This window comes from Gardnerella massiliensis, from assembly GCF_003408845.1.
In the GTDB taxonomy this organism is placed as follows: Bacteria; Actinomycetota; Actinomycetes; order Actinomycetales; family Bifidobacteriaceae; genus Bifidobacterium; species Bifidobacterium vaginale_H.
Map to the genome: position 1 here is coordinate 1,196 of NZ_LRTV01000007.1, position 57,671 is coordinate 58,866.

Sequence of the window (57,671 nt, forward strand, 5' to 3'; positions counted from 1 at the left end):
AGCACGATCAGTTACGTCAAAGCCATGAACAAAAAGTTTCCCACTAGAGGGAGCATAAATCGTCGCTATAACGTTAAGCAGAGTAGTTTTCCCAGCACCATTTGGCCCCAAAAGACCACATATGCCAAAAGATAAATCTATAGAAAGATTATGCAAAATTTGTTTTTTCCCATACGAAAAATTCACATTAACAAGTTGCACATCTGAGCCCGTATATGATTCTTGCATATCTCCCCACTTAACGTTATAGCAATTTGATATTTATATCAACTAGACTAATTACTTCCAACTTCCATGGTGACAGGGTTGCCACTAGGAGTATCATTAAACCCAAAAATACAGCCACCAGAATATTCAACGCCATCTTTTATCCAATTAGTAAGTTGATCTGGCCAAAAACGGCAAGCTATTCTCGCACGCACAAATTTTGGAGAATGATGGCATACCAACTTTGCTTGATTATTATGAACACTAGCCGTACAAGGTATATTTTCTCTGTCTATTCCAACTACAGAACCACTCATCTGAGCATAAGCTGACATTGGCATAGCATAAACAATAGCAGCAAGCGCAACTATTGCAAATCCTTTCTTTGCGAACATATTCGTATCTCCATTTTCAATCTGCTTAATAACGTATTCAGCCCTGAATACGTAATGCTTATTATATAATAACAATCTTGCTATATCAAGCTTAATTTTGGGAGTACTAGCTTTTCTTAATTATCCTTATGTCGGCAGTTATGACGTAGCATGCGTAGTACTTTGCATCTTTTCATTACTTGGCGTAAAGGTCTTAATTTATTTTTCAAATAAAAAAGAATGTAATTTGCACAAATCTTTTTGTTTTCAATTATTCAGATATAAAAATAGCGTGCTGTCTACTGGGGAATAATCCAATAAACAGCACGCTTTGTTTTATTTGACTACATTAAAGAAATCTTTAGAATCACATGGTCGCTAGTATTCTCACAATCCGCAACTACGCGAGCGCCATCATGCACCTTTCCAGAAAGCAGCAATCGCGCAAGTTGATCGCCAATTTCTGTCTGAACCAATCTGCGCAACGGACGAGCACCATAAACTGGATCGTAGCCATGCTCCGCAAGCCAAGCGCGAGCAGAGTCACTCACATCCAAGCTAATGCGTCTTGTGCTAAGGTTGTAACTTTTGTTCCATATCTACCCACTTCCACGAAACCTCTAAAACACATTTCAGTTAAGTCAAATCGCTGCAACCTTTATTGCAACTCTCGTTGCAATTTCAAGCTTTTTGACGATACTTTCGAGTTCTAACGAGCTTTCACTTTCATATATCTGATACGTATAACAGATTTTCCTATAACTTTATTCCTAAAACTTGAGTGTACTAGACTCAAGTTTTGAAATCAAGATTAAGGGCTATTTCCTAAAATCAATCACATGTTGCATATTTAAGGTGAAATTGCAATGTTTTACGAATATTTTATAGACTAACTTCTGCAAATAATATACAATATAAATATTTCGTCGGCGACATATTACAGGTAAAATTATCCACAATAACAATGAGGCTATTATGAATAAGAAACTTTTCAAAACAATTACAATTGCAGCTGTTTTATGCGTACTATGGCCTACATCTTCCGCTTTTGCCAAAGAATCATATGATGATAAATTATCAGATTTTGCAAATGCGTTACCCTATTACGTAAATAAAGAAAAGCTAGATAAAAGCATGCAAGAAATAGCTCAATATCATCATTGGAGCAAAGAAAAAGCGCTCGATGCAGAAATGGAATTATTGCAAAATCCAAATATCAATAAATACCAACAAGATAAATCTTCCAGCCAAGCAACTATAGCGCTACCAAACGCTCAACATCGTGGTGATTTTTATTTCACTCCTGCAGGACTACATGGTCACACAGGCATTTACTCGCAAAAAAATAAAATTGTTGAGGCAGTAGGACCAGGAGAAGTAGCTAGAGAAAAACTAGCTTCCAAGACTCTTGTAGCTCCAGGAGCAATAATACGTTCTGTTAATACATCTAATGCCAATAGAGCAAAAGCTGCAGATCGAGCTCGAACTTATATCGGTCGTGGATATAATGATGCTTTCTTCCTACCGCATAAAAACGACTGGGGAGGACTACATTGCGCGCAATTAGTCTGGGCTTCTTATAAATATGGCGCTGGAATAGACATTGACGATGGCAACGATGAACTCGTCTGGCCTTGGGATCTTGAAAAAACAACAAAAGCCACAACATACAGAAAGCTTTGATGACAAGATGAAACAATTAAGCAAGAAGATAATTATTGTTTTACTATGCTTTTCTGCCGCCGTCATCGTATCAGCTATATTGTTTCTACTGTTTTGGCAGCAGATGCCTACACAAATTAGTTATAAACAAGCAAATCTTTCACATGCCGTTGGCGCTGTGGCAATAAGTGACATGACTGCCGGCAAAGAGAAGAGGCGAGATGGATTCATCGTATTACTCAACAACGATGGAACTTCTCAAACTATTACCACTTCTGCCATTGAATCTCCTAGCATATTATGGAACACTGATGGTTTGTATTTCGTAGATGCTAAATTTGACTATTTCCTTGCCCAAAAAAGTAACATGCGTATTGCAATTAAACATCACAAAAAATTACCTGCTGCACAGGCTGGCATTTTTGAAAATAATCAGCACGAAGTTATTAGTGTTCTTGACCACGGTTTTACTCGCACTAGGAAAAATCAACTCGAATTCAATAGTATTACCCTTGGCAAACCGCGAAATACAGATATTATGCAATCACGTATATATGATGTATCGAGCGCTTGCGAGAGTGGCACGTACACCATTAGCCCCAGCGACAATGGAACTAATAGTTTTAATGGAACAAATGGATTCGTAATAAAAAAACTCCAAGATTCAATACCCGTAAAACATATACTCAAAAATTCTGAAACGACGGTACATAGTTTTTCTACGATAGGAAACGACACAGCTCCTTGCATTCGCAACACCATCATTTCAATTGGAGACACAACGGAATATAAAAAAGACAATCCTGAATTTACTTTCACCACGTACGGTATTAATCGGTGGAATACGCAATCAGGAAAATTTGATTTTATACCGCTAACCTTGCAAAATAAGCGCATAGCCTATAACTATGGGGAAAAACACGATTTTGAAAATATCTCATATGGGAATAGGACAATGCTCAATGATCGCGAGCTCTTAGCACTCGACCAAGGCACAGGCGTGCTGTATAAAATTAATACAATTACTGGGAAAACGCAAATTACATTTACCATCCCAGTAAATACTTCAAGCAAGTTCAATCCAAAAAGATATTGGATGCAAACCACTAAAAATGCTATAGCAATTTTAGATAACGCAAATGGAGAAAAGACGCCACGCGCTACGTTGTATTTTCTTAACAAAAAGAATTTCAAACTACAACAAACTGTGCATTTTGATAACACAACAAGTAATCTTCTTGCTGGGAAAGTAGATGGATGTCATTTCAGCGATTTTGCAATTAATCCACAAATGTAGACGATTTGCTAAATTACAGTTTGACGAACTGAAAAATTGAATACTAAATTTGTAAGACGATAGAAAAAAGAAAAAATCTATCGTCTTTTTTCTTGCCTAATTTCCCTATGTTTTGCGATCAATAAATAGAGAAAACTCACTAATTAGCGAACTAGTATTTCATCATACTGTACATGAATCGTGCTTAATTAACATTTCCCACTTCACCAGTTGGGTGCAAAGTGGGTGCACTTTTTAACGTTAACATCCTGTGCACTCGACCCCAGAGCGTAGACACGTTCCCTCAAACAGCCAAACTTCGCTCAAAAACCGCAAGAACCCAGCTTAAAGCTGCTTCGCATTAAACCTTTTAACGATAGCCCTCGCAAACCCCTGCTATACAAAGGCAAAAATGCACCCACCTAATCAGCCTTTGACATCAATACAACACTCTCCACGTGATGAGTGTTGGGATATATGTCGAACGCGCGCAAAGACTGGACTCTGTAGCCAAGCTCCTTAAACGTGCCAACATCGCGAGCAAGACTAGTTGGATCGCAAGCAACATACACAACGCTTCTTGCTCCAGACTTCGCAATCTGCTTACAAACTTGAGCTTTAGCTCCAGCACGCGGAGGATCCAACACAACAACATCAGGATGCGCAAATCGACGAACAATCTTAGACGACTTACTCGCCTTAAACACCTGTGACTCAAGCGTTTGCGCAACATCGCCTTCAAGCGCTTCAACAACATCTCTGCTAAGTCCAGCTCGCCCAATGTTTCGCCTTGCATTCTTCACAGCAATCGGTGCACCCTCAATACTAAGAACACGGGCTGGCTCTGCAGCACCCACAACACCTGCAGCACCCACAACACCAGAAGAATCTCCGCCAACATTAGCCAAAGTCGCAAGCGGAATCGTAAACAAACCCGAACCTGAATACAAATCCCACAAAACAGTATTCTTAGTGCGCCCAACAAGCGCAGAACGAACTAATCCCAAAACATAGCTCACTAAATGCTCTGGAGCTGCGTGGTGAATCTGCCAAAAACCGCGCGCGTCAACATCGTAATCAAAAGTACGAATACGCGATAAATCACCATCAACCGCAACTCGCACGCGCTCGCGCAACAAAGCCGAGCCTGCAACCAACTCATCATTTACTATAAGCGCATAATTTTCACCAATCGCACTAAGAAGCGCAGACTTATCATTAAAATCTAAACCCTCAACTCGAGGCTCTGGAACAACAAGGCGAATTTGCGAATTTGGATTAAACTTGCGATTCCACAAATCCAAAGAATCCGCAACTGCTAAAACAGCGCGCGATGCGAGCGGCATAGTGTCAATCGCAATGCGGTCGTGCGACTCACGCTTTCGCATAGACAATCGCCCTTCATCATCCGCCACCAATTCCATGCGCGTGCGCCAGTTAAATCCGTTAAGCTCCTCGTCCCCAGGTATGCGCTCAACGTTAACATCGCTTTCCGCAACATCCGTATGCGCTAAACGCTGGAATTGATTGGCAATTACGGCTGACTTCCAACGAATCTGCCCAGGCAAAGAAACGTGAATTAAATCCGCTCCTCCAACTCCGCCGCCCTGAGCCAGAGGACCAGCGAGCTTCCAGTGCGGTTCCACTCGATCCGCACTAGGCTCCAAAACTTCCACAACTTCACCAGTGAAAAAGTGAGCTTTTGCACGCATCGGCTCATCCATGCGCACAACAACCAACTCACCAGGGAGGGCAAATCGCACGAATACAACACGTCCGTCAAGATGACCTACGCATCTTCCTTGATCCGCATAACGCTCGATTCGCATCGTCACCTGCATAAGTTACCCCTTATTTTTGCGTTTTGCTAAGCTGATTTTCTAATTCTGATTTTCTAATTCTGATTTTCTAACGCTGATTTTAGTTAAACTGATTTTCGTCGCTCTGATTTTCTTCACTATTTTTATGATGAAGACGCATAAACGGCGTTGCAATAATCAAGTAAGAAACCCAAATTGCGAGCGCCCAGAATGGCAATCCCATAATCAAACGCACTGTGCCAAGCCACACAACGTGATTCGTCAAATATAATGGCACTTGCAAAACAAGTCGCAGCGCAAAAACACCAATCCACAATCCAGTAACATACATATACGCACGCTTAAGCGGCTTATAGTCAAGCCACTCATGAAGCCAAGCGCCAAAATTTTCCGTAGGCATTTTGCGAATTGACTCAATCACAAGACCTAAAGCAGGCACGCGAACAATCATAGAAATAGCAAGAAGCGCGCCATATACAGCATTTGTAATAAAACCCATCATGTAGTAGTCGCGCGCTTGATGACTCGTCCACACCCAAATAAGGCAGATTGCAATGGAAACAAGTCCACTAATTGCGCCCATCAGTGACTGCCTTTGAATAAGCCTAGCTATAACTTGTAAAACAGCAATCACAGCCGATACAATAACCGTCGTTTGTACATTTCTAGTTACAACAAAGCAAATAACAAAAAGCAAGCCTGGTAGCATGGATTCGATTATCCCTCGAATACCGCCCATTGAATCGATTATAGAAAAGTTGCTTCCATCAGAACCGATAGAAGCGAGGGAAGCAAGCCCAGAACTTTTTTTGCCACAAGCATTATTTTTCAAGACGATATCCTTACGTTACTTAACTTACGTTACTTAACTTACGCTACTTAACTTACGCTACTTAACTTACGCTACTTAACTTACGTTACTTAACTTACGTTACTTAACTTACTGCTATCTAACTTCAGAGAACATAGGCCCGCGAGTTAGCGTAGTTTTTACTTCTACTTGCTGATCGTAACCTAACGGTTTATCTTGTTTCTTTAACTGATCTGCTGAATCTTCGCGAGTAGCACTATTCTCCTCGCTCTGATTTTCTTCTTCCGCTTTTCGCTTGGCAGCTTTCTCTGCTTGAGTCATAGGATTGTGCATAGGTATGAGATCGCGCGGAGCTAATGGTTCTTCGCCACGATCTACTACGATATTGGCGAACCATTGGTTGAGTTGTTTAGTTTCGTCATTTGTTTCCGCAGATTCGATTGCTGCAGGTCCAGAAAATACGCCGCGAAGCATCCAACGAGGTCCATCGATTCCCACAATGCGAGTGGTAATTGTCTTCTCCCCGACTTGCACTGGCAATAGAAGTTCGGTACCGAACTCGCCTTGCGTTGTGCGAGCTTGACTATTGCCGTCAAGTAAATCTTTACACACTTCCTGCCAAATGCCAGCTGTTTTAGGCGCCGCAAATGCTTCAATTTCTACACTTGACGAACCGTATGTTACCGTCGCACCAAGCACTCGACCAGTTCCGTTTTGCTTTTTTACACGCAATTCAATGCCTTGCAAATATGGGATATGGATTGATCCAAAATCGAGATAACTGCTGAAATCCGGAGCATCTTCGTCGTTGCAATCCCACGGACCAGTTTTTACTTTCGAGACTTCAACAGAATTTTGCGTGGAATCTTTAGTGGAATCTTGCAAAGTCTTACCTGCTGCACGTCGTCCTGAAAACCAACCCATTATTCCTCATTTCTTTGAACAATAAGCCTACAGAAATAACCTTATCGCTTATTATTGTAGATTGCTTAGCTTCACTAGACTATCACAAGCAAAGCACCGAAATTTTTTAATTCACGTATTTGATAATGCTTACCAATCAGAAATTGAGCAAATTACTTCTCATACCGCATATTTTATTGTCAGCGGAGCGTGATCAGACCATCGCGCGTCGTAACTTTGAGCACGATCAATTACAAATCCACAAGCGCTTTCCGCAATTTCGGGAGTTGCAAACTGGTAGTCTAACCTCCAGCCAACATTATTATCGAAAGCTTTGCCGCGCTGACTCCACCAAGTGTACGGTCCTTGAATATCTCCTGCAAGCATACGCATAACATCCACGAACTCATACTCATTAATCCAACGATCAATATACGCGCGTTCTTCCGGCAAGAATCCTGCGCTTTTTTCATTCGCTTTAGCATTTTTAATATCGAGTGGCGTGTGTGCAATATTAAAGTCACCACATAAAATCGCCTGATTTCCGCCGTTTGCCGCAATTTCTCTAAGCTCACCCAAGCGAGTAAGCATTGTGTCTAAAAAGCGGAACTTTTGTTGCATTTTTTGCGGATCGTCCACATTCCCAGCGTGAACATACACAGAAGCTATAGTAATTTCGTACCCGTCCGGAGTTCGCACGTCTGTTTCAACCCAACGCCCGGAATCTACATCCTCACTTAAACCTGGCAAACCGTAACGCTTTGCTACTACAGGAAGCGATGTAACCAAAGCTACTCCAGCTCGTCCCTTTACACGACAAACTTCGTTTATATACGAAAAATCGTTATTTCCGGCAAAATTCACGCTATTTTCAGACGCACGATATCCCATTTCAATTTTCGTCATAATTGGGTCAATTGCGTCCTGCGGAGCACGCACTTCTTGCATACACCATACGTCAGGAGTGTGAGCATCAGACCAGTCGAGCATCCCCTTACGCTCGGCCGCACGAATACCATTTAAGTTTGAAGTCGTAATTGTAATCATAAATCTAACTCTAATATGCGCGTTACACAAATATGTATGCTACACAAATATGTGCGTTCACAAATATGCGCATTCACAAAGCAAAAAAATAAGGTGCAAGATTTATAAACTCAGTTATTAACCAAGTTATAAACCCTACACCTTATTTATAGATTAGATTAGATTAAATTAAATTAAATTAGATTAAATATTTAGATTAAATTAATCCAAATCAATCCAAATTAATTAAAATTAATCCAAGCCAAGCTCCAAGTTTCCACCAGGAATTGCGTCAAGCAAGTCGCGCGTGTACTCCTTTTGAGGATGATCAAATACCTCATCGGTTGTAGCGTGCTCAACAAGCTTTCCGTGTTGCATAACAACAACCTCGTCCGCAATCTGTCGAACCACTGCCAAATCGTGAGTGATGAACAAGTAGCTCAAACCGCGCTCCGCTTGCAAATCGTTAAGCAAATGCAAAACCTGATCTTGCACAAGCACATCCAAAGCCGACACAGCTTCGTCGCAAACGATAACGTCAGGATCCAATGCCATTGCGCGCGCGATTGCAATGCGCTGACGCTGGCCACCTGAAAGCTCGTTCGGGAAGCGAGTCATAACAGAAGCAGGCATACGCACCATGTCCAAAAGCTCACGCACACGATTCTGGCGGCTCTTTTTATCGCCAATCTTGTGAATGCGCAAAGGCTCTTCAATCGAACGATAAATCGAATACATTGGGTCGAGCGAACCGTAAGGATTTTGGAATACTGGCTGAACGTGACGACGGAAGTCAAGCAAATCTGCACCCTTAAAGTCAGCAATATTCTTGCCTTCGTAAGTAACAGTTCCGCTTGTTGGCTTAAGAAGTCGCAAAACCATGTTTGCAACAGTAGACTTACCAGAACCAGATTCGCCTACAATTGCCAATGTTGTGCCGCGCTTAATAGAGAACGAAACGTCATCAACAGCCTTGAAAAGCTCCTTCTTACGAGGAAGCTTAAATTCGCGAGTTAAATGGTCGACTGTAATAATATGCTCACTCTTTTCAAGAGTTTGCTCACCTACTACGTGATGCTCAAGCAAATTATCCACATTACCACCATGCTCCTTAACGGAAATAATGCGCTGGGAAGCAAGGCTTGGAGCCGCAGCAACAAGTCGCTTAGTGTAAGGATGCTGTGGATGCTGCAAAACATCCAAAGATGGACCAGATTCAACAACACGACCCTTATACATGACAACTACATGCTGTGCGCGAGCTGCAGCCAAACCTAAATCGTGAGTAATGAACAGAACGGAAGTTCCAAGAGAATCGGTAAGCGTATGCAAATGGTCAAGAATACGCTTTTGCACAGTAACGTCGAGTGCGGAAGTTGGCTCATCTGCAATCAGCAAATCTGGACGGCAAGCCAAACCGATAGCAATCAAAGCGCGCTGACGCATGCCGCCAGAAAACTCGTGCGGGAACTGACGTGCGCGAGTTGCTGCATCTGGCAAACCAGCTTCGTCAAGTAAACCTGCAATACGATCTTCAACACTTGCGCCAACAACATACTTCTTAGCAATTTCCCAAGCTTTGTCGTCGTTCACACCGTACTTGATTAAGTCATCTGCAACGCGCCAACGAGTTTCGGAACCTGGAACCCACTCTTTTTTGTAGTAAGACATGGCTTCATTCATCTTGGATTCATCAAGTCCGATTTCTACCAAAGACTTGCGTGCAACTTCCATCAATTCTGGTAATTCTTTAGAACCAAGGAACGTTTCATCCTCATTGCTTTTAACTTCTACGGCATCACCTGCAAGAGCTTCCGCAAGAGCAGAACGCTTCTCGTGACTTACGTCAACACCATTTGCAAGAAGAGCTTCCTTAACCTGCGTGCCGATACGCCACACAGGGTTCAAGTTACTCATAGGGTCCTGAGGTACCAAACCCATTGCAGTACCACGCAAAGCAGCAATCTCTTTTGGTTTCAAATTGCTGATTTCTTGGCCATTAAGCTTAATGGAACCGCCCGTAACATGACCCGTTCCTGGAAGCAAACCCAAAACTGCCATTGCAGAAGTGGACTTTCCAGAACCAGACTCACCTACGATTGCAACCCACTGGCCTGGATATACGCTAAAGCTTGCATCTCGAACAGCGTGAACAGCTTTCTTGGAATCAGTAGTGAAATCAACCTGAAGATTTTTCACTTCAAGCAATGGACCTTGCTCACGCTGCATAGCGAGAGCGTCTACATTTTTATGCGTTGAAATGCTCATAAGTTTTATTCCTCCACGCTAACTTCACGCCTTACGGCTCTTTGGATCCAACGCATCCTTTACAGCGTCACCCATCATAATGAAGGCAAGAACTGTAATAGCAAGCGCAAATGACGGATAGAACAATACTTCTGGACTATTATTGAAGTACCTGCTGTAAGTAGCAATATCTCCACCCCAGCTCACTGTAGTAGTTGGCAAACCAATACCAAGGAAGCTAAGTGTTGCTTCCAACACGATATAGGAGCCGAGAGAAGTTGTGCCAACAACAATGATTGGAGCCAAAGAGTTTGGAATAATATGCCTAAAGAGATTTCGTATAGGCCTAGATCCTAAAGCTGTAGAAGCTGTGTTAAATTCTAGATTCTTTGATTCCATAACGGCACTTCTAGCTATTCGAGCAACACTAACCCAACCGAATAGAACCATAACTAGAATTATCTTCCACATTGATTTTGTGGTTCTAAACATTTGGAGAACAACTATAGCGCCAAGAAGCATAGGCAAAGCCAAGAAGATGTCGGTAATGCGGCTAAGAACAGCATCAACCCAACCTCCGAAGAAGCCTGCAATAGCACCAATTAAAGAACCAACTAAAACAACCAAAGCTGTAGCAATTATGCCGATTGTTACAGAAGTGCGAGTTCCGTATATTACACGAGCGTAAATATCACATCCCTGCTTATCGAATCCAAGAGGATGACCAGAAGACCTTGGCATCAAAGAGTTATTAAGTACACAATACATAGGATCTTGCTTAACAAGCAATCCTGGGAATAATGCAATAAATAAAATTGCAATAATCAATATTGCGGAAATAATAAACAAAGGATTTCGTCTCAAAGTACGCCAAGCATCAGCCCACATGCTCGTAGCAGGAGCAGACTCGTCAACAGAATCAACTTCTTGTAACGGAGTTTCATCCAAGGAAGCAACATAACGTTCCTGTCCTGGAAGAGCAATATCTGCAGCAGTCAAATTTTCCTCAACTTTTTCTTGCATAATCATGCTTCTCCTTACGCGTAACGAATTCGCGGATCAAGAGCCGCGTACAAGATATCAACAAGTAAATTACTGACTACGAAAATCAGCATAAGCAAGGTAACTACAGAAACTACCAGGTTGCTTTCACCCTTCAAAATACCTTGATAAGTAAGGAAGCCAATACCATGAATATTAAATATTGTTTCTGTAATCATAGCGCCGCCCATCAATGCGCCCAAATCCTGACCCAAGAAAGTAACCACAGGAATAAGCGAATTGCGCAAAATATGGCGGATAATAACCGAGCTTTCTTTTAAGCCTTTCGCACGAGCTGTACGAACATAGTCGAGCGCAATATTTGACGAAACTTCAGACCTTGTAAGTCGAATTACATATGCCATAGATACAGATCCAAGAACCATTGCAGGAGTAAGCATATCTAAGAATCCAGGATCATTACTTACATTAGGAGGAAGAATATGCCACTTAATACCAAGCAAATACTGCATAGCATAACCAGTTACGAAGGTTGGTACGGAAATAAGAAGCAGAGAAACAATAAGAATTACACTATCGTACCATTTGCCTTTTTTAAGACCAGAAATAATACCAAAAGTTACACCAAACAGAGCTTCAAATGCAAACGCCATAACAGCAAGCTGAATGGTTACAGGGAATGCACGACCAATTTCATCAATAACAGGCTGACCCGCAAAGGTTTGGCCAAAGTCAAGAGTAAGCGCATTCTTTAAGAACAGTAAATATTGAATAATAAATGGTTTATCTAAATTATAATTAGCTCGAATTTGTGCTGCGACAGCAGGATTAACTGGTTTATCGCCAAACATTGCATTTACCGGATCACCCGGCAAAGCAAATACTAACGCATAAACCAATAACGTTGTGCCGAGAACAACAGGAATCATCTGCAAAATTCGACGCAGAATGTACTTACCCATCGGCTTCTCCTTGAATTGTTAACAATTACTCGTAAAAACAACAAAGTGCCACTCCAGTTAAAGAAATTTTTGGATTACTTCCTTCATTTCTTCAACTGGAGTAGCAATTTCGCTATACGCGATATTAGATTATTGAGAGGTGATATCAGAATTAAGTATTTTTCTGAATATCATGAAATTAATTTATATAAACTCCATATGAAGATTTAAATCTTACTTATGAAGCTGGTAGTACAGCGGCATATTCTGCCAATCCATTACGAATCCCTTCAAATTGTGATTCATAACAGCCTTAGCATTCATGTAAAGCAGTGGTACAGATGGAAGATCCTCAAGAAGAGTTTCGCCAGCTTCATGATAAAGCTTAGTTGCTTCGCTTGCATCGGAAGATGCAGTAGCCTTGGTAAGCAATTCATCAAACTTTGGATTCTTGTAATCGCCATCATTAGAACCATTGCCATCAGCTGCAACAGAAGCGAACTGCTGAGTCAAGTAGTTTTCTGGGCTTGGGTAATCTGGCATCCAGCCTGCACGCCATGCGCCCTTAACCTTACGCTTGGTGCATGCATCGCGGAACTCCTGGAAGGTTGGGATTGGTGTGGTTTCTGCCTTAACACCCAAATTGTTCTTCACATAGTTCACAACTGCATCGAACACGGACTTAGCAACAGCGTTATCAGCATTGTAGGTGAAGGTAAGAGGACCATCATACTTGGAAATGGCATCTGCCTTAGCCCACAATTCCTTAGCCTTCTTTGCATCGAACTTCAAATGCTCGCTACCCTTCAAATTAGGATCGTAGCCTGGGGTCTTTGGAGAAGTGAAGTCGTTAGCAGGAGCAGCAGTCTTGTTCAGCACCTTTTCAGCAATTGCCTTACGGTCGATAGACATGGAAACTGCTTGACGACGCAAGCGGCCTTCCTCAGTCTTAACATCGAAGTGTGGGAGGCTGGAAGCAATAGTGAACTGAAGAATTACAGAACCAGGCTTGTTGTAAGCAGTGATTGTGCTATCGCTCTGGAAGTTGCTGGTTTCAGTATCTGGAATGTTATCGGTCATATCGAGGTTGCCGGACTGTACGTCGCGGTAAGCAGCATTACCATCGGTGTAAATCTTGAAGGTAACGCCATCATTCTGAGCCTTGCGAGGGCCTTCGTAAGCCGGGTTCTTCACAACTTCAATCTGCCTGTTGTGATCCCAAGACTTGAACAAGTATGGACCAGAGGAGACAGGCTTTTCACCATAAGCCTTTGGATCCTTGTAGAAGGATTCTGGAAGTGGGGCGAATGCCAAGTAGCCAACCTTAATTGGGAACACGGAATCCGGCTGCTTCAAATCAACGGTGAAGGTGTTCTTATCTACAACCTTCAAACCGGAAAGCTGTTCGTCGCCCTTCAAACCATCCTTCTGCAATTCGTCATAACCCTTAATGGTCTGGAAGAAGGAAGCGCACTTCTGTGCATTCTTAGCGTTAGCAACAAAGCTCCAAGCCTTGGTGAAGCTTTCAGCGGTAACAGGAGTACCATCGCTGAACTTCTTGCCTTCTTTAAGCTTAACAGTGTACTGAGTTGCGTCTGCGTTTGGAGTAACGCTTTCAGCATCCTCATTTACTGGGTTGCCCTTTTCGTCAAAAGTGACCAACGTTGAGTTGACCAACATAGCAGGACGTGCACCAGCGTTTTCGTTAATGTTGCCAGGCACCAATTCGTTCTGTGGCTCAGTGTTATTTACGGTAATAATAACTTTTCCACCGTTTGTCTGCGCAGTCTTCGAAGCAGATGAGCCGCAGCCACCAAGCAACATGGCCAGCGAGCAGGCCGCAGCGGCAAAAGCTAAAGCCTTATTCTTCATATTTATTCTCCTAACGTCTGGTAGGCAGGATGCTATATCAATACAAAAAGCCAAGTCATGAATAAAATAAATCCATCTAGTTTTTATTGCCAGATGGATTCTCTTAGCCAATGACAAGGCCTCTTCGTTGATTAAAATTCAATGGTACGTATTTTTTCCAATATTGCAAGAGCGAGAAAAAATCGTAAAATTTACTGTTTGTTTGTAATAATTAGTCACTAAACCCTTATTTTTTATATAAAAACTATATTTTTTAATATTTTGACAAAAAATTTTCCCATTTTTTTACTGCACTTTATATATTACATATATGTAAATAATGCTGGTCATATTGTAAAGGATGTGTTAATTGGTAATAATGAAATTACTAATTAACTTCTATTAAGCGCGCGGAAAAGCTTGTAAATAACGCTGTTTTAACGCTTCTATAGACACATGCGTATAACGTTGCGTAGTATTCAATGAGGAATGCCCCAACATTTCCTGCACTTCGCGCAAATCTGCACCACCATTAAGCATGTGCGTGGCAGCACTATGCCGTAATGCGTGAGGAGCAATATCTGGCACATGCGCATTCTGAGCTGCATTATGCACGATTTCCCTTACTAAACGCTGATCAATACGCTTACCGCGAGCGCCAAGAAATATTGCAGTTTCAGAAGAATCTTGCGATAAAACTTTTCGCCCACTCTCTGAGAGCCATGCGGATAATGCTCGAGATGCAGGAATTCCAAAAGGCACAACACGTTGCTTATTCCCTTTACCGGTAACTTTTACAGTGTGTGCATCAAAATTAACATCCTGCATATTTAAGCTGGTAAGCTCCCCCACTCGCATACCAGTTGCGTATAAAAGTTCCAATATTGCAGCGTTACGTAACTTAATTGCAACTTGTCGAGGCAAATACGAAGATGTACCATCGCACAAAGCACTTTCGGAAGAATATTCACTCATATTTTCGGAAGAATTATGCGTCTGTTCGTCAACACTATTCATCAACTCCTCTGCCTGCGACTCATCAAGCACCGTAGGCAGCATATTCTTAATTTTTGGAGTCATTAAAATCTCTGCAGGATCACTTTTTATGTATCCAACATGCTGGCACCATGCAAAAAATCCACGCACAGCAACGACTTTTCTAGCTAAGCTTGAGCGCGCATGATTCTTAGAAGCGTATGCCATCCACGAACGCAAATCATCCGTAGTAAGATCCGAAATATTATTAAAACCGTGCCGATTGCACCATGCTAAACATTGCTGAATATCGTTTTCGTAAGCTCGCTGCGTGCGCTCACCCAAGCCCTTATTCGCACGCAAGTATTCAATATAATCTTCCAATAAACCTGCATATTGAGAAGGTAAATTAACGAAATCATTAACAGAAGACTGCTTATTTTCCACTCCTAATCACCCTTCCGTAACTTTATAAACGTTTGCCATACGCGCCAGTCACATGCATAATACAACAAGGAGCATGTTATGGAAACACGTATAAAAAACTTGACTACACTACCACAGCGAATACCTGCAGGCACGCGCATCGTAGTAAGAACATACAAAATTATAGAAGAAAATAACGATGGAGTGCAAAAAATCGAGTATCATGACGCAATTGGTCACGTACTCGAGTGGGACGGGACCACGCTTCATTTACTTCGAGACCCGGCAGCAAACGGAACTAGAGCTGCCGAAGAAATGTTTATTGACGCCAGCACAATTGCGCGTCTAAAGCCAATGCCAGAGCGCAAATTCCAAAAGCCACTCAAAATATAGACATTAAAACTCGCGCCACATCAAGCACAAACTCACATTATAAGTTGCTTAGAGAAGCATCTGAGCGCAATAAGAGTTGCGGAGATTCGTTGGTGTTAAATCCGGAAAGTGCAATAATGGATTCGCCTAAGCGCGCGGATTCTAGTAATTCCTGCTGCCAATTGATTTGAGAATCATACTTCCACAATCTGCTATTCGCAGCATCGTTTTGATTCGTATTAGTTTTAGACGAGTTACGTTGCTGGTATTTATATTCTCGCCACGATTGAGCTTTAGCAAAAAACGCTTGCTCACTATTATCAGCAGATTCTGCATCTTGATCCAGCATATTCGCAGCAAAAGTTAGCTCAGAAATTACGGAACGCAATAATTTCGCAGTATTATGCCGATTTTCGCTTACCATTGCGCGAGTGCGTTGAGGATCCGTAAGAGCGACGCGCGTCATATCTCGCCAAGAGCCGGCAGATAATTGCAAAGCAATAGCGCGATTAGATTGTTCACACAAAACATTTGCGAGAGCAGTTGCAACAACGTGAGGCATGTGAGAAATAAGAGCTGCAGACTTATCGTGCGTTTCGTCATCCAAAACTATTGCGCGATTCTTACATAAAGAAACAATCATTTGTAAAATATTGCAAACTCGCCAAAATTCCGTTCTGCTATCAACAGTTAATGCCCACAAAGCATTTTCTAAAAGTTCAGCGCTAGAAGCTCCCCAACCAGTAAACTCGCTTCCAGCCATAGGATGAGCACCAACATAGCAATCTTGCAAACCGGCTGCAGCAACCTGCTCACGAACCAAAGTTTTTACGCTACCAACATCGCTAATAGTTGTGCGAGATTTGTCAACATAAGGTGCGATTTCTTGCAAAATACTTGGCATAGCAAACAAAGCATTGCACAAAATCAGAACGTTTGGGCGAAGTTTTGCTAAATCTTGCACCTTTTCTACGCAAGTAATTCCTAATCTTTCAGCTTCTTCGTATGGATTATGGTGACGGTTCCACGCGTAAACTGCACAATTCGGCAACTTAGCAAGTCGCTTAGCAATCGACCCACCTATAAGACCAAGTCCTACAATACCAACAGAAAATTTTTGAGAAAATTCAGCATCATCTACCATAATAATTCTCTTTCTGCCTGCAATACGTTCAAATTACGCAAAGCATCAACCGAAGGTTCAACACACACTCCCCCATGAGGCAGCATCCAATCATCCATCACCGGATTATTATGCTTATCAGAAGGATATACTGCTAAAACTCGAACCCAATCGCCATGTTCAACAACCTCTTGAATCATAGTCTTGCACATAGAATCCCAAGGTGCAGCATCAACAGTTGCAATAAAACTATATAAACCGCCCTGCCCCTTAATCGGCCTAGACATAAAAGATGTCATATTAAGACCGTGATCGCGTACAACATCAAGCAAATTTGCTAACACTCCAGCACCTGTGCAACGCGGAATAAAGGCAATAATTGATGAAAATGATGAAAAGTTTTCGCGCTGCACATTAATAAAATCTAAAGCCTCATCTCGAGGAGCTAACAATAAAAATTCAGTGCGAGCGCCAGAAAAATCTTCAACACCTTCGCTCACAATCTGCCTATTGTATAAATCAGCACAAATTCTAGGGCATAAAGCAACTTCGCCAGGAACTAAATCTCTACAAGCAGCAGCGTTTGAAGACGCGGTTTTTTCTTGCAACCCGTGCTCTTGAGTAAACTTACGGCATTGCGCCAACGCGTGCGGGTGAGCAACAATAGTAGAACAATTATCGATTGAATCCGACTTGCAAATAACAGCATCAAAACTAATATCAACGCCTACGCGAGCAATACCAACCATATTTTTTGCGTCAATTAGTAAATCTAAATTAGGTATTACAACGCCTTCAATATTGTTTTCCCACGCGATAACACCCCAATGGTGATAATCTTCAATTTCGCTGGCAATATTACGAACATTTTCGCACGCAGTTGGAATAAGTTGCAAAGTTTTCCATAATTGACACTGTTGTTGAACTTTTAAAGCAGCCTGATGCGTAAAAGAACCTTCCGGCCCTAAATAGCATAATTTACGGGCACTCTGACTGTTCTTATTACCATTCATAACTATTCCTTAAAACTATTGCAAGTAGAACTATTGTAAGCAAGACTATTGTAAGCAAGACTATTGTAAATAAAACTACTGCAAATTCTCTAAACGCTTACTTAGCACTAACAACAGCAAACCAACGCTGAGGCATACAAAACAAAATTGCGTGAGCAATAATTAATCCATACAGCCAGAAATACCCGACATATTGCGCACACCACGGCAATGGTATTGTAAAACCAACCGGCACAAGCACAGCACTACCAATAAAACCTAGTGCAAGAATCCAGGCAACAGCAGAAAAAACTATTGTATGAATAAACAAACCAAACCAACCGCTGCGAGATCTAGCACACCAAGCGGATAAAAACAGCAAAATCATCGCCACTGCAAATCCGTAAGGGATGTTATCCATTGCTCCGCAACGATGCACAAAAGTACCAATCAGCGCACACACCACGGCAGAAACACACGTGGTCGCATACCTACCCCACCAGGGTAAGCGATGCGACCACGGTTTCTCTGCCATAACTAGCCTAACGACTCACAGTTAACAAAACAGTATCTAGCGTTATATCACGCAGCATTGTTTTGACGACGCTGCTTTGCACGCCACTTGTACCATTCGTCACGACTCAAAATAATCTTGCGCACGCGAATAGACTCAGGCGTTACTTCAACGCACTCGTCTTCGTTAGCGAAATCAAGAGACTCTTCCAAACTCATCTTAATTGGCGGAGTCAAAGTTTCAAGCACATCAGCAGTTGAAGAACGCATATTCGTCATATGCTTGGCAAGCGTAATGTTCACGTCCAACTCGTCTGGCTTATTGTTAATACCAACGATTTGGCCTTCGTAAACTGGGCTTTGCGGATCAACGAAGAAAATGCCGCGAGCTTGCAAACGCTGCATAGCGTAAGGAGTTGCAACACCCTTACGATCGCAAACCATAGAACCATTCTGGCGAGTCACAATCTGACCAGCCCATGGAGCATAACCGGCGGAAATAGAGCTTGCAATACCAGTTCCGCGAGTAGCAGAAAGCAAAGCCGTGCGGAAACCAATAAGACCACGAGAAGGAACAGTAAACTGCAAACGAACCCAACCAGAACCGTGGTTGCTCATAGAATCCATGCGGCCTTTACGATCAGCCATAAGCTGGGTAACAGTACCCATGTACTCTTCTGGAACGTCAATAGTTGTACTTTCCATAGGCTCGTTAATTTGACCATCAATAGTCTTAGTAACAACCTGAGGACGGCCAACCGTAAGCTCGTAGCCTTCGCGACGCATCTGCTCAGCCAACACAGCCAACGCAAGCTCGCCACGACCTTGAACTTCCCAAGCATCTGGACGCTCAGTTGGAATAACCTTAATAGAAACATTACCAATAAGCTCGCGATCCAAACGATCCTTAATCATACGAGCAGTAAGCTTATGATCTTTGCCTTCCGTACCAGCAAGAGGAGAATCGTTTACGCCGAAAGTCATAGAAATTGCAGGATCGTCAACGTGAATTAATGGAAGAGGCTTTGGATCGTTCTGGTCAACAATCGTTTCGCCAATCATAATGTCGTTAACGCCAGCAACAGCCACAATGTCACCAGGGCCTGCAGAAGCTACAGGAGTACGCTCCAAGCCTTGAGTGCGAAGAAGCTCAGAAACACGGAAGTTTTCAACGGAACCATCAACGCGGGAAAGACCGTAAGTCTTACCCTTTTCCAAAGTGCCGTTATAAATGCGCACCAAACCAAGACGACCAAGGAAGTCGGAGGAATCAATGTTTGCAACATGCGCCTGAAGAGGAGCACCCTCTTCATATTCAGGAGCTGGAATGTTAGAAATAATAGAATCAAACAATGGTTCCAAATTGTCGTTATCCGGCAAAGCACCATTTGCAGGCTGATTTACGGAAGCATAACCAGCTTTTGCAGCGCAATAAATTACAGGCAAATCGAGCAAAGCATCAAGATCAAGTTCGATACCTTCCTCAACAACATCCTGAGCCAAGCCGAGAAGCAAATCAGTGGATTCACCAACAACTTCTTCAATACGAGCGTCTGGACGATCAACCTTGTTTACGCACAAAATTACAGGGAGCTTAGCTTCCAAAGCCTTGCGCAAAACGAAGCGAGTCTGAGGAAGTGGGCCTTCAGAAGCGTCAACAAGCAAAACGACGCCATCAACCATAGAAATACCGCGCTCAACCTCGCCGCCGAAATCAGCGTGGCCAGGAGTATCGATTACGTTAATGGTAATGCCTTCCGGGTGACCATACTTTTCAGCCAACGGACCGGTATACTGCACAGCCGTATTCTTAGCAAGAATAGTAATGCCCTTTTCGCGTTCCAAATCGTTGGAATCCATTACGCGATCTGGAACTTCCTCACGCTCAGAAAATACATGCGACTGCTGAAGCATGGCGTTTACCAGCGTGGTCTTACCGTGGTCTACGTGCGCCACAATTGCCACATTTCGAATATCACCGCGAACAGCCATCACAAACCTCTTCCATTCTTCGCGTTGTAAGTAGTCATATATGCGCAACCATTTACGCTCTAAACAAAGCACAAATAGTAGCAATTCATTATTGGCAAACACCAAAAAATAGGCAAGCTGCCAAACCGCACCGATTCTACTCGTGAGCGCAGACAGCGTTTAAACTACGCTAGCTAGCAGCCAAAAGGACTTACGCAACAACACCCTTAGCAATCAACTCGCGCGCAACTTCGCGATACTCTTTAGCAGTCTTATGCTCAGGGGCGAAAATAGTAATAGGAACAGCCGCAACCGTAGAATCCGGCAATTTAATAGAGCGAGAAATTACGGAGTGCAAAACACGATCTTGGAAAGCCTCGTAAATACGCTGCAACACTTCTTCACTGTGCAAAGTGCGCGTGTACATGGTGACCAAAACGCCAAATACCTTGAGATTTGGATTAATACGCGACTGAACCTTCTCAATAGACTGCATCAAAAGAGCAACGCCACGAAGAGCAAAGAATTCTGCAGCAAGCGGAATAATAACACCATCTGCAGCAGTTAAAGCGTTAACTGTAAGCAAACCAAGCGAAGGCTGGCAGTCAATAATAATCACATCGTATTCGTCACGCACTTTACGCAATACGCCTGCTAGAATCTGCTCGCGGCCAACTTCTGTAACCAACTGAACTTCTGCAGCGGATAAATCAATATTCGCAGGCATAATATCAATATTTTCGGTATTAGTATGCCGAATAACATCGTGCACATCTACCGAAGAATCGAACAATGCAGTATAAACCGTATTATCAAGAGCATTGGCATTAATACCAAGACCAACAGTTGCCGCACCCTGCGGATCAAAATCCACTATTAGCACACGCCTGCCATACTGACTTAACGCACCGGCAATGTTGATAGAACTCGTAGTCTTACCAACACCACCCTTCTGGTTACACATAGCGATAACACGCGCAGGACCGTGAGAAGTAAGCGGTTCCGGCGCATGAAAAGTTTCATATTCACGTCCAAGCAAATCAGTAGGCATGCCCCCTACTGTAGCAAAAGGTATACTCACGAAACCCGCAACGCACTAAAACGTTGTATAAGCTTCAAAATGAATTACAAACTATTATCCCTAACGGGAAATTTACGCAACCTACTTAGCCCTAGGATGCTACTTAGCCCTAGGATGGCTCATAATATAAGCTTCAACCAAAGCATCAGGGCTTATATGCGTGTAAATTTGCGTAGTTGTCACTGAAGCGTGTCCGAGTAGCTCTTGAACTGTGCGAACATCAGCTCCTCCCGCAATCAAATGCGTCGCCAACGAATGTCGAAGTGTGTGCGGGTGCAAAGCCCTACCAAGTTTTGCACGCTCCCCTGCCTGAGTAACCGCTTCCCATGCGGATTGACGAGACAAAGCGTTACCGCGCTTGTTTAAGAAAATAGTATGCAGCTCACGCTTGCCTTTGGCGGATAACACAGGGCGAGCTTGTTGAATATACTTACGAAGTGCACGCACCGCACAGCCACCAACCGGCACCAAACGCTGCTTATTACCTTTGCCGGTAAGTTTTACTACTGATTCGTCTAAATCAAGATCTTCAAACTTTACGTCTACCGCTTCTGAAATTCGCGCTCCCGTAGCGTACAAAAACTCAAGTAAAGCTGCGTCTCTTAAAGAAATTGCGTCTAAACTTCCGAAATTTCCCGCGGCTTCAATAACGCGACTGATTTCGTCCACGCTTAAAACATCAGGCAAATGCGCGGCAATCTTGGGAGCTTTAATATCAGAGGAAACATCGTTGCTTATGTCACCATGCGACAGCATAAAACGGTGCCATTCGTGGATACTTGCAAGTCTGCGCGCAATCGTGCGCGTCCCTAAACCTGCTTCGTGTAAAGTTTGTATATAAGATTCAATATCTAACTGGGTAATAGTGGTAATACTGTTGATATTGCGAATATTTCGTAGCCAAAAAGTGTAATCTTGTAAATCTGAAACGTATGCGGATACTGTTCTTTTGGAAAGGCCGCGCTCAATGTCAATATGCGCAATAAATTGCTGAATATAAGGTAAAAATTCTTTAGGAATATTGCTTGTAGTACCGTTTGCAGCATTTGCAGAGTCAAGATTTTGGCGCATAAAATTTATTATAACCAATAAGTAAATTGTTGCTTACGTGGATTAATAGCAAGGGTTGCTTACACGAATTTTAATATAAAAAAGCCCACCTAAAAAGGGTGGGCTTAAAATCAAACGCTATTACAACAGCAAAATCAGGCTTCAACTGGAGCGTTTACATCAGCTGGCAAAGCGGCCTTAGCAGCTTCTACAACAGCCTTAAAAGCTTCAATATCGGAGACGGCGAGTTCAGCAAGAGCACGACGATCCAATTCGATGCCTGCCAAGTGCAAGCCCTGAATGAAGCGATTGTAGGTGATACCTTCAGCGCGGACAGCAGCGTTAATACGCTGAATCCACAACTTGCGGAAGTCACCCTTGCGAGCCTTGCGGTCGCGGAAGTTATAAGTGAATGAGTGGAGCAGCTGCTCCTTTGCCTTGCGGTAAAGACGGGAGCGCTGACCGCGATAGCCAGAAGCCCTCTCAAGAACAACGCGACGCTTCTTGTGAGCGTTTACTGCGCGCTTTACTCGTGCCATAAGTATTCCTCAGCTTTCTTAAAAATTTTCGATTGCGTCTTCGTTTACAAGCAATTTTTACTTGTTTACTTGCTTTTACTTACTTAACGAGCAAGCCCTTAAGCTTCTTGCTCTGCGCAGTAGCCAACACCTTATCCTCAGAAAGAGCACGACGCTTACGAGCCGACTTGTGCTCCAAGTTGTGGCGCATGGCGCTACCATCGTGCATCACCTTGCCAGTACCGGTAAGACGAACGCGCTTGGACGCTGCGGAATTAGTTTTCATCTTCGGCATTGCTGCCCTCCTTATGATGTTGATCGGATTGCATAGCTTGTGCTGCAGCTGCAGCTTGTGCCTGCACTTCCTGCTTTGCTGCAAGTCGCGCAGCCTGGCGAGCTTGACGCTCAGCACGCGATTCAGCGCCACGACGACGCTGTTCAGACTGCGTATGAATCTTCTTGCCTTTTGGAGCGAGAGTCATAATAATATTGCGACCCTCTTGCTTCGGCGCAAACTCAACGGTGCCGCTGTCACTGACTTCATCTGCAAGTCTACGTAACAGTTCAACGCCACCAATAGGACGAGACTGTTCTCGGCCACGCAACATAATAGTGACCTTAACTTTGTCACCACCGTTCAAGAAACGAAGCACATGACCCTTTTTCACATCGAAATCATGATCATCAATCTTGAGACGGAAACGAATTTCCTTAATCTCAGCGGTGCTCTGATTGCGACGCGCTTCGCGAGCCTTCATTTTTTCGTTGTACTTGTACTTACCGTAGTCAATAAGCTTGGCTACTGGAGGCTTAGCAGTAGGCGCAACTTCGACGAGATCGAGGTTCGCTTCCCTTGCAAGGTTTAATGCGACTGAGGTCGCGATAACACCCACTTGCTCGCCTTTCGGTCCGATAAGGCGCACCTGGGAGACGCGAATCTCGTCGTTAATGCGTGGTTCGTCGCTAATGATGACTCCAATCCTTCTAAATATTGGTAAGATGTAATACACCAAGAAGTCCAAGAGCTTAGAGATTCACACTTCATATCAATAAAACGCTTACGTATTGCTTACATAAGCGCAACGTGCAGCTTACAATAAAGCGAACACGCGTGACCGAAGTCATGAACCCGAAACCACAGTAGGCTTCCAGGTGGGGACATCCCACTTTCTTGATTACTCAAGCCAAATGTTCAGTATACTACAAGCCTTGACAAAGTTGCAAGCAGCACTTTAAGTTAAACGTTCGTATTATTTGAGTATTATCTGCACAACTGCTTGTGAATTTGCTGCATAAACAAAATCGCCCCAAAAAAGGATACGCATAACCCTTATAAATAAACACAATTACAGTTGACTTGCCTGCTATAAACTCTTGTTGAAAAGTAATGTCGTCAGTACTTATGCAGCGTTATGATGAGGGCATGGAACCTTTGCAACGCTGCGTCGTTTTGGCAGCTGGAGATTATTACGATCACACACGCGAGCACGTGCCTGACCGCGCTCTCACTATTGCTGCGGACGGAGGTTGGGATCACGCTTGTAGCCTTGGCCTGCACGTCGACGCACTTATCGGAGATTTTGATTCCGTAAGACTTAAATTGCCAACTGATGCAATAATTACTCGTCTTCCTGCAGAAAAAGACGATCCGGATTTGCTCTCAGCATTGAAGGTTGGTTGGTCAAAAGGTTCACGAGAATTCCATATTTTCGGAGGACTTGGTGGACGCGTTGACCATACTATTTCCAACATTCAGCTGATGGTACGCCTTGCAATCCGAGGTGGAATAGGCTTTTTGTATGGTGACGGCCAAATCGTTACCGCTATTCACGACGGATCTCTTGATTTTCCTGCATCAAGCGGAAATAGTTCACGCATTGTTTCTGTATTTTCTCATACGCCTATTTCAACCGATGTCAACGAACTTGGGTTGAAATATCAGCTTAGCCATGCCACCATGCACGGCGATGCTGTTCAGGGATTGAGTAATGAATTATTGGACAATACGCCGGCTCATATAGATGTTCACGAAGGCACACTTATTGTAACGTTCCCAATAGATACTCCACTTCCTCAGGTGAGCTGGTTTAAGCGACCTGTTGGAGACTTGGGAGAAGTTGATATGTCAGTATCTGAAGCACTTGCAGTACCATTAGATAGTGAAGTAACACCAACTGATTCCACGACTGCAGCTGCAGAATCTATGACGTACAGTGAGTAAGTTGCGCGACGAATTTTCCGCGCAAATATGGCTGGCGAGTATTTTTTCCACTCAATACTCGCCAGCCTTCTCTATATTGTTACGTTTCTTCTTAAGCGTTTCATCACCTCGCTTGCTTATTTCTACTTTTCAAAAAATAATTCATAGCAAACGTAACGCAACAGCAAACGTGTCGTAACGGCAGTCGCATCGTAGTATATGTTCAAATGAACAGAAATTTACCGCGCAAGTACGAGCAAAACGCAACGTTAATATATCAAAAAATGCACAGAAACACTCAAAAAACACAGCATGTTAACGCTCACTATCACGACACCACCATATCCCAACAAAAGTGAGCTATATGTCAACTCTTCGTACACACCGCACACTAAAATGAACACCGCTAGTTCAATAAAGATGACCACAATGCGTGAGTTTTCATCGCGAAAATCGCGTGACTTAAACGTTGCGCACGAGGTCTCACTCAAGGGAGAACCACATGACAGTCAAGATTGGTATTAATGGTTTCGGTCGCATCGGTCGTCTCGCATTCCGCCGCATATTCGAGCTTCAGGCTCGTGGCGGTCAAGCCGGTGACATCGAAGTCGCAGCCATCAACGATCTGACCACTCCTTCTATGCTTGCTTACTTGTTGAAGTACGACAGCACCCACGGCACCTTCCGTCACGATGACGGCACCCCAGTTGAGGTGACCTCCACCGAAGACGCAATCGTCGTAGATGGCAAGACCTACAAGGTATACGCTGAAAAAGATGCTAACAACATTCCATGGGTTAAGAACGATGGCGTTGAATTCGTGCTTGAATGCACCGGTTTCTACACTTCTGCAGAAAAGTCCCAGGCTCACTTGAACGCTGGCGCCAAGAAGGTGCTTATCTCTGCTCCTGCTAAGGACGAGACCACCCCAACCGTCGTGTTTGGCGTGAACCACGAAATCTTAAAGCCAACCGATAACATCGTGTCCGCTGGCTCCTGCACCACCAACTCCATGGCCGCTATGGTCAAGTTGCTGCAGGATAACTGGGGCATTAAGTCCGGCTTCATGACCACCATCCACGCTTACACCGGCACTCAGATGATTCTTGACGGCCCACGCGGCTCCAAGCCACGCAACAACCGTTCCGCAGCTTGCAACACCATCGAGCACTCCACCGGTGCAGCTAAGGCAATCGGCAAGGTTGTGCCAGAGGTCAACGGCAAGCTCCAGGGTCACGCTCAGCGCATTCAGGTTCCAGATGGTTCCGTCACCGAATTGACCACTGTTCTTGAGAAGCCAGCAACCGCTGAAGAAATCAACGAAGCCTTCAAGAAGGCTTTTGAGAACTGCGAGTACTTCGGTTACAATGCCGACAGCATCGTGTCCTCCGACATCATCGGCGACACCCACGGTGGCGTTTTCGATCCAACTCAGACCGATGTGAACACTGTTGACGGTGTCACCTTGGCTCGTACCGTTACCTTCTACGACAACGAGTACGGCTTCACCTCCAACATGATTCGCACCCTGCTTTACTTCGCTGAAATCTCCGAGTGAAATTTTAAGTAAAGCAGTCAGTAAAATCTGATTGACGAATATTATTAACAAAACCCCTTGTGAGCTTATCTAAAGCAACGCAAGGGGTTTTGTTATTTATTTATTTATTTTTTTAATCTTAATTGCGTTGCCATTCAGCCGTAGGAATATTCGCATGTTAGAGATTTGAGATTTTTCGCACTGAGCGAAGACGGACGCTTCTGTAGCTTTGCGTTTGTGCTTCTGCGCGACATTTTCTTTACAGCTGCGTAAAGAAAATGTCGGAATCTCGACAAAAAGTGACAGTTTCGTTACAGGCGTGTACAGAAAATGTCGAAATCTCGCCAAAAAGTGACAGTTACTTTACAAGCGTGTATAAAAAATGTCGAAATCACCCAAAACATTCGGAAGCTTTGCGTTTGTGCTTCTGAGGGCGGTGGGTGAATTTACGTGTGAGAGATAGGAATTGCTTGTCGAGCAATATAAAAGCGGAGCGATAGTAATAGTCTTTTTGATGAATAACTATTTCAGCAAAAAAGTAAGCAAAAAACTAAACTTAACTACCTGTCCACTAGTCCAAATGAGGTATAGGAGCGTAGCGCTGCGAGATAAGTAATTCCTATCACTCACAGCCACACTAACCTGCCCTGCCTTCGTCAATCGAGACGAAGGCAGACCTCGCTTGCGTTGAAAGCACCCCGTGCTTTCAACCCTAAGCAAGCTCAGCGCTCCGAATTGCTTTCGCGCGCTAAATCGCAGCGCTCAAGCAGGTCGTCGCGCAAAACTCGCGCCACAATGGATTTATACGCGTTAAGTCAATAGTCGGTATAGCATATCATGTATCACAATTGCTATAGCAATACAAAACAACAAGGGGAAGCGCAATGAGTAAAAAACATGCAGCAACCGGCAAAGCAACACCAGCAATCACCCAACTTGAGGAAGCCGGTATCGCTTTTAGAGTGGCCGAGTACGATCACGACGCCGATCACATGGACGACGGCTACGGCATAGAAGCAGCAGAAAAACTCGGGGTTAGCGCAGCTCAGGTGTGCAAAACACTGATGGTAGACACGGGCGAAAAGCGAGTGGTTGGCATAGTTCCAGTAAACGGACGCCTTAATATGAAAGCAATTGCGAGCGCAGTACACGCTAAAAAAGCGAGTATGACAAGTCCTGAAGTTGCTCAACGTGAAAGCGGCTACGTTGTTGGCGGCATTTCACCATTCGGGCAGAAAACGCATCACGAAACAGTACTCGACAGCAGCGTTATGCAGTTTGATGAGATTCTCGTCTCGGGAGGAAAGCGTGGACTTGACGTTGTCCTCAATCCTAAGGATATTGTTACCTTATTGAGCGCAACAGTAGCAGATATTGCCGCATAAGAGTACATTTACTAATTGCAGACATTTGCGTTGATACTAGCGTGATATTACTTACCGTAAGTACCAGCAAAGTGCCGAACACACTGAAGGAAATGTCGCCAAAAATAGACAGATAACGCAGTAACGTCTTGGCAACGTGCGATAATCCCTAAGGTTGTTCATTAAACGTTAAGGAGTGCATTATGGGTATGCGTGGCCGCAAGCGCAAGGCGCGTCGTAAAAAAGCAGCGAATCATGGCAAAAGGCCAAATGCTTAAGCTGTAGTTCGCTTATACATACTATTAAGCCCGTGATAATTCACGGGCTTTTTTGTTATTCATTCGCATAATCAGCAAGTTCGCGCTTCAATTGCGCACGAGCACGATTTAATCTGCTCATAATCGTACCAATTTTTACGCCTTCTTCTTGTGCAATCTGCTTATACGACTTCCCGCGTATAGCAGCTTCAACAAAAACTTTTTTACGCTCCGGAGGCAACGTATTTAATGCCGCCATAATTTCTTGTGGTGCAAAACCTTCTAAATATTCTTGCTCGGCTGAAAGCAATCCACTCGAATTATGATTTGACGCTTCATAAATATCCCAATCGTCATAATCCCCCGTAGCATCGTTAGCACGCTGAGGGCGACGTTTTGCCTGAGCATATTGGTTAAAATATAAATTTCGTTCAATACGATTAACCCAAGCACCAAAATTAGTGCCCGGTTGGAATGTGGAGAAACTTTTAAGCGCACGCTCGAACGTATCTTGTACGAGATCTTGAGCGTCTTGAGAATTGTGAGTTAAGCGCATAGCTTGAGTATAAAGAGCATCTACGCAAGGCCGAATAAGCTGCTCAAATTGCTCATGTCGGCGATTGTGAATCTTATGAGACGCGCGTGAAGTAAGCGAGTAGTTAGGCTTAGTAGTATCGTGCTGAACACTTACTACATGATGTTGCTTATTCATACTATCCATGATACTCGCAAGAAGGTTGGTATTTAGTAGGTAAAAAGTTACTTCTCCCAACTGCTAAGCTCGTATTGCAAAATATATACTTATCATAACTGCATATTGCGGTAAGATTATGCGTATGCCGACATACATTCAAGAATTATTAGATGCAATCGCTGCAGCGCCTTCGCAAAGCGAAAACACACCGCTTGCACAATCATGGTTGCTTGGTTTCGATACAGAAACAACGGGAGCAACCCTTGGCAAAGATGCCATTGTATCTGCAACTCTCGTACTTCGCAACCCTGCGTTAGGTCACAAAGGAGACACAGTATCTACTTGGTTGATTAATCCACATCAACCTATGAATCCTAAAGCAAGCGAAGTAAACGGATTTACTGACGAGTATCTTCAAGTACACGGCGGCGAGCCTACGCAAGAACTCGAATTACTGGCGCAAGCTATCAGCGCAACTCAGTCAAAAAATATTCCACTTCTGGCATACAACGCACCTTTTGACGTAACGATGTTGCGACACGATTTACAGCGTTGGCAACTCACGCCACTAAATCAGCGACCAACGAGCACTATCAACACGCTTACGCAAGAAGACGTGCTAACTGTTGACCCTCTTGTTATTGATCGCACTATTTCCCGACGAACAGGAAAACGCACGCTAACTCTCACCTCGCAATATTACGGCGTTGAACCAATTGGAGACTTCCACGACGCTACAGCCGACACAGTTGCAGCACTTGATTTAATTGCACCTATCTGCGAACTTCATGAGTCAGTTGGAAGATTACCACTCAGCGATATTATGCAATGGCAGCGTGCAGCCTACATAAAATGGCGGGATAGTTTCAATACTTGGCTTCAGGCGCACGGAAAAGAACCAATTACTGGCACTTGGTTATAAAACACACTTACGCAACGCGAATACCTTCACGTAGGTTATCATTACAAGTTAATTATTAAAAAAGGAATATTTGCGGAAAGAAGCAACAATGACTACGCAAGATACACTGTCACTAGAATCAGCAAGCAGACTATTGCAACACTACGGTCTGCTTCGTGAAATGATTCAGTATCGCCACAACAATGCCACTCAATCCGCGAGCGACGCCGACACTACCCACGTAAGAAACGAAATCTGGTCTTTGAACGCATCAGATTTTGAAACAGTGAAAGCCAACGAAGCTTTTGAACACATAACTTACGACACCCGCGATATTAAGCCTGGCACGCTCTTATTTGTTAAGGGAAACTTTAAAGCCGAATATCTTAATGGAGCAGACGAAAAAGGTCTTATAGCGTACGTTTCTGAACAAAGCTATGCACAAAACACTCACGCTGTTGGAATTATTGTTAACGATGTACGAAAAGCAATGAGCGTGCTTTCTGCAGCATACTATCGTTCCCCTCAAGAACATCTTAGTATCGTTGGAATTACGGGAACTAAAGGCAAAACGACCACAGCTTACTTTACCCACGCCATTCTCAATGCACATTTCCGCGGCAAAGCAGCACTATTTTCCTCAGTAGACAACTGCTTGGATGGAAAGCATTACACGGAATCGAATTTAACTACTCCAGAAAGCCTGGACGCGTTCCGTATGATGCGCGAAGCAGTGGATAACGGCATGCAATACCTGGTGATGGAAGTTTCCTCTCAAGCTTACAAAGTGGACCGAGTGTTCGGATTAAAATTTGATGTTGGCGCATTTTTGAATATTAGTCCCGACCACATTAGTTCGATTGAGCACCCAACTTTTGAAGACTACTTGTACTGCAAACGTCAGCTTATTGCAAATTCCAAATGCTTGGTACTTAACGCTGATACTGATCACGCTGACTTACTAATGCAGGATGCCGAACAGCATCATACAAAAGTAACCACCGTAGCGCGTTTCAAAGATGAAGAAGAAGCTGACAATACTAACAGCGACAACAGCAACACAATCTGCGAAGAAAAAATTACGGATACTTTAGACAACTATCCTAAACTTATGCTTCCGGATTACGCAGCAATACCGGTAGATTCTCACAGCGAAACTTACTATATTGCAAAACTTGCCTCTGAAAGCAATAACGATAACGACAATTGCGAAAACGAAAGCAATTGTGAAAACGCTTTAGAGGAAGCGCATTACAATCCTATTGACACGTTTACACTATCAATTGCAGGATTCTTTAACTATGAAAACGCAACCGCCGCAATCGCTATAGCCAACGAGCTCGGAATAGGTGACGACGTACAAGCCTTACATGCAATCGAAACAATCACTATTTCAGGACGTATGGAAGTGTTTAACGACACTCATTCCAACATGGTTGCTGTGGTCGATTACGCACACAACTATATTTCTACAAAATCAGTTATCGATTTTGTACAAGAACGTTACGGCAACGAAAATCCTCGCATTACTCTAATTACCGGCTCCACAGGAGACAAGGCTGTCGATAGGCGCAAGGAAATTGTTGACGCGGCACAAAATCGTATTGACGAGTTTATTTTTACAGCCGAAGATACTAATACGGAAAGCGTATCCGATATTTGCACAATTATGCAAGGTTACGTAACAAACCCACACGTTGCCTCACAAATCATTCTCGACAGGACCCAAGCAATCGAAACTGCATACGCTGAAGCCCAAAAAAGTACGCAAGAAGAAAAAAGACGCAACATTCTGTTGGTAATAGGAAAAGGCGACGAACGTTGGATTAAATTACACAACAAACACATACCTTACGAGGGTGATTCTTTCATTGTAAAGCGTCTCTTTGGAATTCAATAAGGCGACGGTTATCAGGCGATATAATTAGTAACACAACTAGTGACGCAACAGAAAAATCGCCACGTAACCATATCTTTAGAATCTTAAAGTAATCAGGATTCAAACCTTAAACGATTTGAATCCTGATTATAGCGCGGCTCATGGTTAGTGCCGTTTAGCCAATATTATCTAATAATAAAAGGCTTACAAAAGTAATTTCGCCTACTACTCGCGACTATCACTGCCAGATTCGTCAATATTTGGGTGAATCGCAACGCGCTGTTCTTTCGACTTTGTTAAGTCTGGATTCACATGCTCAACAAGCATTGTGCGCGCATCCCCTGCCGTGACGAAACTACCGCAAATAAGCACGCCATGACCATAGCCCACACCAAGCTCATCGTCCTCATCAACCAAATTCACAGCCGCCTGAATAGCATCTGGCAGTTCATCAACGCGAATCACGCGATCCCTACCAAATACGCTTACAGCTACCTTTTCAAGATCTTCCGGATCCATTACACGATCGCGCCAAGAATTGCGAGTCACAATAATCTTCGTCAAAACCGGCTCAAGCACACCCAAGTATTCTTCAACCTGCTTATCTGCCATCATTGCAACAACACCAATAAGCTGCTCAAAATGATAGTTTTCCTCAATCGTTTTACGAAGCGACTCAGCAGCATTCACATTATGACCACCGTCAATAATAATAGTCGGCGAAGTACGAACCTGCTCAATGCGCCCCGGAACCTTAACCTGGCTTAACGCTTCAGCAACCAAATCACCATCCAAGGCGCCGTTTACCGGCAACACAACCTCCGCAGCAGCGAGCGCTGCCAAAGCATTATGTGCCTGATGCTCACCAAACTTGTCGATTGGCACATCCTCATAAGTGCCAAGAGGCGTGCGCAAAGTAACAACCTGGCCGCCAACCGCAGGAGTACGAGACACAACTTCAAGCTCGCCGTCACCATAAGAAGAATCGCGCAACAATGTGGCATGATTACGCTCGGCAACTTCTTTAATAATTGGCAAAACCTTATCTTCATGCGGCTGAGGACCCAAAATTACCGTGCAATTTGGCTTAATAATGCCCGCCTTCGTGCGAGCAATCTCCTCAACGGTGTTTCCAAGCCACTGCATGTGATCCATATCCACAGGGCCAATAATCGCAGCATCCGCATTCATAACGTTCGTGGCATCCCATTCGCCACCCATGCCAACTTCCATAACAGCAACGTCAACAGGAGCGTCCGCAAAAGCCCAAATCGCCATGGCTGTAAGCACTTCAAAGAAGCTCATTTTTGGCTTACCGTCAGCCTCCATGCGAGCGTCAACCATGTCGATAATATCTTTCATTTGATCCCAAACGTCCACAAAATCGTCGTCGCTGATTTCCTGGCCGTCAATCATAATGCGCTCGTTTATGCGCTCCAAATGTGGAGAAGTATAAAGTCCTGTGCGCAAACCGTACGCGCGGCAAATCGACTCGGCCATGCGAGCTGTAGAACCTTTGCCGTTCGTGCCGGTAATATGAATAACGTGCATAGACTTTTCCGGATGACCAAGAATATCAAGAATTAAGCGCATCCTATCTAAGTCGAGATTAGTTTTATTATGTTCAGGCGCGCGGCTCATAATATTGCGCTCAACGTCAATAATGCGTTCACTGTTACGATTTGGATGTTCCATAGACATAACTGCACTCCCCTAATTTTGTGCTCACTTACTCATTTTCCAAATATATAGATTAGTTTATGCCAACAACACTTACAAAAAATAATAGGTTATATTCATTTTGTTTACTGTGGCGCGAGTTTTGGGGGATTTCTCTCCTCGCACGTCCCGTCCTTCGTCGCTCTGGCTGTTAAAGGCTTTTATGTCTGCTTCGTTCTTAATGAATGTTGCTTCCTCAGTCCTCTTTTAGTGCTCGTAGAGAAATCCCCCTAAACTCTGCGTGCTAATCGTTAATAACCGTGTTTTATCGCCGAGATTTTTCGATTTTTCTTCTTCGCTCGACTTGTCAGTAGCCTTCGGCTCTGACGTCCGTCTTCGCTCAGCGCAAAAAATCTCAAATCTCCACCACACTAATATCCACATGGATGAATGATGAAGCAATTAATATGTAAAACAACCTATAAGTTTTAAGAAGAAAGATAATACTAATACTCGCATACGATTGTTTTGTAAATTACATATAAAATCTAATCTTTTTAATCCAAAAAACTCGCATAAAACAATAAATACGACTATGTTAGTTTATTGTTCGTTAGTACGATTTGCATACGAAAATTTGCATACGAAAAGAAGAGCTAAGGAGTCTCGCAAATGGCAGAACACACACCAACTGAACACGGTGAAGAACTGAAAGCTGACGGCACACAAAAAGCAGAAGACCGCGTAAACAATCGCTCCCTTCGTCCAAATAGTGACTCTTTCAAAGATTTTATGACAAGCAGCTGGGATAACCAGGAGCCAGAAGTTAAGCCTCTTGAATCCAGCAAGTACATTCCAGCACGTTTAGAAGCTCTTTCAAAGCGCTTCCCAGGCGAACGTTTAATTATTCCTGCAGGTCAGCCAAAAGTACGCAATAACGATTGCGATTACGCTTTCCGTCCAGACACTACTTTTGCTTACTACACCGGCTTAGGCCAGGATTACGAAGCAGGTGCCGTACTCGTAATGGAACCTGTTGAAAAAGAAAGCGAAGAAGCTAAAGCTGGAAAAACACATATTCCTGAGCTTTTTGTAGCTCCACGCGCAGATAACAGCACTGCAGCATTCTATAAAGATCCTCACTACGGTGAATATTGGGTTGGTCCTCGCGCCGGCTTGAAGGAACTTAAAGCCATGACCGGCATCGAAACGCGCGATATTGCTGAGCTTGAAGACGCTCTTGCTAAGAACGTAAGCGACGACGCTAACGGCGAAGGCGTTCGAGTACGCATTATTCGCGAAACCGACCCTGAACTTACCGCAAAAGTTGAAACAATGCGTGAAGCAAGCGGATTTACCGACGAAGACGCAAACACTTCCGCCGACGACAAACTACACGAGTTCGCCGCAGAAGCGCGCATGCTTAAAGACGATTACGAAATTCGCGAAATGCGCAAAGCTGTGGCCGCTACAAAACTCGGCTTTGACCGCATGCTTACACGCTTGCCTCAAGCTCTTGGCAAGGAACATTCCGAACGCATGATTGAAGGCGCGTTTAATTCCGTCGCTCGCGAAGAAGGCAACGAAGTTGGCTACGATACGATTGTTGCCTCCGGCAAGCACGCGCCAATTTTGCATTGGATGCGAAACACCGGCGTAGTTTCTAACGGCGAATTGCTGCTTATTGATGCAGGCGTGGAAGTCAACAGCCTCTACACCGCCGATATTACGCGCACCTTCCCAACAAACGGCAAGTTTACTGATTTGCAGAAGAAGCTTTACCAGTGCGTGTTGGACGCTCAACAAGCCGGTTTTGAGGCTGCTAAGCCAGGTGCAACCTACTCCGACATTCACCACGCCTGCATGCGCGTGCTTGCAGAGCACTTGCACGAGTGGGGAATTTTGAAGGTGAGCGTTGAAGAATCACTTTCTCCAGAAGGACAGCAGCATCGCCGCTGGCACGCATGCGGTGTAGCTCATCATCTCGGCTTGGACGTGCACGACTGCGCGCAAGCACGCTACGAGTCTTATCAAGGCGCAAAGATTACGCCGGGCATGATTTTCACGATCGAACCAGGCTTGTACTTTGCTGCGAACGATTTAATGCTCCCAGAAGAAATGCGCGGCATTGGAATTCGTATCGAAGACGACGTGCTGATGACCGAAAACGGCCCAGAATGGCTTTCTATCGACATTCCAAAGCAGATTGAGGATGTTGAAGCTTGGATGGCTGATCGCGCTCAAAAAAATGATATTTTCGAGCATTAATATTTTCTAAAATACGTATGGTGCGTTCTCACGAACAGTAACACGCATAACGCATGTTGCTTTATCGTAAGGGCGCACCATAATTGTTTATGTAATAGTTTACACGCATAATTTTACGCACCTAACTGTTACGAAACTGACAGCTTATGCTACGCAACACTATCAGTTTGCTGCACTGATGCGCTCGAAAGGAATGTTATGTCTAAGCCAATTGTTCTTTCACTCGGCGAACTGTTATGGGACTTACTTCCCCACGGAAAACGCGTCGGCGGAGCGCCAGCAAATTTTGCATATCACGCACAATGCCACGGCGCGCAAAGCTGCATGATTAGCGCAGTCGGCCAAGATCAGCTCGGAGATGAACTGATTGACAGAGTAAACAAGGCCGGAATCACCTCAATTATTCAGCGCAACGCATGGCCAACAAGCACTGTGGAAATAGCACTGAAAAACGGAATTCCAGAATATACTATTTTGCGAAACATAGCATGGGATCACATTCTTTACACTCGAGAACTTATCGACTTAGTAGAACGGGCTGATGCCGTATGCTTCGGAACTCTTAGCCTTCGTTCGCAAGAAACTCACGACACTATTCTTCAATTATTGAAGCATACTAAGCCTGGAGCTATGAAGTTCTTTGACATCAACATTCGCAGCGACCATTATTCTAAGGATCTCATTGATACGCTTTTGCAAGAAGCGACCGTTTTTAAGCTTAACGATTCCGAATTGTTCCTACTGCGTGACATGTTCAATATTCGCGACACCTCCGACGACGAAGCTTGCAAATGGTTCCAAGCACGCTACGGACTTGATTATGTGATTCTTACAGGCGGCTCGACCTTCAGCACGATTATTACCAGCACTGGCGAAAGTTCTACTATACCTACCCCGCATGTTGACATTATTGATACTGTAGGAGCTGGAGACGCATTTTCTGGCGTATTCGCTACACATATTCTCAGAGGGGAATCACTAAAGGAGGCTCACCGCGCTGCAGTGAATACGGCAGCATTCGTGTGCACTAAAGAAGGTGCATGGCCTCAATACCCTAAGCAGATACCAGATTATCTTGCGAAAGCTGGAAAATAGTACAGAAGTAAGTAACAAATAAAGCGCCACCTCACCAAACGTAGTGAAGTGGCGCTTTTTTAGTGGGGCCTCAGGGGCTTGAACCCTGGACCGACGGATTATGAGTCCGCTGCTCTAACCGACTGAGCTAAAGCCCCACGCCGCAACCGGCAACAGCTAGATTAGCACATACCCATAAACGTCGCCAACTCAGTGAGTCGAATTTTTGAGCTTGCCTAGTCTGAAAGAGCTTGAAATCCCAATGATTTCAAGCTCGGTCAGAGCGTCCAGATGAAAAGTTATCAAGAGCACCAGTTGCGCGCAAAGCCAAATACACAAACCAAACCAGTACACCAGAAAGCAAGAAGCCACTAATAAGCTCCGTAATCATGTGCACAGTGATATAAGAAGGAGCCTTTGCCTGATACTTAGTAAACGTTAAGAACACACCATACTCAAGTGCAACAAGTACACCAGAAACAATACTCAACGTCAAATTAAACTTACGCAAACGGAAAATCAAGAACGGAATCTCCGCAAACACACCCTGCATCAAAGCAGAAATAACAGTACCAGTGAACGAGAACGGAGAACCAAGAAGCACCTGAATAAGCGCAGCCACCACGTTCACATACACCGCAGAACCAGGCTTACGAATAAGCAACACAGCAAGCGTTCCGGACAAATACCACACACCGTGAGTAATACTCGCAAAACCAGGGAGTACAGCAGCGTTCAACGTACGAATAATCGGAATAAACACCAAGCCGTAGCCACACAAAATAACACCAAAAACGGCAGCAAGAGCAGATCCCAAAGCGATATCTGCCACACGCCAACGGTAGTTCGCAGCAACCGAAAGCTCCTCAGCTTCCTGCGTTTGTGCATAATCTGATACAGAAGTTGTTGAATTAATGTCACCTTTATCATTATTGAAAATATCACTCATGAGCAATCCTTATCTTAAACTGCCGCGCATTGTATAACTCACCAGAGCGCTCCCCGACCTGCGCAGCCCGGGCAGAAGCGCCAACGAGCAAGTTTAGCACTTTACAGAAAAATCAACACACACGTTGTGAAATTCATAACATTGGAAAAAGTAATAACAACCTATAGAAAAAATATAAGGCTGAGTCAAAATAGTTCAGGGCAAAGGCAAGGGCAAGGATAAACGGTGCAATCGCCGTAAGCGGCAGAAAAATTAACAAAAACGCCGCCCAAAACTGAGCGGCGCTATAACTTGTACCCCCTAAGAGAGTCGAACTCTTGTTGTCAGATTGAAAGTCTGGTGTCCTAACCGTTAGACGAAGGGGGCTTCGAACCAAACCATATGATATTAACATTCTGGAAAGCAGCACGCAACTCACGGCGTGTTGCGGATGGGAAGATTGGGTTTGGTGTGGTGTGTGCGGCAGCTAGAATGCTAGTGGCTTCTAGGCAAGAATACTCAGCGTTCGCAAAGCACTAATGCGCGGTAGGTGAAGTCGTGAATAGTGCGACCAGCCTCCAAGCCTTTGCGCTCAAAATTCGTAAGAACGCGACCAGCAAAACGCTCAGATTCGCTAAACTCTGCGTGCGGAAGGACAGATGCAGTGTCGGCTGTACCTTTTCCAACGTGCTCAGTTGGAAGACTTACTTTCAATTCGCCAACATTCGCGAAATCTTCGCGAGAATCCATAACTTCGTGCACGTGCAAAGCATAATCCTCAATATCCGTAGCAATGCGCCACATGCCATCTTCACGCAATGCCCTATGTATTGTAGAGGCAAGCTCTGGTTGCACGATACGACGCTTGTGGTGGCGCATTTTAGGCCATGGATCCGGGAAGAAAGTCCAAACTTCTTCTAAAACTCCTAAATCGCAAGCTACGAAGAAATCAGGAGCGTTAATTTTCGCAATACGAAGATTAGTTAAACCTTGCTTTCCAGCAAGAAGCATTGTGTGAGCTACGCCTGGATCATAAACTTCAAGCGCTAAAAAGTTAGTTTCCGGCAAACGTTCGGCTGCTGCAACAATGTTTTCGCCCTGTCCGGAACCAATTTCAACAATAAGCGGATTATTATTGCCCCAAGTATCTTTAATCCATTCAGGCGTAATGAGCAAATCTTCCCGCAATCTAAAGGAGCCAGGAGCTTTATTAACGTCTAATAGGTACTGACTTGCGTAACGCTCCTGAGCATGCTGTAAACGCTCATCTAAGCGTCCAGAACGACGTACAAACGACAATACAGTGCGTTGCTTGGCTTGCATAGTGTTTTCGTTTTCATTTTCACTGCTCATTAGATTACTTTCGTTATTCGGGCTGCGCGCCTTTAGTTTTTAACAGTCGCATGATTTTAGTCATACGCGTACGTATCGCTTTTATGCTACCAAAAAGTATAAAAAAGCAGCGAAAGCTGTTACGCAAACGCTGCTTAATTAATTTTATTTATAAACAAAATCCTTAAGAGAACAAGTCGCGTGCAGAATTAGCAGTCGGAGTATCCTCTACTTTGATATTTACTTGCGCTGGGCTGAGTAAGAATACTCGAGGCGTAACTCGCTCAATCGAACCGCGCACGCCAAACACCACTCCAGCAGAGAAGTCAACAATACGATACGCTACTGATTCGGTAACTCCAGTTAGATTCAACACAACCGGAACACCATCTCGTAAAGCACGACCAACCATTTGCGCATCATCATAAGACTTTGGGTGAATGGTAGTGATACGGCTCATACGATTCATGCTAGCTCTAGCAGAAGCAACACCAGAACGCGATTCCTCATTATGCTGCGACACAACAGGAGTTACTGAATGATCGTTATCGAATGAAGTCTCTGGAGCTTCAGTTTCGGTATAATCATCATCTTCCGGCACATCCGCCATGCCAACGTATGACATCACGTTCTTCATAAAACCAGCCATGAAGTAGCCCTCCTCTCGTTACTCTTAACGCAGAAAATCAGGAATATCTAACTCGTCTGGCTCGACAGCAGCTTGAGTTTGAGTATCCACTGGAGCAGCTGAATACTGCTGATGCACTGCAGTATCAAACATCGAAGGCACCGACGCTTGAGCAGGCTGCTGAACGGTTGCAGAAGCTTCCGGAGTCACAGGAGAAGTAGACTTAGCTGGAGCTACAGGCTTCACATCTGCTTGCATATCGACAAATTGCCCAGCCTTCGCAGACTCTTCAGCTTTAGGATGAGCATCAAAACCTGCAGCAATAACAGTTACGCGTACTTCATCTCCGTATGAATCATCCAACGAAAGACCCCAAATAATTTGTGCTTCTGGATGAATAGCCTTACGCACAAGCTCAGTAGCAGCAGACGCTTCCTGAAGCTTCAAATCACTTGGACCAGCGATGTTAATCAAAGCACCATGCGCACCCTCAATGCTTTCTTCCAGCAATGGGGAGCTGATAGCAATCTCAGCTGCCTGCGTAGCACGATCTTCGCCCTTAGCGGAACCAATGCCAAACAAAGCGGTACCAGCACCACGCAAAATGGCGGTAACATCGGAGAAATCAACATGAATGTAAGAATTCGTAGTGATTAAGTCCGTAATACCCTGCACGCCAGCAAGAAGTGCAGTATCAGCAGTCTTGAACGCATCAATAATACCAATCGTTCTATCAGAAATTTCCAACAAACGATCATTAGGAATCACAATCAAAGCATCAACTTCATTGCGAAGATTCTCAATGCCGAGCTTTGCAGACGCAGCACGCTGCGGGCCTTCAAAGCTGAATGGACGCGTAACCACCGCAATAGTCAAAGCACCCTGCTGATGTGCAGCACGCGCCACAATAGGGCTTGCACCCGTTCCTGTGCCGCCACCTTCGCCACAAGTCACGAATACCATATCGGCACCCTTGAGTGCTTCCTCAATATCAGATTGATGATCTTGTGCAGCCTTCGCTCCCTTTTCAGGGTCAGCACCAGCGCCGAGGCCTCGGCTTGAAGCATCAGATAATGAAATCTTTACATCAGCGTCAGAACGCAACAAATCCTTAGCATCAGTGTTAATTGCTACGAATTCTACATTCTGTAAACCCTCGGTGATCATCCGATTGACGGCGTTACCGCCGGCACCACCGACGCCGACTACCTTGATAATGGTCTTGTCGTTGAAATTGTCAGTCTGGGCAATCTCGCTCACCGTTGTCTCCTGTCACTCACGCACGTTTACGCAACATTCTAGCGCAAAACGCTCGATATTGACGACGTTTTAACAATAAAAACTGAAAAAATGTCACTGCTTCGATAATACACCGGACCATACGCAAATACGCGCTAGCTCAAGTTTTATCGCAATTACGCCGTTTAATAATAAAAATTTGAATTCGCAACCAACAAACTAAACGTACAAAACCCTAGAAAAAACTAGTAACTTGCATCCATAGGGTCGTCACCAAATAGCAGCTCACGTTCTTCGTGACTCGTCGTTCGACTATCAAGCCAACCGTAAGGCAAATGAACCTTCTTAGCGAAACGCACACGGCCGCGCGGCGTGTCTAACAACTGTTCAGGCAAACGCAACGAACCGTCAAGCATGTTGAGATTGCGTTGAACATCCGCAATCGACTCGCACTCCATAAAAGCTTTACGAGTGCCCCCACCAACTGGGAAACCTTTCAAATACCAAGCAACATGCTTACGCAAATCGTGCACTGCCATACGCTCATCACCATCATAAAACTCAACAAGCAACTGCAAATGGCGCAAAATTACGGAACCAACCTCCGCAAGAGTTGGGTTAACACGCTCACTACTGCCCTCGCAAGCATTGCGAATATCAGCAAAAATCCAAGGACGCCCCTGACAACCGCGACCAATAGCCACACCAGCGCAACCAGTTTCCTTAAACATTGCGAGCGCATCTTCAGCACCCCAAATATCGCCGTTACCAAAAACGGGAATACTAAGAGCCTGCACTAATTCACCAATACGCTGCCAATCGGAATGACCACCGTAATATTCAGACGTAGTTCTAGCGTGCAAAGTTACTGCTGCGCAACCTTCCTCCTGCGCAATATGGCCAGCTTCCATAAACGTTTCGTGATTCTCGTCGATACCAACACGGAATTTAGCAGTAACCGGGATTCCTGCCGGTTCACAAACTGAAACAACACGATGCAAAATTTCTTGCAGCAAGTCAGTTTTCCAAGGAAGAGCAGACCCGCCACCCCTACGTGTCACCTTTGGTACCGGGCAACCAAAGTTTAAGTCAACGTGATCTGCCATATTTTCGTCGACAACGATTCGAGCAGCCTGCTCAACAATAGCAGGATTCACACCGTACAGTTGTAACGAACGAACCTTCTCACTCGGCGCGAAACGGCATAAACGCAACGCTTTAGGATTACGAGCCACCAATGCGCGAGCAGTAATCATTTCAGCTACGTACAGGCCGTCGGGACCAAATTCGCGACAAATTGCGCGAAAAGGCCAATTAGTAATACCTGCCATAGGAGAAAGAACCACAGGAGTGGAAACATGAATCTTTCCTAAATCTACTGGTTTGATGGCGAAAGTATTATTGTCGACACCAGTTTCGTTTTCCTGCATACGCGCATCTTTCCTTTGTAAAGATTGGCAAACATTGACGCTTATCGTCACGCTTACGAAATTAAATAGAATATTAAAGAGAACATTAAAGAGGACGTAACCTTATGCAAATCATGCATAAAGTCACGTCCACTTATTTACAATTTATATTTACAATTTGATTGAGCCATACCTTGCTCGTGCACGGGCGCTTTAGTACAAACCGCCAGCTTGAGCAATTTTCACCGGCTGAGATTCATCTTCGCCTGTTTCTTTGGCAATATCCGTGGCACCGTCAGCTGCGCGAGTACCAACGATTTCAACAGGACCTTGCGGATACTTAACGCGCTTTTCGTTAATACGGCTAGCAACGTAGTCTGCAACCTTGTCCAAAGAAACGCGCTCCTGCTGCATTGTGTCGCGCTCGCGAATAGTAACAGCGTGATCTTCCAAAGTATCGAAGTCAACTGTTACGCACAAAGGCGTGCCAATTTCGTCTTCACGACGGTAACGACGACCAATAGCACCGGCCTCATCGTAGTCAATCGTCCAATCGTGCTGGCGAAGTTCAGCAGCCAAATCTTGAGCAATAGCTTGCAATTCTGGCTTCTTGCTCAATGGCAAAACAGCAGCCTTCACAGGAGCCAAACGAGGGTCAAGTCGAAGAACAGTACGCTTATCAACGCCACCCTTAGTGTTTGGAGCTTCGTCAACGTCGTAAGCATCGACCAAGAATGCCATAAGCGAGCGGGTAAGACCAGCCGCAGGCTCAATAACGTAAGGCACATACTTTTCGCCAGTAGCCTGGTTAAAGTAGCTCAAATCCTCGCCGGAATGCTTAGCATGAGCAGACAAATCGTAGTCAGTACGGTTTGCAATACCCTCAAGCTCTCCCCAATCCGAACCTTGGAAGCCGAATTTGTATTCAATATCGACAGTACGCTTGGAATAGTGGCTGAGCTTCTCTTTAGGATGCTCGTACATGCGCAAATTCTCAGGCTTCACACCCAAATCAACGTACCAGCGTACGCGAGTGTCAATCCAATACTGATGCCAGGCTTCGTCAGTTCCAGGCTCTACGAAGAACTCCATTTCCATCTGCTCAAACTCACGAGTGCGGAAAATAAAGTTTCCTGGCGTAATTTCGTTACGGAAAGACTTACCGATATTTGCAATACCAAAAGGCGGCTTTTGGCGAGTAGAAGTCATGACGTTCTTAAAGTCGACGAAAATACCCTGAGCTGTTTCTGGACGCAAATAGTGCAGGCTGTTTTCGTCTTCAACAGGGCCTAAATGCGTACGAAGCATCATGTTGAAATCGCGTGGTTCCGTCCAGTTTCCGCGGGTGCCGCAATCTGGGCAAACAATGTCTTTCAAACCGTTTTCAGGCATTTTGTCGCCGTGCTTTTCCGCATACGACTCTTCCAACTTGTCTGCACGATGACGCTTATGGCAGTTCAAGCACTCGATTAAAGGATCGTTGAACACGGAAACGTGGCCGGAAGCAACCCAAACTTCAGAAGGCAAAATAACAGAAGTATCCACACCAACAACATCGCCGCGCGTGGTCACCATGTAACGCCACCATTCGCGCTTGATATTATCCTTCAACGCAACGCCCAACGGACCATAATCCCACGCAGAGCGCGTGCCACCGTAAATTTCGCCAGCTGGGAACACAAAACCTCGACGCTTAGCCAAGGACACGACTTCATCAAGCTTTGAAACAGCCACAATACACCTTTTCGTAAAACTAGAAAATTCGGGTGAAAACGTTGCTATTATAGAAAAACCCTGTGACGCTTGTAAAATTATCGAAATAACACAAATTTATAGTTTGTATTGCATCTTAATTGCGTCGTCATTTGGTCGTGTGGATATTAGTGTGGTGGAGATTTGAGATTTTTTGCGCTGAGCGAAGACGGACGTCAGAGCCGAAGGCTACTGACAAGTCGAGCGAAGAAGAAAAATCGAAAAATCTCGGCGATAAAACACGGTTATTAACGATTAGCACGCAGAGTTTAGGGGGATTTCTCTACGAGCACTAAAAGAGGACTGAGGAAGCAACATTCATTAAGAACGAAGCAGACATAAAAGCCTTTAACAGCCAGAGCGACGAAGGACGGGACGTGCGAGGAGAGAAGGAACGCTCGCGCGGGTAACGCGCTCGCTACTGAGCTTGCGTTGAAAGCACACCGTGCTTTCAACTTGAGCAAGCTCACGCTCCGAGTTGCCTTCGCGCGCGCAATGCTGCGCGAAAGCAGGTCGTCGCGCAAAACTCGCGCCACACCAAACAAATAGTAATATAAACTATAGGTTTGTTGACGCATTGTTTGACGTTACATTGTTTTGGTAAATTTGCGTAAGATTACGATTTTAAAAGGATTGTTACTATGAGTGAAAATAATAGCGAGAATACAAACGAGAATACAAGTAACAACACAGACGCTCACAAAACTAACACGGTTGCGGCGTTATGCATTGCTCCGAGCGGAGTTGGCGACGAGTTGAGCGAATACGTTGCGGACGCTGTGAAAGTTATTCGCGATTCTGGGTTGAAAAACGAAACAAACGCTATGTTTACCAATATTGAGGGCGAATTTGACGACGTTATGCGCGTTGTTCGTGACGCTACGATGACATTAGTTAACAAAGGATACCGCACGGGAGTAATCCTCAAGTTAGACATTCGCCCCGGCTTTAGCAATCAAATTGACGCAAAAGCCGCACTTGTAGATAAGATTCTCGAAGAACGAAATAAAGAAGAATAAAACTGAAATCAAATAATCTCAAAACTCAAAAAAGTTATAATAAAACAAAAGAAAGCAGGAATTTATGCTGCAACTTACGGCAGTTCAGAAAATATTATCCGATTTAGATGAAACCCAAGCAGAACGAGAAAAACAATACAAATACTTTCATCAACATCCTGAACTGTCAATGAAAGAAAATCATACAGCTCAAACAATTATTGATATTCTTAGCAAAGCTGGGATTGAAACAAAGCGAGTTGGAAAAACAGGCGTTGTGGCAGAGATTAAAAACGGCGAAGGTCCTGTTATTGCTATGAGAGCGGATATTGACGCGCTTCCAATTAAAGAAAATTCAGGAAAAGATTACACTTCAACAGTTAGCACGCAAGACGAAAATGGCAAAACGGTTGGAGTTTCACACGCTTGCGGTCACGATTTTCATATTTCCAGCCTACTTGATGCCTTGAAAGCTTTTAATGAACATAAAGATGCTTGGAGAGGAACGTACATTGGCGTTTTTCAGCCTGGAGAAGAAACAGCTCAAGGCGCAAAAGACTTGGTGGAAAATGGCATTACGAGCATGATCGCAAAGCCCGACGTTTACCTTGGTCAGCATGTGTTGGGTGCTATTCCTGCAGGAACAATCGGTATTCGTCCGGGCGCGTTCTTAACTACTGCAGCTTCGATTCGCGTGCACATTTTTGGTAAAGGTTCGCATGGTTCTATGCCTGAGTTGAGCGTTGACCCGGTGGTTGTTGCTTCATCAATTGTGCTTAAATTGCAGACGATTGTTTCTCGCGAACTTGCAGCTAAAGATTACGCAATTGTTACAGTTGGCGCGCTTAATGCAGGAAGTAAGTCGAATATTATTCCTGATGATGCCGAGCTTTTAATTAACACAAGAACTTATAGCGAAGATACTCAAGAATTTGTGCACAATGCTATTGAACGAATTGTGCGTGGAGAGTGCGAGCTTACAAGATGTCCTAAAGAACCAGAGTTTACGTATTATGATCGCTATCCGCTTACGAATAATAATCAGAATGCATCTTTGCGCGTGCGTAAAGCTTTTGATGAATACTTTGGAGAAGATTCTGTAGATATTTCGCGCGCTTCTGCTTCGGAAGATTTTTCTATAATCGCGAACGCTTTTAAAACTCCTTACGCTTACTGGGGCTTAGGTGGTTTTGCGGATATGCAGAATGCTCCTGGAAATCACAATCCGGCATTCGCCCCAGATTTGCAGCCCACTCTTAATCGCGGATTAGAAGCTGCAGTTGTAGCAGCTTGCGCTTGGCTCGCTAGCGAAAAGTAACAAATCTTAGTGGGATACTAGGCATTTTTTACACCGCCAAAACGTCGGTCGCGATGCGCATAACGGTCAATTGACCTCCACAGCGCTTCGCGGCCATAATCCGGAAAGAGTTCCGGCACAAAATCAAGCTCCGCGTAGGACGCTTGCCAAGGCAAAAAGTTGCTGGTACGCTGCTCGCCAGAAGTACGAATAACCAAATCGCAATCTGGAATATCCGGATTATATAAGTGATCAGCAATCATTTTTTCAGTGACACGATCACCTTTAATTTTTCCGTCACGAATTTCTTTAGCAATTTCGGCACACGCATCCGCAATTTCCGCGCGACCACCGTAATTCAAACAAAATACAACGTCGATAGTTGTGTTGTTCTTCGTAATTTCCTGCGCTTTTTCCAACTCGTCAATAACAGACTTCCACAAACGCGGGCGACGACCAGCCCAACGCACACGTACTCCCCACTCGTTCATTTGCGCAACCCTGCGGTGAATAATATCCCGAGAAAATCCCATTAAAAAGCGCACTTCTTGCGGCGAGCGCTTCCAATTTTCCGTAGAAAACGTGTACAGGCTCAAGTAGCGCACTCCCGCTTCAATAGCACCGGCAATAGTGTCAAAGACAACTGGTTCTGCGGCCTTGTGGCCTTCCGTGCGAATCATTCCGCGCTCTTTAGCCCAACGACCATTGCCGTCCATAATCACGCCAACATGGCGAGGAACCTTGCCCTTAGGAAAATCTGGTATGCGAGAAGGGTCACTAAAAGGTGCCGCCGGAATATTAAGCGACGTATAATCCACGTTTTCAAAAGCCATACTTAAGAATGTAACAACCCCAGTGAACGAATTGGACGCTCAAGATAATATTCAGCCCACTGCTGAATCAAGTAAAGCGTGGAAGAAGCGAGAGAAACATTGTCAAGAGACGACCAATCCCCCTGCGCAAGTGCATATAGTTGAAGACGCGTATTATCGTCGCACAAAATCGACTCTGGAGTATGATCCAATGCGCACATAACACCACCGGCAGCGGGCGAAATATAGCATAATTCCTCAGTTTTTCCGCAAACTACGCAAGTTGTTAAACGTGGCGACCAACCAGCCAAAGACATAGCTCGCAATACGTACGATAATCCTATGGCGTCGGGAGCGTGCTTTCTTTTCGCAAGCGACGACAATGCAGCAATGAGAAGATTATACTGCCCCTGTGTATCTTGAAATTCGCGCACGTACTCATCTGTATATTCGTTGGAAACTAACGCATCTACGACTTCCAATATGACGCTAGCATACTCATACAGAGTATAATCAGCGCAAATTTCGCCAGCGTATGCTGCTACAGACACAGCCTGAGACACAACGTCAAGCGACTTTCCTTGCGCAAGAAGTACGTCCACTCGCATAAGAGGCTCAAGACGACCACCAAAACGCGATTTAAGACGCCGCACACCTTTGGCAACAGCACGAACTTTACCGTGTTTTTTGGTGAGCAATATGACAATCCTATCGGCCTCACCTAGAGGGAACGTACGAAGCACTACAGCTTCATCGCGATACACCGGCATGCTTTCACAACCAAATAACTACTTCGCGCTGGCTTACGTAGCTACGAAACCTTCCGCATTTTCGCAATTTTCGTAGCTTTCGCAACGCCGCAAGAAACAGCAACTAAACGAATACAATTCGAGCACGATTATTGCAAAGGATGCTCGCCAGTTGCGTCATCATCGTCTTCTTGTGCAATATCTTGCGCATTATCAAATAGGCTTGATTCGTCAACATGGCCCATAATCGGGAAGGAAAGATCTGGAATATCCAAGTTCAAAGGCTTGCTTGGTTGCACATTGAGAATCGGCATGTCGTAGGAAGAAGACTTAGATGATGCGCCAGTATGAGAAGCATCCTCATGTGCTGACGCTACCGGGAATATTGGGGCCACAGGAGCTGGAGAAACCACAGGAGCTTGATTTCCGTAAGCAGTATCCGCTGCAGCCTGAGACGCGCTTGCACTCGCTTCACGCAACGCAGGAGGGAACGAAGGAATAGCAGAAGACGCAACTTGATCATCAACATCGCGATGCGACGCTGTGGCAGCATGACGATGCACTACTGGAGGGAACGCTGGAGGCAAAGGAGCATAATCAGCAGCATCTACCGATCCAACAGAAGCGTGATTATTCTCTGAAACATTGTGTAACACAGTTGCACTCTGCACCAACTCATCATTACTGTCTGTGTTGTCGTCAAGCATATTTGATGGCACACCCGCAGCAGTATGTGGAGTGAAAATAGAACGCTCAGATTGACGCAAAGCCTCAAACGAATCTTCAGAACCTTGGTTTACGTAGTCAACAGGGGTAAAAATACTCTGCTTATCGTAATCTGGAACGTGAGGAATTGTGGAAGTTTGCGTAGGCTGAGCCGCCTTAGAAGCCACTTTAGAAGCCACTTCAGAAGCCTCAGCAGCCATAGAATCAGCCGCATCAGCTGCAGCCGCAGAGGTTACCGTTGCTGACATAGTTGCAACCGGCTCCGGCGCAAATGAAGGTGCGCTCTGATTCTTAGATTCCGTTGTGTGATTAGTATCAACCGCAGCGCGAGTATGTGACACAGTGTTATGAGCGGCGAACGCCGGCACCTTACTGTCGATATCGACATATTGAGCAATGCGTTCAAAAGATTCCAAACTGCTGAGTAAACGAATGCAAGTGCCCAAGTAATAATCAACCTGACGCTCATCATAGCCGCGCTTACCAGTGCACTGAGTAAAAATCACGTTAGACACATACATCGCATCAATAGTCTGCAATGTATCATCATCCGTTTCCCATTCCAGCTTATGACCGAGCATATTGGCAATTTTATCAAGCGCTTGATCGACCATAATATCCACTTGCTTGCGCGAATACGACGGACGATGAGGAATGCCACTAGCAAAACGTTCACGATAGTCACGCTGAGCATGCTGCAATAATTTGCGATATAAAGCGTCGGCTTGTGCTTTCCATACCACGCGACCGCACTTGGAAAGATCATGCTGCGTGCACTTATCTACTACTGCTCTCTCCAAACGCGACAAGGCAGCATCAACCTGGCCAATCACGTAACCATCATGTTCTAAATCGAAAGAAACGTCCTGAATATCTTGCTGAGTAAGTCTAATATCATCGCTTTCATACAACGCATGCGCACGCTCCAAAAAAGCATCTACCTGCGCTACGTTATAGCCTAATTTACGTTTACCGACACGCTCCATCCCCGAAGCATTGCGAGCGGTATCAGGTTTCTGAGCCATCGACTACCAACCTCCTGAGCAGATATTCTTATTCAGTATACTGTACGCGATTGTTACGACGCGCGCCACGCGTAAACTGATTCGTACATACCTTCCTGTATGTTTTTACTTTGTTGCGAAACGGGCGATTAGCTCAGCTGGCTAGAGCGCCACCTTTACACGGTGGATGTCGGGGGTTCGAGTCCCTCATCGCCCACGTTTGGTTTTTCTTTCCTCATTTAATTAGTCTAATTATTATTTTGGATTGTTTCTATATTTAATTAATTTAATCGTTATTTGTGCATATTCCGCTTCACATTGCAATTTGGCAGTGCTGCTACATTATGACCGGAACCGATAGTTTTCAATGCTTTATAAGCCTCATCAATCGTATTCACCCTCACCACACGCAAACCAGCAGGCACATGCCCCACTACTTCGTCGCAATTATCTTGAGGAGCCAAGAACCAAGTAGCACCGTCTCTCCGAGCTGCAATCATTTTTAAACGAATACCACCAATAGCACCAACTTTTTGCGATTTTTCAATGGTGCCAGTACCAGCTATAGTCTTACCGCCCGTTTCATTTGCTGGCGTTAACTTATCGAGAATTCCCAACGTGTACATCATTCCTGCAGACGGTCCACCGATATCTTCAATACGCAAACGCACCTTCACTTTCGTATTGCGTATGCCAAGATGTTCAGCAGCATACCGTAACGCAACACGTTGAGCAACGTTTTGGGAATCGTCCATCTCGTGCGTAGATTCCTTCTCGTACGCGTCTGCAGTTTGTCCAACAGGCACCACTGCCTCGCGAGGAATAAGTTCACGATGAGGATTCATCCACGAAGTAAGCGCATATAACGTCGGCACCTCGTAACCTGGGACTCCGGAAGTGCTCACTGTAAGCATAAGCAACTTACCGGTATCGCGATGCTCCTTCACACCTTCACCACTGATACGGATTACCGGAGAACCAGATATCTTACCCAACACGTCTTGAGTAGGACCAGGCGATTCCACAACGTAAGCACTCGGCAAAGTAAGCGCAAACAACGCTACGAGAACCATAAAAAAGCCTGCAAAATAACGAAAAGAATGTGAATCAATGTAGTTCGAAATCTTACGCACAACACGACGTAAAAAATTTGGTACACTTTTACACACAAAAGCATGCATCGTAGTAATAACTGCAGAAAACCCAGGCATGCTTTGTATCATGACACAACCCCTCTAAAAAGCACAACAAGACCTTCAAACAAAAACCATAACACCGAGTAGAATGGATGCTATTAGGCAGATAGGCACACCAAGCGGAACGCTTAAGCGAACTGGCGTTACCTGCTCTCGTAAGCAAGAAGGACACACTCATGAACGATGACGCAATTCACCAATGGCTTATTGAATGCTTCGGGCCAATACAGGGCGAAGAAGCGTGGAATCAACTTGAACAATTGCCTTTTGAGCTACGTGAACAACTCATGAGCCAAAGTCCCGATAAACTTCCAAAGCCGGATGAAGTGCGCAATATGATGCAAGCTTTCAGTGCAGGAGGACTTAATAATCCTCACGAAATGGAGGCGACGCTTGAAGAAGGGCCTATTAATCGCAAACTTGCGCAATCTATTGCTTTACAAAACGCAACAGGAGATCAAGGAAGCGTTAACGCTGAGGTTGCAGATGCGGCTCGACGCGCGCTAAGCCAAGCAAACTTGTGGCTCGATATCACTTGCAAATTCAACCCTGCCCCGGGAACTCCAGCTATACTATCGCGAGCTGACTGGGTAAAAGAAACCTTGGGCGCGTGGGTAAAGTTTGCCAATCCAGTAGCAAAATCTGTGAACGAAGCATTTACTTCCGTTATTGCAGAACGATTCCATGACGTTGACAATGCTGAAGTAGCAGGGTTATTCGCAGGCGTAGTGCCGATTCCGTTGCCGGAGGGAATGAATAATCCGGCACAACTTATGAAACTATTAGGTAACACTTCGTTTGCTATGCAACTTGGCCAGGCAGCCGGCGCGTTATCTCACGAAGTGCACGGAAGCTTCGATCAAGGACTTGCGTTGTTGCAAAATCCTGCAGGCGGTTTGATTCCTTACAATTGCATTGAATACGCAAAAGTTTGGGGACTTGATATTACCGAAGTTATGAACTACCTTGCTTTGCGAGAAGCAGCCCACGCGCGATTGTTTGCGGAAGTTCCGTGGTTGATGCCTCGTTTTGAGTCACTAATTATTAAGTATGCAAATGGAATTAGTATCGATTTGGATGCTATGGAAGAACAGCTCCGAGACGTGGATGCTATGAATCCGGAAGCTATTTCTGGAGCAGTGAATCTGCAAAATATTGGCAGTAATGATTCTGAAGAGCAGCGTCAAGCATTGCACAGTTTAGAAACGCTTCTAGCGCTAGTTGAAGGCTGGGTTGATTGCGTCACCTGGCAGGCAGGAATGGCTCACGTAACGCATATTGAACAGTTGCGCGAAATGATACGACGCGAGCGCGCAGCGGGAGGTCCGGCAGAAGTCACTTTTGAATCGCTGCTCGGTTTGCACTTGCGTCCTCGTCGCATGCGTGAAGCAACACAGTTGTGGGAGAAGCTAACGCGCGAACGTGGCGTTGAGGAGCGCGATAGTTTGTGGAGTCACCCAGATTTGTTGCCAACTTTGCCAGAAAATACGAATGAAGTTACGAAGGAAGCTAGTGGCAAAAATACTACTAAAATTTCGGTAGAAGATATAGCAAAAGATGCCGGTAGCTTTACGGAGAGTACTACGGAAAGTGCTGGAAATACTAAGGAAAGCACTGCAGAAAACCAATCTAATCAATCTACTGAAAAATCTGAAAAAAGTAGCGAAAGTAACGATAATAAAGATAATAACGAAAGCGCTACTGGCAGTACCAAAAATACTAATGTCGAAAAATCTTTTGAAAAATTAACAGAAGACGATTTAGGCGTAAACGATTGGGACGCAGAACTTAGCAAGCTGCTAGAAGAGGACGCGCGCCAAAAGGAACAAGGAAAAAACTCGGACGGAACTGACGGAAGCGACGAAACCGATGGAAGCGACGGAAGCGACGGAAGCGGAAGTACAGAAAACCAGGCTAAATAATCTATCACGCAACTAAAGCGACATTTTCTTTACAGTCGCGTAAATAAAATAACGTTATTTCGGCAAAAAGTGACAGTTTCTTTACAAGCGTGTACAGAAAATGTCAGAATCTGGATGAAAAGCGATTATTTCTTTACAAGCGTGCACAGAAAATGTCGGAATTAAGCCAAGAAGCGGCTCGGCGTGCGATTCATACCCATGCCGTTATCTTTGCGTAGCGCGTAAGAAAGATGCAACGTTTTTTCCGCACGCGTCACCGCCACGTACATAAGCCTGCGCTCTTCTTCTAGCGACTCTTGCGAGGAGGAAGAACCGAACGGAATAAGCCCTTCCGAGCAACCTACTACGTAAACATGCTCAAATTCCAAACCTTTAACAGCATGAATCGTAGATATTGTTACCGTAGATACGGAAGCACCACCCTCCGTCTCACCAACGTCACCACTCGCAGCACCAGTCACAACACCACTCGCGTCGAGCACATTTTTTTGCCAACCCACGTCTTTTCGCACACGATACGGCACTTTTAACGATGTTAACGCGCTACAAATCACCTGCTGCTGAGCATTCGTACGAGTCAGTACCGCACACTCCCCAGGCGTCGCAACTCCACTACTAACCAATTTTGCAATCTGCTGTGCCACTCCCAACGCTTCGTCGATATCCGTAGCAAAAACCTGTTGCGTAACACGCGAACCACCCTTACTCACAGCTTTTACCTTTACATAATCACGTTTATACGGCGAAGCGGCAAGTACGCGATTTGCAAGACCTATAATACGTTCGGTGGAACGGTAATCTGTATCCAAACTAATATCAGCACTAACCGGAGCAAATTCTTGCGGAAAAGCAAGCAAATCATAACTGCTTGCGCCGGCAAAAGAGTAGATAGTTTGCGCAGGATCGCCAACTACGCAAATATCGCGATTTTCGCCCATCCACAAACGCAACAGTTCGTGTTGCAAGGGTGAAACGTCCTGATACTCATCCACTGTAATCCAGCCAATAGTTTGACGAATACGTCGAGCAGCTTCCGGAAAAGTTCGCAAAATATGGCAGGCAAGCAATAAAATATCGTTAAAATCAATGCAATTACGCGCATTTTTTTCAATTTCGTAAGCCTCATACACATCGACAAATTGCTGCGCTTCTAATCCTGCAGGAGGTGTACGGTGTGTTGCGGCACAGACACGCATGTAATCGTCTGGAGCGATAAGCGAAACCTTTGCCCAATTAATTTCCGCCATAATATCGCGCGCCTGCAAAGCCGTCATCATAGCAAAATCAGGATATCTATTGAGAGCAGCAGCAATAGTATGCTGAGCATCGTTCATAATATCCGGGAACGGCGCAGTGCAAACATCGTCCCATACGCTTCGAATTTGCTGCAAAGCCGCAGAGTGAAAAGTTGCAATTGCAGCACCATCCGCAACTCCAAGTGCCGCAAGCCTGGAACGCATTTCTGACGCAGCTTTTACCGAAAATGTAACAGCAAGAACCCGGCTCGGATCCCACTTCCCCATTGCGCACGCATACGCAATTCGACGCGTAATAGTGCGCGTTTTACCAGCTCCAGCGCAAGCTATTATGCGCACTGGCCCCTCTACTGCCATTGCAGCCGCACGTTGCGAATCATCTAAGCCCTCTAATAACGCTTCTGGCGAAAAACTCATACCACTATTGTCGCAGCAAAGCCGACGCTTTTACAACAACATAGAAAATATGTGGATAAGTCTTCCCCCTCTTTTCTAAATAATCTTTCCTAAATAATCTCTCTAAATAATCTCTCCAAATAATCTTTCTAAATAATCCTCCCCAAATAATCTTCCCCAAATAAACTACGACATACGCAACTAAAAAATGCCTGTTTAACAGCGTAAAACACGGCAAATTTCGGCGCTTTGTATTACTGTGGGAGTGTGACACAACTCAGTAGATTTAAGTTGGCAGCACTGGCATCTGCAGCCATGCCCGAAGTACAGTTTGCAGGAACGCGCCGCAGCGAGCAGGTTAACAACACTGATACAGCCGCGGGGATTTCTCACGCCGTTGTGCAAGACGTTTCCGGTAAACTTTACGACATTTTCATTAGTTCAGAAGACAAAGGCCGCAAACGCTTACACGATCGCGCTCGCGCAGCATGGACGCTGCAGCACAGCAAAGATTTAGCAGCATTGGGATTCGCATACGATACGATGCTCACGTTTATTCCAGGAAAACGTAACGAAACCGACAAAGCAGCCGCAAATAATCACACAAATGACAGCGGTAATGAAGATGGCGCGGCTCAGCCAATGCAAAACATGTCAAGTCTTATCGCAAACGATGACGATGATCCAACTATCCTAGTTAGCGAACATCTCGAAGGAAGCGCTCGTGATTTGAGACTGCTTACTACAGATGACTGCGCAAACGTAGGCACCGCCATTGGCGCAATTCACCGTTTACGTCCAACGTTTATAACGCGAGGAAAGTATCCAGCTTTCACTACCGGCCAAATTCGCGCGCAATTAACCGGTTGGATTAAAAGACTTCGCCAAGCCGGGCACATTCCTACAGAAATCACTGACAGCTGGTCTAAAGTATTAGAAACTGAAGGATTGTGGTCATTTGATACGTGCCCTGTTCACGGTGGTTTTGTAGATGGAGATTTGCTGTTTGCAGGCTCCACTATTACAGCCATTACAAATTGGCAAGGCATGCAAATTAACGATCCTGCACGCGATTTGGCTTGGATTTTTGCCAAACTGAATGAACAGCGCCGCAATGCCGTACTCTCCGCATACGGTAGAATCATGGGTTCAAGGCTCGATAGCCTAATTATGTTACGCGCAAACTTGTGGCTGCAAATGGAGCAGGTCGGCGATTTCCTGCAGGCATTGCAACGTGCCGACACAAACGGAATTATGCGGTTTAAGGCACAGGTTGAGCGTTTGGCACACGAATTAACAAGAATTAGCCACGCTCATTCAACAAAAGCTGGTAATAGCGCAAATATGCCAGCGTCAACTATTACTGTTGGCACCTTGTTGGAAAGAGATAACGCAAGAAATAGGCAAGCTGCGGAATCTGCTGCGAAAAATAACACGGGAACTGTTCAAACCGACGAAACTGACGAACGCGATATCACAGTAGAAAACAGCACAAGCCACAATAATCAGTACGCGAACGACACTACTGCCGAACGCAACGTGACATTAAACGACGATACTCACGAGCGCAATGTACAATACGCCAACGCGAATGCATCAACTGTTGCTGAAGCTCAAGAAGCTGCGAAACTTGCCGACGATACAGCAACGCAAGTTATTACTCACGTGGAATCTTCTCATAGTTCGCACGAAACGGCGGAAACTATTGCACAAACAGTAACTAACAAAGCCGAGTCGACTAGCGAAAGTACTGAAAACGAGACTGCGCAATCCGAAAGTAGTGTAAGCAAAAGTAACGTAAGCGAAAGTAGCGCAAGCGACAATAGCGCAAACGAAGTTAGCGAAGCTGAAAACGCAACCGGCGCAAATAACGTTACCAATTCCAACAAATCGTACGACGATAAACCAGAAACAGTAATCATTCCTCTACTCGAGCGCGAGGAGCAGGCAATGAAAGATGCGCAATCAGGGCTTAGCAAGTAAACTTACGAACAGGCTTCAAAAAATAAGCAATACAAATACAATACGTGCGATACGAAAAATAAGTTACCAGCAAATATCAAAAGTAAGGAGCAGATATGCGAGTGGTATTAGGCGTAAAGAACATTTCCGACTCAATCGACTTTGAAACGAACCAAAGTGCTGACGAAGTGCGCGCAATAATTAACAGTGCGCAAGAAATGTTCGAATTTAAGGACGTAAACAACCGCACCATTATTATGCCAGCGTCATCTCTGTCTTACGCACTTATTGGAGACACCCCAAAGCACGCAGTCGGCTTCGGCGCCCTCAACTAATACATTATTAAAAGTTTAGAACTTATAGCCGCGCGATAGTATTTCGGATACTACGTCGCGGCTTGTTGTTTCTTCCCCCAAGCGGTTCGGCTTACCGGTACCATGCCAATCCGAACCGCCCGTAACCAACAAATCGTACTGTCTTGCTAAAGCGAGCAAACGCTGACGCTGGTTGCACGAATTTCCGCGATGATACACTTCCAAACAATCAAGTCCCGCACATGCAAACGTAATAATCTGCTCGTCTGAAAGCAAGCGCGCATTACGACTATAATCAGCCGGATGCGCAATACCAATCACGCCACCAGCATGTTTAACAGCAGCAATTACCTCGCGAACATTCGGTGAAGGAGTAGGAATATAGTAAGGACTGCAAGGCGAAACGGGGCCAGCAAAAGCCTCAGAACGCGTCTTGCAAACTCCAGCGCAAACCAACGCATCTGCAATATGAGGACGACCAAGCGTAGTTAAATCACCATGCTTAGCCTGAGCCAACACATCGTTCCATGTGATCGGAAAATCATGCGACATACGCTCAACCATGCGCTTAGTGCGTTCAAAGCGACGCTTACGAGTGAGCGCAAACATATCCATTAAACACACGTCTTGAGGATTATACTGGTACGCGAGCATATGCACAAACACGCCTGCATCCTCAGCAGTAATCTCTGAACCAAACAATACTGGCAAACTCGCAGCATCCGCAGCTTTACGGAAATCACTCCAACCCGCGGTAGTATCGTGATCCGTAATAGC

The 57,671-nt window shown here is 44.7% G+C and carries 50 protein-coding genes, 3 tRNA genes and 1 pseudogene (1 of these 54 cut by a window edge); 17 read left to right on the plus strand and 37 right to left on the minus strand.

Annotated features, from left to right (window positions below; translation table 11 throughout):
• From AXE77_RS04360 to AXE77_RS04370, 3 genes and pseudogenes are all read right to left on the minus strand, one after another.
• A partial coding sequence (locus AXE77_RS04360; RefSeq protein WP_116712302.1) for an ATP-binding cassette domain-containing protein occupies positions 1 to 228 on the minus strand: 228 nt, incomplete at its 3' end.
• A gap of 47 nt (positions 229 to 275) precedes the next feature.
• The gene (locus AXE77_RS04365; protein ID WP_116712303.1) at positions 276 to 602 is read right to left on the minus strand and encodes a hypothetical protein; all 327 of its coding nucleotides are present in this window, start codon (positions 600 to 602) and stop codon (positions 276 to 278) included.
• Positions 603 to 925: 323 nt separating this feature from the next.
• A pseudogene (locus AXE77_RS04370) lies at positions 926 to 1,159 on the minus strand (hypothetical protein); the annotation flags it as partial.
• A gap of 397 nt (positions 1,160 to 1,556) precedes the next feature.
• Between AXE77_RS04370 and AXE77_RS04375 the strand changes: the two are divergent.
• Positions 1,557 to 2,264 (plus strand): cell wall hydrolase, encoded by a 708-nt coding sequence (locus AXE77_RS04375; protein ID WP_116712304.1) that lies wholly within the window; start codon positions 1,557 to 1,559, stop codon positions 2,262 to 2,264.
• A complete protein-coding gene (locus AXE77_RS04380; RefSeq protein ID WP_240612656.1) occupies positions 2,191 to 3,540 on the plus strand; it encodes a hypothetical protein in 1,350 nt (449 codons plus the stop codon). The genes AXE77_RS04375 and AXE77_RS04380 overlap by 74 nt, the downstream gene beginning before the upstream one ends.
• 401 nt (positions 3,541 to 3,941) lie before the next feature.
• Here the strand turns inward: AXE77_RS04380 and AXE77_RS04385 are convergent, their stop codons facing one another.
• The 9 genes from AXE77_RS04385 to AXE77_RS04430 all read right to left on the minus strand — a co-directional run bounded on the left by AXE77_RS04385 (position 3,942) and on the right by AXE77_RS04430 (position 15,542).
• Positions 3,942 to 5,360 (minus strand): class I SAM-dependent RNA methyltransferase, encoded by a 1,419-nt coding sequence (locus tag AXE77_RS04385; protein WP_116712306.1) that lies wholly within the window; start codon positions 5,358 to 5,360, stop codon positions 3,942 to 3,944.
• Positions 5,361 to 5,439: 79 nt separating this feature from the next.
• Positions 5,440 to 6,171: a DUF3159 domain-containing protein gene (locus tag AXE77_RS04390; RefSeq protein ID WP_116712307.1), complete on the minus strand. Its 732-nt coding sequence runs from the start codon at positions 6,169 to 6,171 to the stop codon at positions 5,440 to 5,442.
• Positions 6,172 to 6,285: 114 nt separating this feature from the next.
• Positions 6,286 to 7,074 carry a DUF3710 domain-containing protein gene (locus AXE77_RS04395; protein ID WP_116712308.1) on the minus strand — a complete coding sequence of 263 codons (789 nt, stop codon included), beginning with the start codon at positions 7,072 to 7,074 and terminating at the stop codon, positions 6,286 to 6,288.
• A 159-nt stretch (positions 7,075 to 7,233) separates the two neighbouring features.
• Positions 7,234 to 8,100, minus strand: a complete 867-nt coding sequence (locus AXE77_RS04400; protein ID WP_116712309.1) for an exodeoxyribonuclease III — start codon at positions 8,098 to 8,100, stop codon at positions 7,234 to 7,236.
• A gap of 231 nt (positions 8,101 to 8,331) precedes the next feature.
• The gene (locus AXE77_RS04405; RefSeq protein WP_116712310.1) at positions 8,332 to 10,347 is read right to left on the minus strand and encodes a dipeptide ABC transporter ATP-binding protein; all 2,016 of its coding nucleotides are present in this window, start codon (positions 10,345 to 10,347) and stop codon (positions 8,332 to 8,334) included.
• 24 nt (positions 10,348 to 10,371) lie between these two features.
• Positions 10,372 to 11,349 (minus strand): ABC transporter permease, encoded by a 978-nt coding sequence (locus AXE77_RS04410; RefSeq protein ID WP_116712362.1) that lies wholly within the window; start codon positions 11,347 to 11,349, stop codon positions 10,372 to 10,374.
• 14 nt (positions 11,350 to 11,363) lie between these two features.
• The gene (locus AXE77_RS04415) at positions 11,364 to 12,290 is read right to left on the minus strand and encodes an ABC transporter permease (RefSeq protein WP_116712311.1); all 927 of its coding nucleotides are present in this window, start codon (positions 12,288 to 12,290) and stop codon (positions 11,364 to 11,366) included.
• Between the two features lie 213 nt (positions 12,291 to 12,503).
• Positions 12,504 to 14,141, minus strand: coding sequence for a peptide ABC transporter substrate-binding protein (locus tag AXE77_RS04420; protein ID WP_116712312.1), 1,638 nt, complete (start codon positions 14,139 to 14,141; stop codon positions 12,504 to 12,506).
• Positions 14,142 to 14,522: 381 nt separating this feature from the next.
• Positions 14,523 to 15,542, minus strand: a complete 1,020-nt coding sequence (locus tag AXE77_RS04430; protein ID WP_116712313.1) for a tyrosine recombinase XerC — start codon at positions 15,540 to 15,542, stop codon at positions 14,523 to 14,525.
• Positions 15,543 to 15,620: 78 nt separating this feature from the next.
• Between AXE77_RS04430 and AXE77_RS04435 the strand changes: the two genes are divergently transcribed.
• Positions 15,621 to 15,914: a DUF6725 family protein gene (locus tag AXE77_RS04435; protein WP_116712314.1), complete on the plus strand. Its 294-nt coding sequence runs from the start codon at positions 15,621 to 15,623 to the stop codon at positions 15,912 to 15,914.
• 37 nt (positions 15,915 to 15,951) lie between these two features.
• On the opposite strand, the gene AXE77_RS04440 is transcribed toward AXE77_RS04435, so the two are convergent.
• From AXE77_RS04440 to infC, 9 genes are all read right to left on the minus strand, one after another.
• Positions 15,952 to 17,037 (minus strand): prephenate dehydrogenase, encoded by a 1,086-nt coding sequence (locus AXE77_RS04440; RefSeq protein WP_116712315.1) that lies wholly within the window; start codon positions 17,035 to 17,037, stop codon positions 15,952 to 15,954.
• Positions 17,031 to 18,029, minus strand: coding sequence for a prephenate dehydratase domain-containing protein (locus AXE77_RS04445; protein ID WP_116712316.1), 999 nt, complete (start codon positions 18,027 to 18,029; stop codon positions 17,031 to 17,033). The genes AXE77_RS04440 and AXE77_RS04445 overlap by 7 nt, the downstream gene beginning before the upstream one ends.
• A gap of 97 nt (positions 18,030 to 18,126) precedes the next feature.
• A complete protein-coding gene (locus AXE77_RS04450; protein ID WP_116712317.1) occupies positions 18,127 to 18,543 on the minus strand; it encodes an alcohol dehydrogenase in 417 nt (138 codons plus the stop codon).
• Positions 18,544 to 18,590: 47 nt separating this feature from the next.
• Positions 18,591 to 20,513, minus strand: coding sequence for a translational GTPase TypA (gene typA / locus AXE77_RS04455; RefSeq protein WP_116712318.1), 1,923 nt, complete (start codon positions 20,511 to 20,513; stop codon positions 18,591 to 18,593).
• A 190-nt stretch (positions 20,514 to 20,703) separates the two neighbouring features.
• The gene (locus AXE77_RS04460) at positions 20,704 to 21,543 is read right to left on the minus strand and encodes a ParA family protein (RefSeq protein WP_116712319.1); all 840 of its coding nucleotides are present in this window, start codon (positions 21,541 to 21,543) and stop codon (positions 20,704 to 20,706) included.
• Positions 21,544 to 21,672: 129 nt separating this feature from the next.
• Positions 21,673 to 22,644, minus strand: coding sequence for a site-specific tyrosine recombinase XerD (gene xerD / locus AXE77_RS04465; protein ID WP_116712320.1), 972 nt, complete (start codon positions 22,642 to 22,644; stop codon positions 21,673 to 21,675).
• 134 nt (positions 22,645 to 22,778) lie between these two features.
• On the minus strand, positions 22,779 to 23,162 hold the full coding sequence (rplT, locus tag AXE77_RS04470) for a 50S ribosomal protein L20 (protein WP_004105106.1): 384 nt from the start codon (positions 23,160 to 23,162) through the stop codon (positions 22,779 to 22,781).
• Between the two features lie 79 nt (positions 23,163 to 23,241).
• Positions 23,242 to 23,436: a 50S ribosomal protein L35 gene (rpmI, locus tag AXE77_RS04475; RefSeq protein ID WP_004128670.1), complete on the minus strand. Its 195-nt coding sequence runs from the start codon at positions 23,434 to 23,436 to the stop codon at positions 23,242 to 23,244.
• Entirely contained in the window at positions 23,417 to 24,154 is a 738-nt protein-coding gene (gene infC / locus AXE77_RS04480) for a translation initiation factor IF-3 (protein WP_205727527.1), read from the minus strand. Before infC ends, rpmI begins: the two co-directional genes overlap by 20 nt.
• Before the next feature lie 410 nt (positions 24,155 to 24,564).
• Here infC and AXE77_RS04485 point away from each other — a divergent pair, with 410 nt between their 5' ends.
• The 4 genes from AXE77_RS04485 to AXE77_RS06960 all read left to right on the plus strand — a co-directional run bounded on the left by AXE77_RS04485 (position 24,565) and on the right by AXE77_RS06960 (position 28,520).
• The gene (locus AXE77_RS04485; RefSeq protein ID WP_116712364.1) at positions 24,565 to 25,362 is read left to right on the plus strand and encodes a thiamine diphosphokinase; all 798 of its coding nucleotides are present in this window, start codon (positions 24,565 to 24,567) and stop codon (positions 25,360 to 25,362) included.
• A gap of 481 nt (positions 25,363 to 25,843) precedes the next feature.
• Positions 25,844 to 26,899 carry a type I glyceraldehyde-3-phosphate dehydrogenase gene (gene gap, locus AXE77_RS04490; protein WP_116712321.1) on the plus strand — a complete coding sequence of 352 codons (1,056 nt, stop codon included), beginning with the start codon at positions 25,844 to 25,846 and terminating at the stop codon, positions 26,897 to 26,899.
• Between the two features lie 863 nt (positions 26,900 to 27,762).
• Complete coding sequence (gene ybaK / locus AXE77_RS04500) at positions 27,763 to 28,263, plus strand: Cys-tRNA(Pro) deacylase (protein ID WP_116712323.1); 501 nt, start codon at positions 27,763 to 27,765, stop codon at positions 28,261 to 28,263.
• 182 nt (positions 28,264 to 28,445) lie between these two features.
• Entirely contained in the window at positions 28,446 to 28,520 is a 75-nt protein-coding gene (locus tag AXE77_RS06960; protein ID WP_369803150.1) for a 50S ribosomal protein bL37, read from the plus strand.
• A 55-nt stretch (positions 28,521 to 28,575) separates the two neighbouring features.
• On the opposite strand, the gene AXE77_RS04505 is transcribed toward AXE77_RS06960, so the two are convergent.
• Positions 28,576 to 29,211, minus strand: coding sequence for a sigma-70 family RNA polymerase sigma factor (locus AXE77_RS04505; protein ID WP_116712324.1), 636 nt, complete (start codon positions 29,209 to 29,211; stop codon positions 28,576 to 28,578).
• Positions 29,212 to 29,335: 124 nt separating this feature from the next.
• Here AXE77_RS04505 and AXE77_RS04510 point away from each other — a divergent pair, with 124 nt between their 5' ends.
• Positions 29,336 to 30,115, plus strand: coding sequence for an exonuclease domain-containing protein (locus AXE77_RS04510; protein ID WP_165846072.1), 780 nt, complete (start codon positions 29,336 to 29,338; stop codon positions 30,113 to 30,115).
• Between the two features lie 88 nt (positions 30,116 to 30,203).
• A complete protein-coding gene (locus tag AXE77_RS04515) occupies positions 30,204 to 31,994 on the plus strand; it encodes a UDP-N-acetylmuramoyl-L-alanyl-D-glutamate--2,6-diaminopimelate ligase (RefSeq protein WP_116712326.1) in 1,791 nt (596 codons plus the stop codon).
• Between the two features lie 204 nt (positions 31,995 to 32,198).
• On the opposite strand, the gene AXE77_RS04520 is transcribed toward AXE77_RS04515, so the two are convergent.
• On the minus strand, positions 32,199 to 33,674 hold the full coding sequence (locus tag AXE77_RS04520) for a bifunctional folylpolyglutamate synthase/dihydrofolate synthase (protein ID WP_116712327.1): 1,476 nt from the start codon (positions 33,672 to 33,674) through the stop codon (positions 32,199 to 32,201).
• A 630-nt stretch (positions 33,675 to 34,304) separates the two neighbouring features.
• On the opposite strand from AXE77_RS04520, the gene AXE77_RS04525 reads away from it, so the two are divergent.
• Both AXE77_RS04525 and AXE77_RS04530 read left to right on the plus strand, forming a co-directional pair.
• A complete protein-coding gene (locus AXE77_RS04525; RefSeq protein WP_116712328.1) occupies positions 34,305 to 35,900 on the plus strand; it encodes an aminopeptidase P family protein in 1,596 nt (531 codons plus the stop codon).
• Positions 35,901 to 36,098: 198 nt separating this feature from the next.
• Positions 36,099 to 36,995, plus strand: coding sequence for a carbohydrate kinase family protein (locus tag AXE77_RS04530; protein WP_116712329.1), 897 nt, complete (start codon positions 36,099 to 36,101; stop codon positions 36,993 to 36,995).
• Between the two features lie 63 nt (positions 36,996 to 37,058).
• Here AXE77_RS04530 and AXE77_RS04535 read toward each other — a convergent pair.
• The 8 genes from AXE77_RS04535 to AXE77_RS04570 all read right to left on the minus strand — a co-directional run bounded on the left by AXE77_RS04535 (position 37,059) and on the right by AXE77_RS04570 (position 44,244).
• Positions 37,059 to 37,132: transfer RNA gene (locus AXE77_RS04535), tRNA-Ile, on the minus strand.
• A 110-nt stretch (positions 37,133 to 37,242) separates the two neighbouring features.
• Entirely contained in the window at positions 37,243 to 37,923 is a 681-nt protein-coding gene (locus tag AXE77_RS04540) for an ECF transporter S component (RefSeq protein ID WP_116712330.1), read from the minus strand.
• A gap of 294 nt (positions 37,924 to 38,217) precedes the next feature.
• Positions 38,218 to 38,289 (minus strand) — tRNA-Glu (locus AXE77_RS04545).
• 132 nt (positions 38,290 to 38,421) lie between these two features.
• Positions 38,422 to 39,255: a tRNA (guanosine(46)-N7)-methyltransferase TrmB gene (gene trmB, locus AXE77_RS04550; RefSeq protein ID WP_116712331.1), complete on the minus strand. Its 834-nt coding sequence runs from the start codon at positions 39,253 to 39,255 to the stop codon at positions 38,422 to 38,424.
• Positions 39,256 to 39,418: 163 nt separating this feature from the next.
• Entirely contained in the window at positions 39,419 to 39,883 is a 465-nt protein-coding gene (locus tag AXE77_RS04555; RefSeq protein WP_116712332.1) for a cell division protein SepF, read from the minus strand.
• Between the two features lie 24 nt (positions 39,884 to 39,907).
• Positions 39,908 to 41,122 carry a cell division protein FtsZ gene (gene ftsZ / locus AXE77_RS04560; RefSeq protein WP_116712333.1) on the minus strand — a complete coding sequence of 405 codons (1,215 nt, stop codon included), beginning with the start codon at positions 41,120 to 41,122 and terminating at the stop codon, positions 39,908 to 39,910.
• 224 nt (positions 41,123 to 41,346) lie between these two features.
• Complete coding sequence (gene dusB, locus AXE77_RS04565) at positions 41,347 to 42,531, minus strand: tRNA dihydrouridine synthase DusB (RefSeq protein ID WP_116712334.1); 1,185 nt, start codon at positions 42,529 to 42,531, stop codon at positions 41,347 to 41,349.
• 192 nt (positions 42,532 to 42,723) lie between these two features.
• Positions 42,724 to 44,244: a glycine--tRNA ligase gene (locus tag AXE77_RS04570; RefSeq protein WP_116712335.1), complete on the minus strand. Its 1,521-nt coding sequence runs from the start codon at positions 44,242 to 44,244 to the stop codon at positions 42,724 to 42,726.
• A 659-nt stretch (positions 44,245 to 44,903) separates the two neighbouring features.
• Here AXE77_RS04570 and AXE77_RS04575 point away from each other — a divergent pair.
• Together AXE77_RS04575 and AXE77_RS04580 are read left to right on the plus strand one after the other, a co-directional pair.
• Positions 44,904 to 45,281 (plus strand): MTH1187 family thiamine-binding protein, encoded by a 378-nt coding sequence (locus AXE77_RS04575; RefSeq protein ID WP_116712336.1) that lies wholly within the window; start codon positions 44,904 to 44,906, stop codon positions 45,279 to 45,281.
• A 64-nt stretch (positions 45,282 to 45,345) separates the two neighbouring features.
• Positions 45,346 to 46,578, plus strand: coding sequence for a M20 family metallopeptidase (locus AXE77_RS04580; RefSeq protein ID WP_116712337.1), 1,233 nt, complete (start codon positions 45,346 to 45,348; stop codon positions 46,576 to 46,578).
• 17 nt (positions 46,579 to 46,595) lie between these two features.
• On the opposite strand, the gene AXE77_RS04585 is transcribed toward AXE77_RS04580, so the two are convergent.
• The 3 genes from AXE77_RS04585 to AXE77_RS04595 form a co-directional block, all read right to left on the minus strand.
• The gene (locus AXE77_RS04585) at positions 46,596 to 47,390 is read right to left on the minus strand and encodes an isoprenyl transferase (protein WP_116712338.1); all 795 of its coding nucleotides are present in this window, start codon (positions 47,388 to 47,390) and stop codon (positions 46,596 to 46,598) included.
• 2 nt (positions 47,391 to 47,392) lie between these two features.
• Positions 47,393 to 48,139 (minus strand): DNA repair protein RecO, encoded by a 747-nt coding sequence (gene recO, locus AXE77_RS04590; protein ID WP_116712339.1) that lies wholly within the window; start codon positions 48,137 to 48,139, stop codon positions 47,393 to 47,395.
• Positions 48,140 to 48,267: 128 nt separating this feature from the next.
• The gene (locus AXE77_RS04595; protein WP_116712340.1) at positions 48,268 to 49,869 is read right to left on the minus strand and encodes a cell division protein DivIVA; all 1,602 of its coding nucleotides are present in this window, start codon (positions 49,867 to 49,869) and stop codon (positions 48,268 to 48,270) included.
• Positions 49,870 to 49,991: 122 nt separating this feature from the next.
• Between AXE77_RS04595 and AXE77_RS04600 the strand changes: the two genes are divergently transcribed.
• Positions 49,992 to 50,065, plus strand: a tRNA-Val gene (locus tag AXE77_RS04600).
• Positions 50,066 to 50,141: 76 nt separating this feature from the next.
• Here the strand turns inward: AXE77_RS04600 and AXE77_RS04605 are convergent.
• Positions 50,142 to 51,029, minus strand: a complete 888-nt coding sequence (locus tag AXE77_RS04605; RefSeq protein WP_116712365.1) for a YlbL family protein — start codon at positions 51,027 to 51,029, stop codon at positions 50,142 to 50,144.
• A gap of 191 nt (positions 51,030 to 51,220) precedes the next feature.
• On the opposite strand from AXE77_RS04605, the gene AXE77_RS04610 reads away from it, so the two are divergent.
• On the plus strand, positions 51,221 to 52,966 hold the full coding sequence (locus tag AXE77_RS04610; protein WP_116712341.1) for a zinc-dependent metalloprotease: 1,746 nt from the start codon (positions 51,221 to 51,223) through the stop codon (positions 52,964 to 52,966).
• A 161-nt stretch (positions 52,967 to 53,127) separates the two neighbouring features.
• Here AXE77_RS04610 and AXE77_RS04615 read toward each other — a convergent pair whose 3' ends face one another.
• Positions 53,128 to 54,639: an ATP-dependent helicase gene (locus AXE77_RS04615; protein WP_116712342.1), complete on the minus strand. Its 1,512-nt coding sequence runs from the start codon at positions 54,637 to 54,639 to the stop codon at positions 53,128 to 53,130.
• A gap of 294 nt (positions 54,640 to 54,933) precedes the next feature.
• Here AXE77_RS04615 and AXE77_RS04620 point away from each other — a divergent pair, with 294 nt between their 5' ends.
• Entirely contained in the window at positions 54,934 to 56,601 is a 1,668-nt protein-coding gene (locus AXE77_RS04620) for a phosphotransferase (protein ID WP_116712366.1), read from the plus strand.
• A gap of 95 nt (positions 56,602 to 56,696) precedes the next feature.
• Complete coding sequence (locus AXE77_RS04625) at positions 56,697 to 56,915, plus strand: DUF3107 family protein (RefSeq protein ID WP_116712343.1); 219 nt, start codon at positions 56,697 to 56,699, stop codon at positions 56,913 to 56,915.
• A 15-nt stretch (positions 56,916 to 56,930) separates the two neighbouring features.
• Here AXE77_RS04625 and AXE77_RS04630 read toward each other — a convergent pair whose 3' ends face one another.
• A protein-coding gene (locus AXE77_RS04630; protein WP_116712344.1) for a PHP domain-containing protein crosses the window boundary here: on the minus strand, positions 56,931 to 57,671 show its 3' portion. It continues 159 nt past the right edge of the window; 741 of the gene's 900 nt are visible here — the last part of the coding sequence; its start codon lies beyond the right edge, outside the window — the gene reads right to left on this strand; the stop codon is at positions 56,931 to 56,933.

Bases quoted from the DNA above. Each gene is read 5' to 3' on its own strand.
- trmB (WP_116712331.1), bottom strand. From the start codon at position 39,255: ATGAGCAGTGAAAATGAAAACGAAAACACTATGCAAGCCAAGCAACGC.
- AXE77_RS04445 (WP_116712316.1), bottom strand. From the start codon at position 18,029: ATGAATGGTAATAAGAACAGTCAGAGTGCCCGTAAATTATGCTATTTA.
- AXE77_RS04440 (WP_116712315.1), bottom strand. From the start codon at position 17,037: ATGGTAGATGATGCTGAATTTTCTCAAAAATTTTCTGTTGGTATTGTA.
- AXE77_RS04555 (WP_116712332.1), bottom strand. From the start codon at position 39,883: ATGGCTGGTTTTATGAAGAACGTGATGTCATACGTTGGCATGGCGGAT.
- recO (WP_116712339.1), bottom strand. From the start codon at position 48,139: ATGCCGGTGTATCGCGATGAAGCTGTAGTGCTTCGTACGTTCCCTCTA.
- AXE77_RS04540 (WP_116712330.1), bottom strand. From the start codon at position 37,923: ATGAGTGATATTTTCAATAATGATAAAGGTGACATTAATTCAACAACT.
- xerD (WP_116712320.1), bottom strand. From the start codon at position 22,644: ATGCGCCAAAATCTTGACTCTGCAAATGCTGCAAACGGTACTACAAGC.
- AXE77_RS04385 (WP_116712306.1), bottom strand. From the start codon at position 5,360: ATGCAGGTGACGATGCGAATCGAGCGTTATGCGGATCAAGGAAGATGC.
- AXE77_RS04615 (WP_116712342.1), bottom strand. From the start codon at position 54,639: ATGAGTTTTTCGCCAGAAGCGTTATTAGAGGGCTTAGATGATTCGCAA.
- AXE77_RS04380 (WP_240612656.1), top strand. From the start codon at position 2,191: ATGGCAACGATGAACTCGTCTGGCCTTGGGATCTTGAAAAAACAACAA.
- AXE77_RS04375 (WP_116712304.1), top strand. From the start codon at position 1,557: ATGAATAAGAAACTTTTCAAAACAATTACAATTGCAGCTGTTTTATGC.
- AXE77_RS04610 (WP_116712341.1), top strand. From the start codon at position 51,221: ATGAACGATGACGCAATTCACCAATGGCTTATTGAATGCTTCGGGCCA.
- AXE77_RS04505 (WP_116712324.1), bottom strand. From the start codon at position 29,211: ATGAATAAGCAACATCATGTAGTAAGTGTTCAGCACGATACTACTAAG.
- AXE77_RS04410 (WP_116712362.1), bottom strand. From the start codon at position 11,349: ATGCAAGAAAAAGTTGAGGAAAATTTGACTGCTGCAGATATTGCTCTT.
- AXE77_RS04585 (WP_116712338.1), bottom strand. From the start codon at position 47,390: ATGGCTTTTGAAAACGTGGATTATACGTCGCTTAATATTCCGGCGGCA.
- gap (WP_116712321.1), top strand. From the start codon at position 25,844: ATGACAGTCAAGATTGGTATTAATGGTTTCGGTCGCATCGGTCGTCTC.
- AXE77_RS04450 (WP_116712317.1), bottom strand. From the start codon at position 18,543: ATGGCAGAGAAACCGTGGTCGCATCGCTTACCCTGGTGGGGTAGGTAT.
- AXE77_RS04525 (WP_116712328.1), top strand. From the start codon at position 34,305: ATGGCAGAACACACACCAACTGAACACGGTGAAGAACTGAAAGCTGAC.
- AXE77_RS04415 (WP_116712311.1), bottom strand. From the start codon at position 12,290: ATGGGTAAGTACATTCTGCGTCGAATTTTGCAGATGATTCCTGTTGTT.
- AXE77_RS04605 (WP_116712365.1), bottom strand. From the start codon at position 51,029: ATGCATGCTTTTGTGTGTAAAAGTGTACCAAATTTTTTACGTCGTGTT.
- AXE77_RS04460 (WP_116712319.1), bottom strand. From the start codon at position 21,543: ATGCCTACTGATTTGCTTGGACGTGAATATGAAACTTTTCATGCGCCG.
- AXE77_RS04435 (WP_116712314.1), top strand. From the start codon at position 15,621: ATGGAAACACGTATAAAAAACTTGACTACACTACCACAGCGAATACCT.
- AXE77_RS04365 (WP_116712303.1), bottom strand. From the start codon at position 602: ATGTTCGCAAAGAAAGGATTTGCAATAGTTGCGCTTGCTGCTATTGTT.
- ybaK (WP_116712323.1), top strand. From the start codon at position 27,763: ATGAGTAAAAAACATGCAGCAACCGGCAAAGCAACACCAGCAATCACC.
- dusB (WP_116712334.1), bottom strand. From the start codon at position 42,531: ATGCAGGAAAACGAAACTGGTGTCGACAATAATACTTTCGCCATCAAA.
- rplT (WP_004105106.1), bottom strand. From the start codon at position 23,162: ATGGCACGAGTAAAGCGCGCAGTAAACGCTCACAAGAAGCGTCGCGTT.
- AXE77_RS04400 (WP_116712309.1), bottom strand. From the start codon at position 8,100: ATGATTACAATTACGACTTCAAACTTAAATGGTATTCGTGCGGCCGAG.
- AXE77_RS04595 (WP_116712340.1), bottom strand. From the start codon at position 49,869: ATGGCTCAGAAACCTGATACCGCTCGCAATGCTTCGGGGATGGAGCGT.
- typA (WP_116712318.1), bottom strand. From the start codon at position 20,513: ATGGCTGTTCGCGGTGATATTCGAAATGTGGCAATTGTGGCGCACGTA.
- AXE77_RS04510 (WP_165846072.1), top strand. From the start codon at position 29,336: ATGCCGACATACATTCAAGAATTATTAGATGCAATCGCTGCAGCGCCT.
- AXE77_RS04405 (WP_116712310.1), bottom strand. From the start codon at position 10,347: ATGAGCATTTCAACGCATAAAAATGTAGACGCTCTCGCTATGCAGCGT.
- AXE77_RS04620 (WP_116712366.1), top strand. From the start codon at position 54,934: ATGCCCGAAGTACAGTTTGCAGGAACGCGCCGCAGCGAGCAGGTTAAC.
- AXE77_RS04485 (WP_116712364.1), top strand. From the start codon at position 24,565: ATGGAACCTTTGCAACGCTGCGTCGTTTTGGCAGCTGGAGATTATTAC.
- rpmI (WP_004128670.1), bottom strand. From the start codon at position 23,436: ATGCCGAAGATGAAAACTAATTCCGCAGCGTCCAAGCGCGTTCGTCTT.
- AXE77_RS04580 (WP_116712337.1), top strand. From the start codon at position 45,346: ATGCTGCAACTTACGGCAGTTCAGAAAATATTATCCGATTTAGATGAA.
- AXE77_RS04515 (WP_116712326.1), top strand. From the start codon at position 30,204: ATGACTACGCAAGATACACTGTCACTAGAATCAGCAAGCAGACTATTG.
- AXE77_RS04575 (WP_116712336.1), top strand. From the start codon at position 44,904: ATGAGTGAAAATAATAGCGAGAATACAAACGAGAATACAAGTAACAAC.
- AXE77_RS04520 (WP_116712327.1), bottom strand. From the start codon at position 33,674: ATGTCTATGGAACATCCAAATCGTAACAGTGAACGCATTATTGACGTT.
- AXE77_RS04530 (WP_116712329.1), top strand. From the start codon at position 36,099: ATGTCTAAGCCAATTGTTCTTTCACTCGGCGAACTGTTATGGGACTTA.
- AXE77_RS04625 (WP_116712343.1), top strand. From the start codon at position 56,697: ATGCGAGTGGTATTAGGCGTAAAGAACATTTCCGACTCAATCGACTTT.
- AXE77_RS04395 (WP_116712308.1), bottom strand. From the start codon at position 7,074: ATGGGTTGGTTTTCAGGACGACGTGCAGCAGGTAAGACTTTGCAAGAT.
- AXE77_RS04420 (WP_116712312.1), bottom strand. From the start codon at position 14,141: ATGAAGAATAAGGCTTTAGCTTTTGCCGCTGCGGCCTGCTCGCTGGCC.